Genomic DNA, 55,327 nt, shown 5'->3' with positions numbered 1-55,327 from the left:
GCGACGCAGGCCGCGACGCGGGACGCGGTGGATGCGATCGGCTCGATCCAGGCGACCATCCACACCCTCAACAGCGTGTCCGGGGCGATCGCGACCGCTGTCGAGGAACAGTCGGTGGTCACGCGCGAGATCTCCGGCAGCATGCAGACCGCCTCGCGCGGCGCGACCGCGATCGCGGTCGGCATGACGGAGATCGCGCAGGCCAGCCGGCAGCTCGACGAGACCACGCGGCAGGTCCGCGCCGCCGTCCGCGCCGTCGGCTGAGCCCGGCGGCCCCCGGCCTCACGGCGCCCTCGGTGAGGGGCGCGGGGCCGGGCGGCGCCGTCGCATGCGGCGCTCGGTCCCGGTGGGATGTCGAGCCGTCGATGCCGGGCCCCGCCTTGTCAGGCGGACCCGGAAACCCGATGACGGGCGCGGGTCTCGGGAAAGCGTCGCGATGCGGATCACCACCTGGAACGTCAACTCGATCAAGCAGCGCGTCGGCCACCTCGTCGGCTTCCTGGAGGAGGCGAAGCCCGACGTGGTCTGCCTCCAGGAGCTGAAATGCCAGGACGAGGCCTTTCCCCGTGCCGAGATCGAGGCGGCGGGCTACGCCGTCGAGACGCTCGGACAGAAGGCCTATAACGGCGTCGCGCTGCTGGTCCGCACGCCGCTGACGATCGCGGAGGTCCGGCGCGGCCTCCCGGGCGACGAATCCGATGCGCAGGCGCGCTACATCGAGGGCCTGATCTCGGGCGAGGACGCCGCTCCGGTGCGGGTCGCCTCGATCTACCTGCCGAACGGCAATCCGGTCGCGAGCGAGAAATACCCCTACAAGCTCGCCTTCCTCGAGCGCCTGCGCCGCCACGCCCGCGCTCTGCTGCGGTCGGAAATCCCGCTGGTGCTCGCGGGCGACTACAACGTGATCCCCGAACCCGAGGATGCCGCCGACCCGGAGGCGTGGCGGCAGGACGCGCTGTTCCTGCCGCAATCGCGGGCGGCCTTCCGGGCGTTGCTCGCGGAAGGCTTCACCGACGGGCTGCGCGCCTGCGACCCGCGCGACCAGCTCTACACGTTCTGGGATTACCAGGCGGGATGCTGGTTCCGGAACCAGGGCATCCGCATCGACCATCTGCTGCTCTCGCCCCAGGCGGCGGACCGGTTGGTCTCGGCCTCGGTGCAGAAGCACCTGCGCGGGCTGGAGAAGCCCTCCGACCACGTGCCCGTGACGGTGGAGCTGCGCCCGGCCTGAGGGCGGCGCGCACGCCGATCCGCTGTCAGCGCCGCCGCTTGACCGAGCCCACCGTCTGCATCTGCACCTGGGCCTCGCTGCGGTCGTCCTCGCTCGCCGCCGCCCAGTTCTTCTCGTAGAGCGAGACGATCCACTCGTCCTTGCGCCCCTGCGCGCCCTCGCGGGCGAGCGCCAGCCACATCAGGCCGCGCACCCGCTGGGTCGGCACGCCGCCCATGCCGTTGACCAGAAGGTCGCCGAGCAGCGCCTGGGCCGGATGGTGGCCCTTCTCGGCGGCGAGATTGAACCAGCGCGCCGCCTGCCGGGCATCGGCCTCGACGCCGGTGCCGTCGAGGTAGAGCCGGGCGAGGTTGTACTGCGCGTTCGGGTCGCCGAAATACGACGCCGCGTAGTTGAACATGTCGTAGGCCCGCTCCGGGTTCGGGCGCACGTAGGTGCCCTTGATCCCGTCGAGGAAGTAGGTGCCGAGCGCCGTGAAGGCGCTGGCGGTCACGCCCGAGGTCTGGGCGTCCGGCCCGTCGTCGGTGGCCGCGTCGGCGATGCGCGAGAAGTATTCGAAGGCCTTCAGGTCGTCGTGCGGCACGCCGTCCCCGTCCGCGTACATGCGGCCGAGCTTCCACAGCGCCAGGGCGTGGCCCTGGCCGGCGGCGTATTCGAGGGCGCGGGCGGCGCCCTCCTTGTCGCCCGCATTGTACTCGCGCACGCCCGCGCGCAGCGCGTCCTTGGCGGAGCGGTAGCTCTTCTCGGCCACCGGCACCGGCGTGCGCACGCTCGCGTCGAGGGCGCGCGGCGCGGGCACCGACCCGAAGGTCAGCACCAGGGCCGCACCGGCCATCGCCGCCAGCCGGGCGCCCGCCATCCACCGGGGCCGACACGGATCGGCCCCGGCCGGCCGCGTCGGCCGGCTGAGGTCAGTCCTAGATGTCCGCATAGGTCTGCGTCTCCTTGGCGCCGCCCGGATGGGTGACGGCACCGGTCACGGCCGGGCCGACGCCCTGCGCGTACTTCCAGAGATAGCCGGAGGTGGCGGTGTTCGCCCGCGGCGCCCAGGCCTTGCGGCGCTCGGCCAGCTCCTCGTCGGACAGGGCGACCTCGAGCGTGCCCTGGATCGCGTCGAGGGTGATCATGTCGCCGTCGCGCAGCAACCCGATCGGGCCGCCGACCGCGGCCTCGGGCCCGACATGGCCGACGCAGAAGCCGCGGGTGGCGCCCGAGAAGCGCCCATCGGTGATGAGCGCGACCTTGTCGCCCATGCCCTGGCCGTAGAGGGCGGCGGTGGTCGAGAGCATCTCGCGCATGCCGGGGCCGCCGCGCGGTCCCTCGTAGCGGATGACCAGGACCTCGCCCTCCTTGTAGCTGCGGCTCTGGACCGCGGCGAAGCAGGCCTCCTCGCCGTCGAAGACGCGGGCCGGTCCGGTGAAGACCTGCTTCTCCGCCGCCATGCCCGCGACCTTCACGATCGCGCCCTCGGGGGCGAGGTTGCCCTTGAGGCCGACGACGCCGCCGGTCGGGGTGATCGGGGCGTTGGCCGGGCGCACCACGTCCTGGTCGGGATTCCAGGCGACCTTCTCGAGGTTCTCCGCGATGGTGCGGCCGGTGACCGTGAGGCAGTCGCCGTGCAGGAAGCCGTGGTCGAGGAGCGTCTTCATCAGCAGCGGGATACCGCCGACCTCGAACATGTCCTTGGCGACGTAGCGCCCGCCCGGCTTGAGGTCGGCGATGTAGGGCGTGCGCCGGAAGATCTCGGCCACGTCGAACAGGGTGAACTCGATGCCGCACTCGTGCGCGATCGCCGGCAGGTGCAGCGCCGCGTTGGTCGAGCCGCCCGACGCCGCGACCGTCGCGGCGGCGTTCTCCAGCGCCTTGCGGGTGACGATGTCGCGCGGGCGGATGTTCTTGGCGATGAGCTCCATCACCTTCTCGCCGGCCGTGGCGCAGAATTTGTCCCGGATCTCGTAGGGTGCCGGGGCGCCGGCCGAGTAGGGCAGCGCCAGGCCGATCGCCTCGGAGACGGTGGCCATGGTGTTGGCGGTGAACTGCGCGCCGCAGGCGCCGGCCGACGGGCAGGCGACCTGCTCCAGCTCGTCGAGGTCCTCCAGGCTCATGTCGCCGACCGCGACCTTGCCGACCGCCTCGAACAGGTCCTGCACCGTCACCGGCTTACCCCGGAAGGAGCCGGGCAGGATCGAGCCGCCGTAGATGAAGATCGACGGCACGTTGAGGCGCACCATCGCCATCATCATGCCGGGCAGCGACTTGTCGCAGCCGGCGAGCCCCACGAGGGCGTCGTAGGCATGGCCGCGCATGGTCAGCTCGACGGAATCGGCGATGACCTCGCGGGACGGCAGCGAGGCGCGCATGCCGCCATGGCCCATGGCGATGCCGTCGGTGACCGTGATGGTGCAGAACTCGCGCGGCGTGCCGTGGGCGGCGGCGACGCCCTTCTTCACGGCCTGGGCCTGGCGCATCAGCGAGATGTTGCAGGGGGCGGCCTCGTTCCAGCACGAGGCGACGCCGACGAGCGGCTGGTGGATCTGCTCGCGGGTCAGGCCCATGGCGTAGAGGTAGGAGCGGTGCGGCGCGCGGTCCGGCCCCTCCGTGACGTGGCGGCTCGGCAGCTTCGACTTGTCGTTCAAACGCGCGTCCATCACCCAGATCCCGTCTCGTACTCTGCGATCGATCCCGAGATGTGGGGTGCGCGCCGACGCTCGACATCGCCCGTGAGGCGATGTGCGAAGGGCTGATCCGCGTCTCCGGAATTCCTCGTCACGGGGCGGTAAAACTTTGGAGAATCTGCTGTTTACCGCCGATCCTGAGGTGGTCCCGGTTTATGGCGGGAACGCGGCGGATCGGGGCAGCACTCGGGGCAAACCCGGGATGCTTTCGCGGTGTTGCGACCTCGCCACAGCCACGCTTAGGCCCCCGATACTTGGTCGATGAGCGCGTTAACCTTGCTGAGGTTCGGCTTTCAGCGGCAGCGGTGCGGATGCCCCGCCGGGGCCGGTCAGGCGGTCGCTCTCGTCCTTGAGCCGCACGCCCGTGAGGCCGCGGGCGAGGGCCTGGGTCAGCAGCCACGCGAGCTTGAACGCCGCCGCGTCGTGCGACAGGCCGGCCGCGCGGACGTTCGAGATGCAGTTGCGCTCCGCGTCCGAGCGGCCGGGCCGCGGTGCGAAGGTCAGGTAGAGGCCGAGGCTGTCGGGCGAGGAGAGCCCCGGCCGCTCGCCGATCAGCACCGCCACGGCGCGCGCGCGCAGCGCCGCCCCCACCGCGTCGCCCAGCGCGACGCGGGCCTGGGCGGCGATGGCGACCGGGCCGATCCGCCAGCCGGCCTGCGCCGCCCGGGGCAGGAAGGCCGCGAGCAGCGGCGCCGCGTTCTCGTGCACCGCCCGGGCCGAGAGCCCGTCGGCCACCACGAGCGCGAGGTCCACGGCCTCGGCGGAGGCCGCTTCGAGGCGGTCCCGGCTCTCCGGCGACAGGCTGCGGCCGAGATCGGGCCGGCGCAGGTAGGTCGCGCGGTCGGGCGCCTCGGAGGTCACCGCGATGGTGGACAGCCCGAGCGCCGCGACCGCCTCGGCCACCGCGTCCGCGTCGAGGGGCGTGTGGACCGCGTCGCGGGCCTGGGCATGGGCGAGGCCGAAGCCCAGCACGGAGCGCGTGGTCTGGCCGCTGCCGGCGCGGCCGAGCCCGATCCGGGCGGGCGTGAGGCGGGCGAGCCGGGCCCAGATCTCGGCAGGATCGCTCACGCCGCGAGGTCCGACGCGCCGGCGAGCAGGCGGTCGCCGCCGCCCTCGATCAGCGCGCCGCCCGGATCCGTCAGGCCGATCGCGTGCAGCCACGCCTCGAATTCCGGCGCGCGCTTCAGGCCGAGCACTTCCCGCAGGTAGAGCGAATCGTGGAAGGAGGTCGACTGGTAGTTCAGCATCACGTCGTCGGCGCCCGGCACGCCCATGACGTAGGTGCAGCCGGCGGCGCCGAGCAGGGTCAGGAGCGTATCCATGTCGTCCTGATCCGCCTCGGCATGGTTGGTGTAGCAGACGTCGACGCCGAGCGGCACGCCCATCAGCTTGCCGCAGAAATGGTCCTCCAGCCCGGCCCGGATGATCTCCTTGCCGTCGTAGAGGTATTCGGGCCCGATGAAGCCCACCACCGTGTTGACGAGGAGCGGCCGGAACGGCCGGGCCACCGCGTAGGCGCGGGCCTCGAGCGTCTGCTGGTCGATGCCGTGATGCGCATTGGCCGAGAGCGCGGAGCCCTGCCCGGTCTCGAAGTACATCCCGTTGTCGCCCAGCGTCCCGCGCTTCAGGCCGAGCATCGCCGCGTGCGCCTCCTTCAGGAGGCCGAGGCTGATGCCGAACCCTGCATTGGCGCCCTCGGTCCCGGCGATCGACTGGAACACCAGATCGACGGGCAGGCCCCGCTCCATCGCGGCCATCGTGGTTGTCACGTGCGTGAGGACGCAGCCCTGGGTCGGGATCGCGTAGCGCTGGATCAGGTCGTCGAGGAGGTGGAGCAGGTCGGCCAGCGCCTCGACCGAATCCGAGGCCGGGTTGATGCCGATCACCGCGTCGCCGCAGCCGTAGGAGAGCCCGTCGAGAATCGCCGCGGTGATGCCGGCGGGGTCGTCGGTCGGGTGGTTGGGCTGCAGCCGCACCGCGAGCGTGCCCGCGAGCCCGATCGTGTTGCGGAAGCGGGTGACCACGCGGCACTTGCGCGCCACCAGGATGAGGTCCTGGTTGCGCATGATCTTCGAGACGGCCGCGGCCATCTCGGGCGTCACCGCGGGTGCGATCCGGGCGAGCGTCGCGGAGGAGGCCGTCAGCAGGAACTCGCGGAAATCCCCGACCGTCAGATGGGCGATCTCTCGGAACGACGCGGCGTCGTGGGTGTCGAGGATGAGCCGGGTGACCTCGTCCGCCTCGTAGGCAATCAGGGGGCGGGCCAGGATCTCGGCCAGCGGCACCTCGGCGAGGCACCAGCGCGCGGCCCAGGTCTCCTCGGCCGACTCCGCCGCGAGGCCGGCGAGGCGATCCCCGGAGCGGACCGGCGTCGCCTTGGCCATCAGCGTCGCGAGGTCGGCGAAGGCCCATGTCCGCGGGCCGACGATGTGGCGGTAGGCCATGGAGCGGGATCCTCCGGACGCGACGGGATCACAGGATACCATGATCCCGCGATCCCGGCGCCGCTCCTGCGGCGATCAGGCCGCGCCCGCGTGGGGCGCCGGCACCTCCGTGGAGATCGCGTCGACGGTGCGCTGGGGCGGGCTGCCGAGGCCGTCCGCGCGGGCGATGCGGATCTGCTGGTTGACCGGCTGCATGTTGCCGTAGGGCGTCGAGAAGGCGATCTCGGCGGCGTCGCGGCCGACGCCGATGCGGACGAGGCCGTCGAGATCGGCCTGGCGCGTCGCGTCGAACAGCCACCAGCGCCCGTCGAGATAGGCCTCGAACACCGCGTGGAAGTCGCTCGGCACCAGGCCGTGGGCGTAGCAGCTCACGAAGCGGGCCGGGATGCCGAGCGCCCGGCAGAAGGCGGTGCCGATATGCGCGAAGTCGCGGCAGACGCCCGCGCGCTTCAGCAGGCTCTCGTCGGCGGTGGTCTCGCCGTCGCTGGTGCCCGGCTTGTAGGTCAGGTGATCGTGGATCCAGTTGCAGATCGCGTTCACGCGCTGATGGCCCTTCGGGAGCGCCCCGAACTCGGCCTGGGCGAAGGGCGTCAGCCGGTCCGAGGAGACGAAACGGCTCGGCAGCAGGAAGGGCAGGATGTCGAGCGGCAATTGCGCGATCGGCGTCTCGTTGATCGTCGCCGGATCGGCCCGGTGCACCGTCAGCTCGACCTCGGCGTTGTATTCGAGCGAGAACTGACCCATCGGCACGTTGACGCCGAGGTATCGGTTCTGGAGGTCCGGGGTGATGTAGACGTCCCGCTTCAGGTTCGGCGTCAGGACCAGGGATTCGCTCAGGATCTCGACGCTCTTCAGCTTGGCCACCTCCAGGTTGAAGATGAAGGTTGTGTCCGAGAGTATGTTATAAGACAGACTGCATCCGAGATTATAGCGCATTCAAGCCTCTCCTTCGTGTCTGGGGTCATGCAAGGACCGCGCCCCGGCGAGCGGTGCCGGATCATCCGAAGCCGCCGCGATCACCTGCCTCGATCCGACATCCGCTAGGACCGTATCCCCCGATTGAGGGATGTGGTTGCGCCGGGAAAACCTAAGATTGGCATTCGGGTGATCGCTCGCGTCGGCTGCGCCCGGTCTGGGCGCGTTGCGCGGCCATCCGAGCTGTCGCTTCGCGACCGGCGTGCGATCCTGAACACAGGAGGCTGATCGGCATGACCCCCCAAGATTTTATCGATTACGCGAAGCAATTCGTAGGTCTGCCTTACATCTGGGGTGCCGACGGGCCGAATGCGTACGATTGTTCGGGGCTCGTGCAGAAATTGCTCGCCTATATTGCCCTCGACCCGCCTGGGGATCAGACCGCCAAGGACCTGTTCAACTATTTCAAATCCAATGGCCGCGCCCTCCCGGTCACGCAGGCATCGGCGCAATGCGGAACGCTCGTGTTCTACGGCGTGCCGAAACGCGTCGGGCACGTCGCGATATGCCTCGACAACACATACATGATCGAGGCCGGGAAGGGGGGCCCCGACACGACGACGATCGAGAAGGCGCGCGCCCGGCACGCCGCGGTCATGATCAGCGCGATCAATCGCCGCTCGGATATCGTGGCGTTCCTCACGCCGAGAGACCTGCCGTGGATCGCCGGCGCGCTACCGGCCGGGCCGGTCGGCCCGTTCCAGCCCGAGATGGCTGCGGCCTTCCTGCCGGTCGCGCCGCAAGTCGCCGCTGGCGCGGCCGTGCCGGCCGACGAGGCGGCGGCGCTTCGGGTCTATAGGCCGATCATCCTCAAGGAGAGCGCGTATTACCGTGTCGATCCCTATATCGTCGCGGGCATCGGGTCTCGCGAATCCGCCTGGGGCACCAATCCGCTGATGAAGCCGCCGGGCCCATCCGGAACCGGCGACCGAACCCGCCGCAAGGCCAGGCCCCCGCTCCGGCCGAATGGTCTGCCGCCCGACGGGCTCGGCTTCGGCCGGGGCCTGATGCAGATCGACTGGGACGCGCACGATTTCGCCCGAACCGGTCCCTGGCAGGATCCTGAGGAAAACATCGGGTACGGTTGCCGGGTCCTGCGCGACAGCCTGGGCTATCTGAGCCGTCACCTGGCCGGCTGGCCCGATGCCGACATCCTGACGGCGGCGGTGGCGGGCTACAATGCGGGAGCCGGGCGTGTACTCGAGGCGGTTCTGAGAGGCGGCATCGCGCAGGCGGATTCCGTGACGGCGAACCGGAACTACGCGGCTGACGTCCAGCGGCGGGCGGCGGGTTTCCGCGCCGCCAACGTGTTCCTGTAAATCCTCGGGCCGTGCCGATGCGGGCGCCTCCCTCGGCGCCCGCAGGTGTCATGGCCGGGCGCCGCCCGGATCGCGCGGGCACAGGATGACGGTCAGCGAGCGCACGCCCTGCGCGCCGTGGATCAGCACGCCCTCGATGTCGGCCGTGGCCGAGGGGCCGGTGTGGAGCACCGCGTAGGCCGCGGCGCCGAAATCCGGCCGGCGATAGGCGGCCTGGACGTTCGGCAGGATGTCGTCGGGATCGAGGAGCACCACGAGGTGCTGCGCGAGGTAGGCGACGGCGTTGACCACCAGCTCGCGCTCGGTGAACAGCACCGAGCCGGTCTCGGCGATGCCGAAGACGGCGCGCACCACCGCCACGTCGACGTCGTTCACCGCCCGCGGCTCGGTGATCGCGGCGAGATCCCGGTTGCCGGCAAGCTCCGGCACCGCCGAGGCGACGACGCGCGCGGCGGCGAGACGCTCGCGCACCGACGCGAACAGATCCGCCGGGTCGGGCTCCGCGAGGCGACCGCCCATGCGCTTGAGGCGCTCGCCGAATTCCGCGACGTGGTCGGGGCCGACGAGCGGCGCGAAATCCGGGATCGGCGGCAGCGGATAGTCGCCCGCGGGACGGTTCTGTCGGATCTCGGCGAAGATGGCCTCGCGCACGCTCACCGGGGGCCGTCCTTGCCGGCCTTCGAGGACCCTGTGTCCGACGAGGCCTTGTTCGACGAGAGCGTGTTCGACGAGGCCTTGGCCATACGGTTGGCCTTGTACCAAGCGTGGAAGCTCTGGTGCGGGGCGTCGGGCATCTCGCGCTTCTTCCCCCAGGTGTTGAGCGGGTTGTAGACGGCGAAGCGCGGCAGGACCTTGAGCGCGGAATCCGCCGTGCCGATCGCGGCGCGGTAGGCGGCCGGGCGGCTGAGCACCGCGCCCGCGGCCTTCATCAGCCCCTGCTTGAGCAGGGGGATCTGGTGCTCCTCGGCCAGCACCTTGCGCCAGGCGAAGATCTGCTCGTGGATGTTGATCTTCACCGGGCAGACGTTCGTGCACGAGCCGTTCATCGTGGAGGAGAACGGCAGGGTCGAGTATTTCCGCTTGTTGAAGGTCGGATCGATGATCAGCCCGATCGGCCCCGCATAGGTCGCGCCGTAGGACAGCCCGCCCGAGCGCCGGTAGACCGGGCAGGTGTTCATGCAGGCGCCGCAGCGGATGCATTTCAGGGAGGTCCAGAACTCCTCCATCCCGAGGCGCGCGGCGCGGCCGTTGTCGACCAGCACCATGTGCATCTCGGTGCCGGGCCGGGGCGCCCGGAAATGCGAGGTGTACTGGGTGATCGGCGAGCCCAGAGCCGAGCGGGAGAGCAGGCGGATGAAGACGCCGAGATGCTCGACCTTCGGGATCACCTTCTCGATGCCGATCGAGTGGATCTGGAGCTTGGGCACGTTGCCCGAGAGGTCGGCGTTGCCCTCGTTGGTGCAGGTCACGACGGTGCCGGTCTCGGCGATGGCGAAGTTGCAGCCCGTCATCCCGGCATCGGCCTCGAGGATGTGGGGCCGCGTGGTCTCGCGCTGGCGCTCGGCCAGATAATGGGCGTCGTCGTTGTCGGGGTCGGTGCCGAGCGTGCGGGCGAAGACCTCGGCCACGTCGCGGCGGGTCTTGTGCACGGCGGGCGCCACGACGTGGCTCGGCTCCTCGTTGTCGAGCTGCTGGATGCGCTCGCCGAGATCGGTCTCGATGATCTCGATCCCCTCCCCGGCCATGAAGTGGCGGAAGCCGCATTCCTCGGTGAGCATCGATTTCGATTTCACCAGCGTGCGGGCGCCGTGGTCGCGCAGGATGCCCAGCACGATGCGGTTGTGCTCCGCTCCGTCGCGCGCCCAGTGCACGTGGACGCCGTTGGCCTTGGCCGCCGCCTCGAACTGCTCGAGATAGACGTCGAGGCGCGAGAGCGTGTGCGCCTTGATTTGCGAGGCGAGTTCGCGCAGCTCCTCCCATTCGGGGATGCCGTGGGCGGCGGTGTCGCGCTTCTTGCGCAGGTCCCACAGGCGCTCGTCGTGGGCGGCGGCGTGGAGGGGCGCTGCGAGGAAGCGCTCGGCCGCCTCCCCCTGGTCGATCGGCCGGTCGCCGCGGATCTTGGCGCCGCGCGGCTGCGGCTCGTTGACGGTCGGCGCGCGGATCGGCTTCGAGGTGCCCTCCGCATGGTCGAGGCGGCGCCCGTCCTGATCGCGCTCGCTCGCGTCGTCGCGCGCGCGGACCGCCGGGTTGACCACGCCTTCCTTCGCCAGGCCTTCCTTCGCCAAGCCTTCGTTCGCCGCGCCTCCGTTCACAGAGCCTTGGCGCTCGCGCGGATCGAGATCCCGGATGCCGGTGTCCTCGGCGCTCATGCGGCGGCTCCGTTCAGCACCTGGGCGATGTGGATGTATTTCAGCGGCAGGCCGAGGCGCTCGGCGCAGCCCTTCTGGTGCATCAGGCAGGAGGAATCGGCCGAGATCACGTACTCGGCCCCGGCGCGCTTCTGGTCGGCCACCTTGTCGTAGCCCATCTTGGCCGAGACGGCCGGCTCGAACACCGAGAAGGTGCCGCCGAAGCCGCAGCACTCGTCGGGCCGGGCGAGATCGACCAGCTCCACCCCCGCGACCTTCTTGAGGAGGTCGAGGGGCTTGGAGAAATACGGCAGGTTCAGCTCCGAGGGCCGGGCGTGGTGGATGCCCCGCAGGGCGTTGCAATTGGCGTGATAGGCGACCTTGTGCGGGAAGCGCGCCCAGGGCAGCGCCTCGACCTTCAGGACGTCGTGCAGGAATTCCACGAGCTCGTAGGTGCGCGCCCGGACGTGCCGGACCGCGTCCGTCTGCGGGATCGCCGTGAGGTGCTCGCGGACCTGATGCACGCAGCTTCCCGAGGGCGCGACCACGTAGTCGAAGCCCGAGAAGTTCTTCACGAACAGCGCCTCGGTGGCCGCCGCCTCCTGGTGGCAGCCGGTATTGGTCATCGGCTGGCCGCAGCAGGTCTGGTCGTAGGGGTAGGTCACGTCGAGGCCGAAGCGCTCCAGCAATTCGAGCGTGGCGATCCCCACCTCCGGCTCGAAGGCGTCGACGTAGCAGGGGATGAACAGGCCGATGCGCATGGATCTCTCTTCAGCCCTCGGCGTCGGGGCTCACGCGGACCAGCAGCTTGCCGAAATTGCCGCCGGTATAGAGGGTGTTCAGGTGCTCGATCGCCCGGTCGAGCCCGTCGCGCACGTCCTGGCGCGTCTTGAGGCGCCCCTCCGCCATCCAGCCGACGAGATCGCGGATCGCCTCCGGGTAGCGGTCGAAATAGTCGAGGATGATGAAGCCCCGGATGGTGAGCCGCCGCATCAGGATCAGCGGCCATTGCCCGGGCCACTGGGCGGGCTCGACGTCGTTGTAGCCCGAGATCAGCCCGCAGAGCGGCATGCGGCCGAAGCGGCGCATGCGCGCGACCGCCGCCTGCATGATCGCGCCGCCGACCTGCTCGAAATTGATGTCGACGCCCTCCGGCGCCAGCGCGTCGAGGCGCGCGCCGACATCCTCGTTCTTGTAGTCGATCGCCGCGTCGAAGCCGAGCTCGTCCACGATGTAGCGGCATTTCTCGGGGCCGCCCGCGATGCCGATGACGCGGCAGCCCTTGATCTTGCCGATCTGCCCGACGACCTGCCCAACGCCGCCGGCGGCCGCCGACACCACGAGGGTCTCGCCCGCCTTCGGGCGCCCGATGTCGAGGAGGCCGAAATAGGCGGTCGGGCCGACCATGCCGAGGGCCCCGAAGGCGGTGGCGAGGCTCAGGCCCGGCGGCAGCTCAAGGCGGTTCAGGCCCTCGCCGTCCGTGATCATGTGGTCGGCGAGCACGCCGAGCCCGGAATAGATCTGCCCGAGCGCGACGCCCGGCTTCCGGCTCGCCACCACGCGGCCGGTGACGAGCGCCCGCATCGGCTCGCCGAGGCCGACCGGCGGCATGTAGCCCTCGGCGTCGCTCATCCAGATGCGGTTGGTCGGGTCCAGGGAGATATAGAGGACCTTGAGGAGGAACTGACCGTCGGCGAGGTCGGGCAGCGCCTCCCGCTCGAAGCTCAGGTCGCCCTCGCGGATCTCGCCCACGGGACGGCGCCGAAGGCGCCAGACCTGTCGTTCGGTCGCCATGCCAGTCTCCCTCGTCCGGACCGCGGCGCCCCGGCCCGCCGCGTGTCGGGACCGCCGCGTGTGATGCGCGGCGGACCCTGGAATCTGTCCAGCCTCGGATCTAGCGGATGAGGTTGGTCTTGGCGAGGTCGAGGACGGAATCGCCGCGCCCGCTCATCACGGCGCGCAGCATGTAGAGGCTGAAGCCCTTGACCTGCTGGCCGTCGATCTTGGGCGGGATCGAGAGCTCGTTGCGCGCCACCACCACGTCGAGGAGGGCCGGCCCGTCGAAGGCCAGGATCTCGGCCACCGCGCCGGGCAAATCGGCCGGGTCCTCGACCCGCAGCGCGAAGATGCCGGCCGCGCGCGACATCGCGGCGAAGTCCGGGTTGTCGAGGGCGACGCCGGTCTCGAGATAGCCCGCGGCCTTCATCTCCATCTCGACGAAGCCGAGCGAGCCGTTGTTGAAGACCACGACCTTCAGGGGCAGCCGGTGCTGGCGCAAAGTCAGGAAGTCGCCCATCAGCATGGCGAAGCCGCCGTCGCCGCTGAGCGCGATCACCTGCCGCTTGGGCTGGGCCGCCTGGATCCCGATGCCCTGCGCCATGGCGTTGGCCATCGAGCCGTGCACCCACGATCCGATCAGCCGGCGCAGCCCGTTCATCTTCAGATAGCGCGCGGCCCACACCGTGGGGGTGCCGACATCGGCGGTGAAGACCGCGTCCGCGGTCGCCGCCTCGCTCACCACCCGGGTGAGGTATTGCGGGTGGATCTGCGTGCTGCCGGGTTTCGGCGTCGCCAGCTCGTCGAGCCCCTCGCGCGCCTTGGCATAGTGCTTCAGGCTCGCATCGAGGAAGCTGCGGTCGGTCTTCGGCTTGAGCTTCGGCAGGAGGGCCGACAGCGTCGCCGCCACGTCGCCGACGAGGCCGAGATCGATGCGGCAGCGCCGACCGAGCTCGTGGGGGCGGATGTCGATCTGCGCCACCTTGGCGTCGTGCGGGTAGAACTGCTTGTAGGGGAAGGCCGTGCCCAGCATCAGCAGGGTCTCGCAGCCCATCATCGCGGCGTAGCCCGACGAGAATCCGATCAGCCCGGTCATGCCGACGTCGTAGGGGTTGTCGTACTCGACGTGGTCCTTGCCGCCGAGCGCGTGCACGATCGGGCTCTTCAGGGTCTCGGCGAGCTGCATCAGGGGGCCGTGCGCCCCGGCGCAGCCCCGCCCGCACAGCAGCGTGATCTTGCGCGAGCCGTTGAGGAGATCGGCCAGCGCGTCGAGATCGGGATCGGCCGGGCGCACCACCGGGCGGGGCGGGAGCAGGCTGGCGCGGCTGCTGACCGTGCGGACCGGCGCCTCCTTCATGGCGACGTCGCCCGGGATGACGACGACGGCGACGCCGCGCTGGCCCACAGCGGCCCGGATCGCGTTCTCGAAGACGTAGGGCAGCTGCGCCGGGTCGGAGACCAGCTCGCAGTAATGGCTGCAATCGCGGAACAGCTCGGTCGGATGCGTCTCCTGGAAATAGCCCGAGCCGATCTCCGCGGAGGGAATGTGGGCGGCGATGGCCAGGACCGGCGTGCCGGTGCGGTGGCAATCGTAGAGGCCGTTGATCAGGTGGACGTGGCCCGGGCCGCAGGAGCCGGCGCAGACCGCGAGCGCCCCGCCGTTGATCTGGCTGTCGGCGCCCGCCGCGAAGGCGCCGGTCTCCTCGTGCCGGACATGGACCCACTCGATGACGCCGCGCGCCCGGATCGATTCGGTGATGGCGTTGAGGCTGTCGCCGACCACGCCGAAGATGCGGCGGACGCCCGCCTCCTGCAGGGTCTCGACGACGAGGTCGGCGATGGTGCTGATGCGCATGGCGGGGCTCCGTGATCTCAGAGCCGAACACCCACGATAAGCCTGATGTTCCTGGCGGAATCGCTCAGTCCGGTATGTCCTCGCCGCGCTGCACCACGCGGGCGAAGAGATCGCCCAGCGCGGCGAGGCTCGCCGCCTGGAGGGCGGCGGCGGGCACCACCGTCCCGTCGGGCGCCGGCAGGGCGCGCGTCGCCGTCGCGGCGGCCACGACGGTCGGGCGGAAGCCCAGGTTGAAGGCGGAGCGCGCGGTGGAGTTGACGCACATATGCGTCATGAAGCCGGCGAGGATCAGCTCCGAGACGCCGGCCGCGCGCAGGCGCGCCTCGAGATCGGTGCCTACGAAGCTGCTCGGATAGGCCTTGGTGATCACCGGCTCGGCGCCCTCCGGCGCCACCTCGTCGCTGATCTGCCCGATCGGGGCCGTGAGGTCGTAGGGCGAGCCCGGCCCGGCATCGTGCCGGACGTGGAAGACCGGCACGCCCGCCGCGCGCGCCCGCAGCAGCAGAGCCCGCGCCTGCGCGATCGCCGGCTCCACGCCCTCGAGGCGCATCACGCCGTCGCGGTAGGTGTTCTGCAGGTCGATCATCACCAGCGCGGAGCCTCCGAGCGGCGGCGGCTCATCGCCGAGCCCCGACAGCGTGCGCAGGGTCGTGAGATCGCTCATGGTCGTGATCCTCCCGGTTTTGCCGGAAGGGTGGCCCGGATGGAGGCCGCGGGCAACCGGACTTTCGGCGGGTCGGCGGCGCGATCCAGGCAACCCGCCTCCGCTGCCCCCGCGCGAGATCGCGGACGGACGGCCTTGGGTGGTTCGGTGAGGCAGGGGGGCGTCACGGCCCGGCTCGTCGGCCATCCGCGGATGCGAAGGGATCGCGCGCATCGCGATCGGCTCGTGGCAGGGGCAGCCCGGACGCGGCAGGCGAGGCGGTGCCGCGCAGGTGGGGGCCAGCGTGCCGGCATCGCGAATGTCGGTCCGGAGCCCATCTGGAACCTGCGCGGGCGAGGCGCCGCGCTACATACCTCTCGGTTGCACCCAGGAGGTTTGTGTGAAACTGTTTATGGGACCGCTCGTGCTCGGGCTGTTGGCGCTGACGGGTGGGGCGCGCGCTGCGCAGCCGCCCGAGCGCATCCGAGGCACTGTTGAGGCGGTCGAGGCCGGATCGATGACCGTCCGCACGATCGACGGCGCTGTCGCGACCCTCGGTCTGACCAAGGACACCAAGGTCATCGCCCTGGTGCGATCGAGCCTCGGCGCCATCACGGCCGGGTCCTTCGTCGGGACGGCCACGAAGGGCGACAATCCTCCGCAGGCGCTGGAGGTGCACATCTTCCCCGAAGCCATGCGTGGAACGGGCGAAGGGCACCGCGACTGGGACATGATCCCCGATACCCTGGCCGGAGGCGGGCGGGTGAAGAGTGCCATGACCAACGGCACCGTGAAGGCCGGCGCGACAGAGGCCCCGCGGGTCAAGAGCGCGATGACCAACGGCACGGTCTCGGGGAGCAGCGCCTCCGGCGGCGCGCAGACGCTGACGCTGACCTACAACAACGGCCAGTCGAAGACAGTCGTGGTGTCGCCTCAAACGCCGATCGTGTCTTACGAACCCGCAGACCAGTCGGCCCTCCGCCCCGGAGCGAAGGTTTTCGTCACCGCCGAGCGGGACGGCGACAAGCTCACGGCGATCCGGGCGGCCGTGGGCAAGGACGGGATCACCCCGCCGATGTAGCGGGCGGCCGTCCGAAGCCTGCGCGGCGAGGGTTGGCAAACGGGCTTCGACGCGGACGGGCCGGTCTCGGCAGGGGCGAGAAGCCGGTCGAGACTGGTGGCAGGCCGGCCGACGAGCAGAGGGGGCCGGGCGCCCACCCGCACTTCGGCGGGTCGGGCCATCTCGGCACCCCCCTGAGACGGGCTGGTGGTGGGGACGGCGTTCGACGGTTGCGTTCTCAGCGAAGGCCGTCGGCCGGGCCGCCGGCATGCTGGCCGGAGAAGCGGTAGGCCGGCGCCGCATGGTATTTCGAGGCTGACAGGGGGGCGAAGACTGCGCTCCGAGCACCCGCGTAGCCCGAGTAGGCGCTGGCCGGGTAAGGCGAGTGCTTGGAATCGAAGCCCTGCGCGAGAGCGGGCGTGGCCAGAGCGGCGGCAAGGACAGCGGCAGCGAGAGTAGACAGTTTCATCATCATCTCCTGTGTGCGCGGATCACGTTGAGCGGACATCATCCGGTCAACAGTGTCGAGCGAGGAAGATCGTCGGTGCGGCGGTCTTGATCGCCTCGGCTGTGCTTGGCCGAATGTGAACCTGCAACGGACGAATACTGCCGATGGTTCACGATAATATGTGTGGTGTCGCACGCCCGGGATCGCCGTATCGGTCCGTTGCTGCCGGCCGCGCGCGCGACGATACGCCAGCACGTCCGTCCCGAAGGCGATCTCACGGATGAAGCGGGGCGCGGCGGAAGGAGGCGCGGGCTCAAGGGCCGCCTTCCCGCAGTCGACGGTCATCCGAACTCGGCCTCGTCCGTCAGGCATTCTAGGGGGCCGGGGTGAGAGGTCCGTCCGGTCGGGCTGGTACGGGGGGGTGTTCCAGCGCCTCGATCAAGCTCTCGACGGACAGCATGAAGCGTCGCACAGCCTGCTCGGCATGACGGCGATGCGCGTCATCGGTCGGAAGAAGGTCCGTTGCCGAGTCGAAGGCAGCGGGCAAGGTCCGCAGCGCGGCGCGGATGGATTGGCGCAGCACCACGATCTGATGGAGCCGTGAGCCCGGGTCGGCGCCAGCCGTGAGGCCCGCCGCGAGGCCGTCGGCCAGACGCCGACTGCCTGCACCATCGAGCCGCACGGGGAGCGTGTAGATCTCGACCATGGCGTCTGTTCCCTGCGGCCCCTGTCGTGATGCGTGGATGGTCGGAGACGGTGACGAGGCCGTCGCCGGTCGGGGTCAGCGTGCCAGGACGCGGGCCGCGCCCTTGGTGACCTCGACGGCCTGCGACACGCTTCCCACCGCCTGGGAGATCGCGCCGATGTTCTGCGCGATCGCGCAGACGGCTCCGGCCGCATCCTGCATGTTCATCGACATGTCCTGCGTGACCGCGCTCTGCTCCTCGACCGCGGCCGCCGTCCGCACCACGTAGTCGCGCATGGTCTCGACGGAGGCCTGGATCGTCTGCAGCGATCCGACGACCTGCGTGGAGACGGACTGGATGCTGCCGATCTCGCCCGCGATCTGATCGGTGGCGCGCGAGGCTTGGTTGGCGAGGTTCTTTACCTCTTGCGCCACCACCGCGAAGCCGCGGCCCGCCTCTCCAGCCCGCGCCGACTCGATCGTGGCATTCAACGCCAGCAGGTTGATCTGACTGGCGATGTTCTGGATCAATCCGACGATGCCACTCATGGCCGTCGCCGTCGCCGACAGCTTCTGGGTCAGATCGCCCGCCGCCTGCGTCTGCAGATGCGCCTCATCGCTCGTCGCGCGCGCCTTGCTCATGCCGGCCGCGATCTCGGTGACCGAGCGGGCGAGTTCCTCGGCCGCCGCGGCAACGGACTGGACGCTGTCCGACGTTTTCCCGGCCGCCGTCCGCGCCAATTCGGACTCGCTGTTGGAGCGGTCGATCGCCCGGTCGACCTCGGCGAAGTTCTCGTCGATGAGCGCCTTCAGTTCGGTCAGGCGTTCGACGTCGGCGGTGACGTCGCTCGCGAACTTGACGATCTTCGAGACCGTCCCGTGCCGGTCGAGGATCGGGTTGTAGGACCCTTCGATCCAGACCGGACGCCCGTTGCGGGCAACCCGCTTGAACTGCGCAGCCTGATATTCGCCCCGGCGCAACGTGTCCCAGAACGCACAATAGTCGCGGCTACCGCGGATCTCCGGCTCGACAAAGATGCTGTGGTGCTTCCCGCGGACCTCGTCCAGGCTGTACCCCATGAGATCGAGGAAATTCCTGTTGGCCGAAACGATGGTGCCGTCGGGCTGAAATTCGACGACGGCCTGCGATCGGCTGATGGCGGCGATCTGGTTGGAAGAGTCGAGGTTGAGCAGCCGCTCCTGGGCATCGGCCCATTCGACCAAGAAGCCGATGGACTTGCCGGCCTGCGACAGCGGGGTGACGAGGAGGTCGAAGACGCGCTTGCCCACCCGGATCGTCGCCTCGTGCGGCTTGTCGAGGGCTGCGAGCATGCGGCGCTGGTGGGACGGGTCCTTGTGGAAGATGTCGATGGTGCTGCCGATGAGCGTGGCGGCATCGAACCGCGGCAGATCGGCTTTGAGGTCGGCCTCGGCCTCCTGCATGAACCGGGTGAGGGCCGGATTCATGTAGGTGATGGTCATGCCCGCATCGGCAATCATCACGTTGGTCCGGAGTGCGGCCAAAGCCGCGATCTCGCTGGCGTTCCCGGCCGGCGATCTCCTGCGGAACCACGTCATCGTGAACTCCAGGCCTGAAACAGGTAGCGAAGGGCGCTGGCGTGGCGCCCAAGATTGCATTCGACCGCGCCTGTACTGGAGCTAGTCTATTGTTTAGACCCCTAACGAGACCTGAATTTATCTTCAGAGCCGAGGAAAATCGATGACCGACTTTCGGTCATGGCCTTAAGCGAAGGTTAATGGCCCCTGAATCTATCTGTTGCCTCGGAGGGCGGAGCCAAGAACCTGATCGATCCCGTGCGCGTGCTGGCCGAGCCACGCGATGCCAGGATCCTGGTCACCGACGCCGAGCTCGCTCGGCCCATACCGGCGATCCTGAACGCCAACGCGGCCTTCCTGCGGATGAGCGGTTACGCGGCGGGTGACGTTCTGGGCCAGACGCCCGCATGCTGCAGGGGCCCGGCGCCGGCCCGAAGAGCACCCGCTAGGTGCAGCATGCGCTTCGGGCGGAGGCGCGCTTCCTCGGACGCGTGCAGAACTATCGCAAGAGCGGCGAAGCCTACCTGTGCGAGATCGACGTGCGACCGCTGCGACGCCCGGACGGCACCACGGACGCGTTCATAGCCTTCGAGCGAGAGGGGGGTCCGCCGGCGGGGCAGACCGACTCAGGGGCGCGCCGGCCGCTACAAGCCGGTCCACGCGGCCGGTTTCGGTGATCGTCTGGCCTTGGAAGCGCCGCTCTTCGCCTGATCGCGCGCAGGGTCTGACGCAAGCGCTGCCCGGATGGCGGCGCGTCGCAGGACCGCTTTCGGATCCTGCGCGGCCGGCCGAACCCCGCGAGGACAACCCCCGGAACGGTGCGCGAGCGCCACGTCCGCGGGATCCTGCCCGACACGGGCGTGGGGCTCCGTCGTCAGGGGCGGAGACCGTCACAGACCGCGACGCCGTCGAGGGCCGGCGATGCCCCCGCGCAGGTCGGGCTCGGACCGGGCGAGCCGGCGTCCAGCCTGTGCCTGCCTGATCACCTCCGCGAGGATCCCCGCGTGGTGCGCGGAAACGTGGTCGGACACCGACGCTGCGTCGGTCGTCACCCTCTGCGCTCCCGGTTCGCGACACCGCGCTTGCCTGGGGCCGGCACATCCCCTCATCGCCCTGTGTCCGGACCGGGAGGCCCCGCCCTTGATCCCGGTCGCCCGCAGGGTCAGCGCTTCGCCGCGCAGCCCGGAGGCGGGCCCGTCCGAGGGGCGCGCCGATCGCATTCCGACCCCGGAGCGGCCCGGTCGCGGCCCTCCGGGGATCGGCCCGGGCCTCTACCGCTTCGTCAGCCCGCCCAGCACGTTGCGCAGGATGGCGTCGCCCACCTGCTTGCCGACGCTGCGGGCCATGGAGCGGGCGGCGTTGCCGATGACCTGCTCGGCGAGGCTCGGCGGCGGGCGGCGTCCGCCCTTGGCCGCGGGGGCGCCGCCGAACACGCTGCCGAGGATCCCGCCGAGCATGCCGCCGAGGCCGCCCTCCGTGGCGCCGGCCGTCCCGGCGGGGCCGGCGTCGAGGCCCTTGCGCTTGGCCAGCATCTCGTAGGCGCTCTCGGTGTCGACCGCCTCGTCGTAGCGGCCGCGCAAGGGGCTCTGGGCGATGAGCGCGGCCCGCTCCTCGGGCGTCAGCGGCCCGACGCGGGCCTGCGGCGGCGCGATCAGGGTGCGCTCCACCATGGAGGGCGTGCCCTTGGCCTCCAGGAAGCTCACCAGAGCCTCGCCGACGCCGAGTTCGGTGATGGCTGCCGCGACGTCGAAGCCTGGGTTCTGCCGGAAGGTCTCGGCGGCGGCGCGCACCGCCCGCTGGTCGCGGGGGGTGAAGGCGCGCAGGCCGTGCTGGACCCGGTTGCCGAGCTGGCCCAGCACCGTCTCGGGCACGTCGAGGGGGTTCTGCGTCACGAAATAGACGCCGACGCCCTTGGAGCGGATCAGCCGCACCACCTGCTCCACCGCGTCGAGCAGCGCCTTCGGGGCGTCGTCGAAGAGGAGATGCGCCTCGTCGAAGAAGAAGACCAGCTTCGGCCGGTCGAGATCGCCCACCTCCGGCAGCTCCTCGAACAGCTCGGAGAGCATCCAGAGCAGGAACGAGGCGTAGAGTCTGGGACGCCGCATCAGCGTGTCGGCGGCCAGGATGTTGACGACGCCGCGCCCGTCGCGGTCCTTGCGCAGGAAGTCCTGGAGATTGAGCGCGGGCTCGCCGAAGAACCGGTCCGCCCCCTGGTTCTCCAGCACGAGAAGCTGGCGCTGGATCGCCCCCACGCTCGCGGCCGAGACGTTGCCGTAGGTGCCCGAGAGGGCCTTCAGGTTCTCGGCGCAGAAGGCGAGGAGCGCGCGCAGGTCCTTCAGGTCGATGACCGGCCAGTGGTTCTCGTCCGCCACCCGGAAGGCGATGTTGAGCACGCCCTCCTGGGTGTCGTTGAGTTCGAGCAGGCGGGCGAGCAGCAGCGGGCCCATCTCGCTGACGGTGCAGCGAATCGGGTGGCCCTGCTCGCCGAAGAGGTCCCAGAACACGGTCGGGAAGGTGTCGGGCTCGTAGGCGATCCCGAGCTCGGCGGCCCGCTTGACGAAGGCGGGCTTGGCCTCGCCCGCCGCGGCGATGCCCGAGAGGTCGCCCTTCACGTCGGCGGCGAAGACCGGCACCCCGGCATTCGAGAAGCCCTCGGCCAGGACCTGCAGCGTCACGGTCTTGCCGGTGCCGGTGGCGCCGGCGACGAGCCCGTGCCGGTTGGCGAGCCGCAGGGTCAGCGCTTCGGCCTTCGGGGATGGGCCGACGCTCTTGCCCACGAGGATCGTGCCGTCGTCCGCCATCGCGCGACTCCCATACCGATTCCCTGCCGGCCAAGGTTATGAGGCTGCGCGCCCGGCTTTTCCAGGCGTTCGCGCCGCCCGGCTTGATTTCCTGCGTGGCAAGCCCGAAGGACGCGGGTCATCTCGACACGCATCCCAGCGCAGAGGCCCGATTCATGGACGAACTGATTGCCCGCGTGACCAACCGGACCGGGCTCGACGCCGCGACCGCGCAGACCGCGGTCGGGCACATCCTGGCCTTCCTGCAGAAGGAGGGGCCGGCGACCGAGGTGAGCCGTCTGATGGCGGCGATGCCGGGCTCCGAGGCGCTGGTCGCCGACGCCAATGCCGGCGAGGGCGGCGGCGGCCTGATGGGCATGCTCGGCGGCCTGATGGGCGGCGGCGTGATGGCGCTCGGCCAGAAGCTGATGTCGGCGGGGGTGCCGATGGGGCAGATGCAGCCCCTCGGCCAGGAGCTCTTCGCCTACGGCCGCGAGAAGGCCGGCGAGGACGTGATGGGGCCGATCGTCGGCGCGATCCCGGGCCTGAACCAGTTCGTCTGAGCGGGCCGGCCGGCATCGGCCGGTCTGTCATAAAAGCGTGCGCGCCGCGTGGTCTGAGTGTCGTCCGCGAGGTGCCGGGCCCGCCATCCCGCGGGGATGGGGGCCGCCGCCCTCGGGGGTGAGCTTCGACGATGGTCGCGAACTTCACGCGTGGGGCCGGAGCGGCCTGGGCCAGCGGCTGGGAGCGCGGCGTCGCCGAGCCGATCGCCAAGCTCAAGCGCCGCTCGGCCGAGGCCGGCCTGCCCGGCTTCGGCGGGCGCAGCCTCGTGCCGCCCGGCGCGACGCCGATCCGCTTCGCCGAGCGCTTCAAGGCGCCGCTCGCCACGCCGGGCCTCGGCCCGAGCCTTGGGCGCCTCGGCACGCTCGAGGTGCGGCTCGCCGTCAAGAAATCCGAGATCCGCCGGGCGCAGCGCCTGCGCTACCGGGTGTTCTACGAGGAGATGGCGGCGATCCCGAGCGGGATGGCCGCGCTCTCCCGGCGGGACGCGGATGCCTACGACCCGATCTGCGACCATCTCCTGGTGATCGACCACGCCGCTACCGAGGCGAAGCCGTTCCGCAAGCCGCGCCCGCAGGTGGTCGGCACCTACCGGCTGCTGCGCGGCGGCGTCGCCGAGCGGCATTTCGGCTTCTATTCCGCCGGCGAGTACGATCTCGCGCCGCTGCTGGCCGCGCATCCGGGCAAGCGCTTCCTGGAGCTCGGGCGCTCCTGCGTGCTGAAGCCCTACCGCACCAAACGCACGGTCGAGCTGCTCTGGTCGGGCATCTACGCCTATATCCAGCACCATCGGATCGACGCCCTGATCGGTTGCGCCAGCCTCGAGGGCACCGACCCGGACCGCCTCGCCCTCCCGCTGAGCTTCCTGCACCATTACGCCCGCGCGCCGGAGGCGTGGCGCGCCGCCGCCCTCCCCGGGCGGCACGTCCCGATGGACCGGCTCTCCCGCGAGGCGATCGATCCGAAGGCGGCGCTCCAGGCCCTGCCCCCGCTGATCAAGGGCTACCTGCGCGTCGGGGCGACCTTCGGCGACGGGGCGGTGGTGGACCGGCAGTTCGGCACCACCGACGTGTTCGTGATCCTGCCGGTCGAGGCGATCGCGGCGCGCTACGTCGGGCATTTCGGCCCCGCCGCGAATCGCCGGGCGGCCTGAGCGCCCGGCGCCGGCCGCGGGGCCCGGCGATCGCCCGCGCGCGCCAGGGATCCCGGACCCGAACGGTGGCGAGCGTCGCGATCGCGAGTCGTCCGGCGAAGGATATCGGCAAGATCTTCTTGATAGCGGCCCGCGCACAATACGTAGCGTGCGGATCGAGCTTGGACGGCCGGACTGTGTTTGCTAAGCCCGGGTCGATAAAGCTTTCGTACCGGGGAATCACTGATGATCAAGGGTCTTGCCGCCGTCAGCGCCGCAGTGATCGCGTCCGCGGTCCTCGTCGGAACGTCCGACGAGGCGAGCGCGGGCTGCCGGTCGTGCGGCCCGATCGCGCCCGTCTACAATTACAGGACCGTCAATCGGGTCCTGAACCGGACGCAGTACCGCGACGTCCAGCGCACGAATTACGTCCACCGGACGCGCCACATCTACAACATCACCCGCGTGCGTCCGATCGTGCAGGTCCACACCGTGACCCGGGTCCACCACTACACCGTGCCGGTGGTGCATAACGTCAGCGTGTCGAGCGTGCAGCGCCTCCCGGCCCAGTACGTCCACACCAACAGCGTCCAGAACCTCTATCACGGCTGCGGCTGCCGCTAGACGGTTCGGCCTCCCGGACGGGACGCGGCGGCTCCGGCCGTCACTCCCGGCCGACCGTCACTCCCGACTGGCCGTCACTCCCGGCTGGCCGTCCTGGGCCCGGCGGATAGGCACGCTCGCGGACAGACGGGCGCGCGCCCGAGCACGCGCTCCAGCGCGGCCTGCGGACCGGGCGCGCAGAGCCGCCTGAGAAAACCCTTGTCCTCGCTGCCGATCCCCGGGATGCGGCAGGAGGCGGACATCGTCCGCTCCGCCTGGCCCCAGAGCGTCGAGACGGCAATGCGCGTCTCGCCGCGCATCAGCCCGCGCGCGGTCGCGGCATCGCTCTCCGCGGCCTCCAGGTAGAGGGCGACGAAGCTCATCAGTGCCGCGAGACCGTCGCGGTGGGCCGATTCGACGACCGGGTCGCGCAGGCCGTCCAGCGCCATCGCGGTATCGAGGTCGTGCGTGTAGGCGTTGAGCTCGTCGAGCAGGTAGCGGAAATCCGTCGCCGCCGTCGCGCCGCCCGGGCGCAGGTAGGTGTCCACGAAGACGCTCGGCTGGAAGGCGCGCGCGATCCTGCCGGGCGCCATCGGCGTCGCGCCCTCCGGCGGACGCGCGACCGCGCCGCCCCCGATCAGCGGATAGGCATCGGTCTCGCCGGTCAGCAGGTGCACGGATTCGTGCACCGCGGTCGGCAGGCCGAATTGCGTGTCGCCGCACTCGATCCAGCTGCGGAAGAAGGCCTTGTCGGCGACACGCTGGAAGACCGTGTAGCCGTTGCGCGATGCGCCCTTGAGGACATCGATCGCCCTGGCGTCGCACCCGCCGGCCATCGCCGGCCCGACGCCGAGAAGCGCCGCGCCCTGGAGGACGAGGCCGCAGACCGCTGTTCGCACGCTCTTTCGCATCGGCCCGGATCCCTCGCCGGCCGATCGTCGCTCCGGATGGTTAAGGATCCGCATCGTGCGGGATCGACGGTCCGCGACCCCGCGTCCCGGAACGTCGGCTTCTCACACGGGCTCGTCGGGTACGCGGGGCGGGCGCGGCGATGCCGGATCCGCATCGATCCGGGCGGCGTACCCCGCCGGCCCGGCCCCTACTCGGCGTCCTTGAGCGCCGCCAGGCCCTCCCGGTAGGTCGGGAAGGCCAGGTCGACGCCGAGTTCCTCGCGGATCAGCCGGTTCCGCACCCGCTTGTTCTCGCCGTAGAAGCTGCGCGCCATCGGGCTGAGGTCGGCGGTCTCGAAATCGATCTCGGGCGGCAGCGGCAGGCCCGCGAGCGCGGCGGCGTACTCGGTGACGGTCTGGGGCGGGGCCGGCTCGTCGTCGGTGACGTTGTAGACTGCGCCCGGCCGCGGGCGGGCGATCGAGGCGGCGAGGGTCTGGGCGATGTCGTCGATGTGGATGCGGTTGAAGACCTGGCCGGCCTTGACGATGCGCTGCGAACGGCCCTCGCGCAGCTTCACGATCGGGTTGCGCCCGGGCCCGTAGATGCCCGAGAGCCGGAAGACCTGCACGGCCTTGCCGGTCTCGGCACCGAGCGCCTGCCACGCCCGCTCCACCGCGAGCCGGCCCTTCGAGCGGGCGCTCAGCGGCGTGGCGGGCATCGTCTCGTCGATCCAGGCCCCGCCCTGATCGCCGTAGACGCCGATGGTCGAGAGATAGCCGATCCAGCCGATCCGGCTCGCCGCGATGGCCTCGCGATAGCGCCGCAACACGGGGTCGCCCTCGGCGTCCGGCGGCACCGAGACGAGGAGCGCGTCGGTGTCCGCCAGATCCGCCGCGATGCGCGGGTCGGCGCCGTCCGGTCCGAACACGCGAACGGCGAGGTCGCCCTCCGCCGCGATGGCGCTGGCGCGCTCCGGCTCCGTCACCGTCGCGACGACCCGGGCGAACAGCGCTCGCTCCCGCTCGACGAAGCGCCGGGCCGAGAAACCGAGGCCGAAGACGAACAGGTTCATGGCTCCAGCCTCTCCGGATCGGCGCCCGGTCCCGTCCCGAGCGCCGCCTGCCACTCCGCCCGCACGTGCGGATCGGTCTCGCTCGCGCCGTGGCGGGCATGCAGGGCGGCGAGCGCCGCGCGGTCGAGGTAGCGCGCCAGGGCCCAGACCGCCATGCCCCGCACCAGCGGCGCCGCGTCCGCGAGGCGACGCCGGGCGGCCTCCGCCAGCGCCGGGTCGCCCGCATTGCCGATCGCGATCATCACGTTGCGCAGGAAGCGGTCGCGGCCGGTGCGCTTGACCGGCGTGCCGGCGAAGCGTCGGCGGAAGGCCGCGTCGTCGAGCTCCGCGAGTTCGGCGAGCGGCGGCGCGGAGAGATCGGGCTGCGCCGCGAGGCGCGCCTCCGCCGAGGCCGTGGCGAACTTGTTCCAGGGGCAGACCGCGAGGCAATCGTCGCAGCCGAAGACGCGGTTGCCCATCGGCACCCGGAATTCCTCGTCGATCGGCCCGGCATGCTCGATCGTCAGGTAGGCGATGCAGCGCCGGGCATCGAGCCGGTAGGGAGCCGGGAAGGCCCGGGTCGGGCAGGCGTCGAGGCAGGCGCGGCAGGAGCCGCAATGGTCCCGGCCCGGCGCGTCCGGCGCGAGCGCGGCGCTGGTGTAGATCGCCCCGAGGAGCAGCCAGTTGCCGTGCTCGCGCGCGATCAGCACCGTGTGCTTGCCCTGCCAGCCGAGGCCGGCGGCCTCCGCCAGCGGCTTCTCCATCACGGGCGCGGTATCGACGAACACCTTCACGCGCACGTCGCCCTTGGCCGAGAGGTAGCCGCCGAGCTCCTTCAGCTTGCCCTTCAACACCTCGTGATAATCGCGCCGCTGCGCGTAGGCCGCGATCGCGCCGCGATCGCGCCGGTCGAGAAGGTCGAGCGGATCGGTCTCGGGCCGGTAGCTCATGGCGAGGACGAGGATGCTGCGCACCGCCGGCCACAGCGTCGCCGGGCTCGCGCGCTGATCGGCCCGCTCCACCATCCAATCCATTCCGCCCTGGGCGCCGGAGGCAAGCCAGAGGCTCAGGCGCTCCGGCAGGGCCGGCACCGCGTCCGGCGTGGTGACGGCGAGCGCGCAGAAGCCGAGGCTCCGGGCCCGGTCCTCGACCAGCCGTCGCAGCGCCGCCCCTTCGTAGATCCGTCGCTCGGTCAGTGGCCTGTATCCGTCGCGCCTCGCGTCCGTGGTGGTCCGGGTCGCCCCGGGGCCCGCGCGGACGGCCCCTGCGGGAGAGAGGGCCGTGCCCCGGATCCGGTCCTGTAACGCCGAACCCTCCGGGGCGGACGGGCTCTCAGAAATCGAGGTCCGCGTAGTGCGAGGCCGGCGCCATGCCGGCGACGCGGTCCGCCAGAAGGCCGCGGAAGGAGGGCCGCGACTTCACGCGGGCGTACCAGTCCCGCGCGGTCTCGTCCTCGTCCCAGGGCACGTCGCCCAGGTAGTCGACGCAGGAGAGATGGGCCGCCGCCGCCAGATCCGCATAGGTCAGATGGTCGCCCGCGATCCAGCGCCGGCGCGCGATCAGGTAGCCGATGTATTTGAGGTGGTAGCGCACGTTGGTGCGCGCCGCCCGGATGGCGTTCATGTCCGGCGGGCCGCCGCCGTCCGCGCTCTTCATGAAGCGCTTCGAGATCTTCTCGGTGACGAGGTAGCCCGTCACCTCCTGCTCGAACTTCACCAGGAACCATTCGAGGAGGCGCCGCACCTCGACGCGCTCGGCCGTGGTGTCGGGCATCATCCGGCGCCCGGAGAGGCCGAGGCCCCGCGTCTCGTCGAGATATTCCGCGATGATGCCCGCGCCCGGCACCACGAGCCCGCTCTGCTCCACCAGGACGGGGGTGGCGCCCGCCGGGTTGATCAGCAGGAAGTCGTCCCGGCGCTCCCACGGCCGTTCCTCGTACAGGACGGGCTCCATGCCCATCTCGGCGAGGACGAGGCGGATGAAGCGGGAATTGGCACAGAACGGAAAGTGATAGAGCGTCGCCATCGAGGCCGTGGTGAACGGGCGGAGTGCCGGTGGGACGCACCGCGCTGGTTTTGCGGGACCGGGCCGGATGAGGGATATGGCTCGAACGTTGCCGCCCCCTTAACACGGCGGAACGGCTCCGGTAACTGCCCGTCAACCCTAATCGAGCCACGTTGCGCGCGCCATGGTGCGCCGCATTCGGAGCGTGCACGGCTCGCTCACCACAGTCGAGGCGATCAGATGATGGATGCGATGAGCATCGCGAAGGCCGTTGTGCTCGCGGTCGTCGAGGGCGCCACGGAATTCATCCCGGTCTCGTCTACGGGGCATCAGCTCCTGGTCGGGCATTTCATCGGGTTCCACTCGCCCAACAACACCTTCGAGGTCCTGATCCAGCTCGGCGCGATCCTGGCCATCCTCGCGGTGTATTTCCGCCGGCTGCTCGGCATCGCCCTGGCGCTGCCGAACGACCCCAAGGCCCGCCGCTTCGTGCTCGGCATCCTGGTGGCCTTCCTGCCCGCGGCGATCATCGGTGGCATCTTCTCGAAGATGATCAAGGCCTACCTGTTCAACCCCTGGATCGTCTGCGCCACCCTGGTGGCCGGCGGCCTCGTGCTGCTGGTGATCGACGACACCGACCTCGATACGCGCAAGCACGACGTCTACGACTTCTCCCTGCCGATGGACTTCAAGATCGGCATCTTCCAGTGCCTGGCGATGATCCCGGGCGTCTCGCGCTCGGGCGCCACCATCGTGGGCGCGATGCTGATGGGCGCTGACAAGCGCTCGGCCACCGAATTCTCGTTCTACCTCGCGATGCCGACCATGGCCGGCGCCTTCGCCAAGGACCTGCTCGACAATTACAAGAACCTGCGGGCCGACGACGTCGGGCTGATCGTGATCGGCTTCGTGGTGGCCTTCATCTCCGCGCTGATCGTGGTCCGCACGGTGCTCGACTACGTCTCCCGCCACGGCTTCTGGCTCTTCGCGTGGTGGCGCATCATCGTCGGCTCGCTGGGCTTCATCGGCCTGATCATCCTCGGCTGAGACCCCCGCCCCTCGGCGGATTGCCACGCTCGGCGCGGCGTGCGAGGGCAGGTGACGAAGCGGCGGCCCTGTCAGGGGGCCGCCGCGCCGCCTGCCGTGAGACGCACTGGGCCTTCGCGATGGAAGACAGACCGCTCGCCGACCTCTTCGAGCCCGCGACGCGCGAGCGCTGGCTCGGCCTCGTCGAGGGCGTCCTGAAGGGGGCCGATTTCGAGAAGCGGCTGGTCTCGCGCACGGCCGACGGCCTGCGGATCGAGCCGCTCTACGACCCGGCCGAGCCGGCGCCGCAGCCGATGCGGGCGCCCGGTCCCTGGCGGGTCTCTCAGCGGGTCGACCATCCGGATCCGGCCTGGGCCGGGCGCCAGGCGCTGACGGACCTCGAGGGCGGGGCCGACGCGCTCACCCTCGTCTTCGCCGGGGCGCCCGCCGCGCGGGGCTTCGGCCTTCCGGTCGGCGGCGGCGTCGACGCGCTCGAGACCGCGCTCTCGGGGGTGATGCTGCCGCTGATCGGCCTGCGCCTCGATGCGGGCGGGCTCGCCCTGGAGGCGGCGGAGCTGCTGCGCGACCTCGCGGCCCGGCGCGGCGAGGACCTGGCCGCCTGCGACATCGATCTGGGCATCGATCCGGTCGGCAAGCTGGCGGCGAGCGGCAATCTCGGAGCGGTCTGGGCCGAGATCGCGCCGAAGCTCGGGGCGACCGTGCGCACCTTCGACGCCCTCGGCTTCCGCGGCCGCGCGCTGCTCGCCGACGGGCGCCCCTATCACGAGGGCGGGGCGGGCGAGGTCGACGAGCTCGCCGCCGTGCTCGCCACCGCGGTGACGTATCTGCGCGCGCTGGAGGCCGAGGGCATCGACCTCGACCGCGCGCGCGACGCGATCGGCGTGCTCCTCGCCGCCGACGCGGACGAGTTCCTCGGCGTCGCGAAGTTCCGCGCGATGCGCCGGCTATGGGCGCGCGTGGAGCAGGCCTGTGGTCTCCCACCTAAGCCCTTGCGCCTGCACGCCGAGACCGCGTGGCGGATGATGACTCGCCGCGACCCCTTCGTGAACATCCTCCGCACCGCGATGGCGGCGAGCGCGGCGGGCCTGGGCGGCGCGGACGCTGTGACTGTCCTGCCCTACACCCAGGCTCTGGGGTTGCCCGACGCCTTCGCCCGCCGGGTCGCCCGCAACAGCCAGATCGTTCTGTTGGAGGAATCGGGGCTCGCCCGGGTCGCCGATCCGGCGGCCGGCGCCGGCGGCTTCGAGAGCCTCACGGCGCAACTCACCGAGAAGGCTTGGGAGTCGTTCCAGCAGATTGAGCGGGAGGGCGGCATCGTGGCGAGCCTCAGCATCGGCAAGCTGCAGCGGCGCATCGAGGTGCTGCGGGAGGCACGGGCGATGAACGTAGCCACCCGCCGGCATGCCCTCACCGGGGCGACCGAGTTTCCGTTTCTCGCCGAGAAGCCGGTGGCTGTGCTCGATGTCGCGGCGCGCGTGTCGGAGACCGGCTCGAACTTCGGTACAGGTTTCGCCGTGGCCTGCGATGCGTTGCCGAGTCACCGTCTCGCAGAACCCTTCGAGGCATTGCGCGACGCCTCCGACGCGGTCCTCAAGAAGTCCGGGACGCGGCCAGCGATTTTTCTGGCCAATCTCGGGCCAATCTCAGCCTTCAACACGCGTGCGACCTTCGCGGCCAACGCCTTCGCGGCCGGCGGTATCACGGCGCTCGGGAATGACGGGTTTGGCGACGACGTGGCCCTAGCTCATGCATTTCGGGAGTCGGGTGCCAACCTTGTCTGCCTTTGCTCCTCCGATGCGATCTACGCCGAGCGTGCCGTGGCTGCAGCGCGGGCCCTGAAGGCCGCCGGCGCCGGAACGATCTACCTCGCTGGTCGATCCTCCTCGGACGAGCCCGCGCTTCGCGAGGCGGGGGTCCACGGCTTCCTGTCCGCGGGCGGCGATCTGCTCGCGCTTCTCAACGAGGCCCTGCGGCGCGTTGTGAAAGGTTGACGCGCCGGCTGCGTGCGCCGCAACCGAACTCGCCTTGACGAGTTTCCGGCACGACCGTGGGCGCTGCAAGTCGGCTGGCCGGCAACGCTCACGGTTGCCCTGCTCCTTCCCCGAGCGTCCTCACGCCAGACGGCGTTCCCATCCGTGAGGCGCGCGCCAGCGTGACGGAAATGCCGAACATGAAGGTCTTCGCCCTCGCTGCTGTCTCACTGACGCTGGTCGTGGCCGGGATCGGCAGCGCCGATGCGGCCCGGAGGAAGGCTCCGGTGCCGAACCGATTCGATGGCAACTGGAGCATCGAGGTCATAACCGAGTCCGGATCCTGCGACCGGGCCTACCGTTATGGCGTTCGCATCGACCGGGGGGAGGCAAGCTATCCGGGCGGTGATTTCCAGGTCAGTGGCCGTGTCGCCTCGAACGGTGCGGTGCGCGCGACCATCTCGAACAGCCTCGGCAGTGCCAACGTGGTGGGACGTCTGGCGCGGGAAGGCTATGGCAACGGCACCTGGACGGCGAGCGGCGGCAGCCAGTGCCGTGGGCGATGGAACGCCGAGCGGCGCAGCTGAGGCCTTCGCCGAGAGCGCCTAGAAATCCAGCGAAGCGAGCACCGGTGAACTCCTGACCTGTGCCCGGCAGGAGACACCGCGCAGGCGAAAGACAGGGATCGCCGCCTCGCCGCGGCGAGGCCCTGTTCCGGTCGCAATCGGCAGGGAATACTCAGGTCGTCAGCTGCCTGTTCGAGGCCCCGCATGAAGACCGCGCTTCTCGGATCCTTCGTCCTTCTCGCCCTCATGTCCGCCGCCCAGGCGCGACCGCGTGGCAATTCCGACGCCGAGGCGACGCTGGCTCCGCTGCGCCAGGCAGCGACCGATTGCTTCGCCGAGACCGTGATGGCCAATCCGGGGGCGATGAATCATGCCCGAGCCGGTCGCTGGTTCCAGGCTGCCGGGGTGATCGGCTTCCTTTGCCGTCCCGAAGTTGACGCGATGGTGATCGCCTACGACCGGATTCGCGGCGCGGGCAGCGGAGAGCGCTACTTCAAGGGCGCCTACGCCAAGCACCTCGACCAGCAACTCGCCGCTCGCCTGCAACCGCTGCTGGAGCGGAAGGCCCTGGCCAGCGCCGAGCCGCCGGTCGACAAGGCGGCCCCCGAGGACGCGCCAGGCAACTGAGACGATCGACAGCGCAGCGCGATATCCTTGGGCAGACCCCACGGGTGATCTCTGCAGCTGCGCAAGATCCCGAGTGGTTTCGGGATCGGCAGCGCTCGGACAGAGACTCGGAGACCGCCCTCTTCCTTCAGGATTGTGAGGGCTACGGGACATGGCCTACGAGCTTCATTACTGGCCGACTATTCAGGGGCGCGGCGAGTTTATCCGACTCGCGCTCGAGGAGGCCGGAGCGCCTTATCGCGACATCGCCCGCGGCTCGGAGCAGGATGGCGAAGGGCTGGCCGGGATGATGCGGATCCTTGAGGATCCTAACCGATCGCGTCCACCATTCGCCTGCCCGTTCCTTCGCGACGGCGATCTGCTCATCGGGCAGACCGCCGCGATCCTGCTGCACCTCGGACCGAAGCTCGGCCTCGTCGCCGAGGATCCGGCAGACAGGCTCTGGACCCATCAGATCCAACTGACCCTCGCGGACGTGGTGGCGGAGGTGCACGACACCCACCACCCGATCGCAATCGCCCTCGCCTACGAGGAGCAGATGCCGGAGGCTGCCCGCCGTGCAGCCAATTTTCGCCGCGAGCGCCTACCTGAATTCCTCGCGTGGTTCGAGCACGTGCTCGCGCGAAGCGATGGCTTTCTCGTCGGCGATCGCTTGAGCTATGCCGATCTCTCGCTCTTCCAGCTCGTGGATGGACTGCTCTATGCTTTCCCGAAAGCGATGGCCGCGGCGTTGCAGACAGCTCCCCGGGTGGCTGCGTTACACCACGCTATTCGCGAACGTCCTCGGATCGCCGCTTACCTTGCGAGCGAGCGCTGCGTCCCGTTCAATGAGCAGGGCATATTCCGCCGCTACCCGGAGTTGGATGGTTAGAAGCGCTCCCGATCCTGTGGTCCTGAGCAGAAACTTGGCACGCATGTCAGGATAGACTATCGGGCGCGTGGCCGCCTTCCACTCCGGTACAAGAGACGCGCGCTTCTGTTGTGAGATGGCGTTTTAACGTTCGTGCGCGTAGATGCGCTCAGCATTCCGGAAGATTTACAGCAAGACCGGCAAGACTCGTCTCTTTGTATTTGGCGCTCATTTCCTCGCCGGTCTGTCGCATCGCCGCGATGCAATTGTCGAGCGGCATGAAATGCGAGCCGTCGCCGCGCAGGGCGAGAGAGGCGGCCGCGACCGCCTTGGTGGCCCCAATGCCGTTACGCTCGATGCAGGGCACCTGAACCAATCCTGCCACAGGATCGCAAGTCATCCCGAGATGGTGCTCGAGTGCAATCTCGGCCGCGTTCTCGATCTGAGCAGGCGTTCCGCTCAAAACCGCGCAGAGACCGGCCGCCGCCATCGCGCTGGCCGAGCCGACTTCCCCCTGGCAACCGGCCTCGGCTCCGGAGATCGAGGCGTTGTGCTTGATCAGTCCGCCGATCGCAGCCGCCGTGAGTAGAAAATCCGGGATGCGTGCTGGGTCAGCACCCACGCAGTGGTCGGTGTAGTAGCGGATCACGGCCGGGATGACGCCGGCCGCCCCATTGGTCGGTGCGGTCACCACTTGGCCGCCCGCCGCATTCTCCTCATTGACCGCCATCGCGTAGACGCTGAGCCAGTCGGTCATGACGTGGGGCTGCGCTGCATTCGATCCGCGCTCGCGTTCGAGCTGGTCTCGGATCCGCTTGGCCCGCCGTTTGACGCGCAGGCCGCCGGGCAACTCGCCGTCCCGCGAGAGCCCGCGTTCGATGCAGCCGTTCATGACCTCCCAAATATGCGCGATTCCCGCATCCACTTCCGCTTCGGAACGGCCGACCGCTTCATTGGCGCGCTTCATCGCCGCGATCGAGAGCCCGCTGTCGCGGGCCATCCGGAGCATGGCCGCCGAGGTGTCGAACGGGTATGGCCAGAGCCTTGGATCTGCGGCGGCGGACGGAGGCGGGACGTCGGCGTCGCGTTGCGCCGCGGTAACGACGAAGCCGCCGCCGATCGAGTAATAGGTCTCCGACAAGATCAGCCCGCGCTCCGCGTCGTGTGCCGTGATCACCAGCCCGTTCGCGTGGCCGGACAAAGCGGGCCCGAAATCGAAGACGATCGCCGTGAGCGGATCGAAGGAGAGGTCCGGCAGCCCGGCGGGGGAAAGGCGCTTACTTGCGCGCAGCGCCTCCAGCGCGCGTTCCGCTGCTTCCATATCGATCGTGGCCGGCCGGAAGCCGAGAAGGCCGAGGGCCACCGCCCGGTCGGTCGCGTGCCCGCGTCCGGTGAAGGCGAGCGAGCCGTGCAGGCTCACCCGGATCGCGGCAGCCGCGTCCTTCGCCTTGCTCACCCGCAGAAGGTCGAGGAAGTCGGCCGCAGCCGTCATCGGCCCCATCGTGTGCGATGACGATGGACCGATGCCCGGCTTAAACACGTCGAACACGCTCAGGAACATCAGAACTGCCCGCTGCGATACCGGTGCAGCCGATCATGGAACAGGTCCGGCCGCCACTCCGAGATAAAAGCGTTCGGCTCCCCAATCGCTATGGGTCGCGTCTCCGTCACGTCCTAGACGGCGCGATCACCGAAGCGGGAGCGGGCTTTGCCGATGGTCCTCAGGCCATGGAAGAAATGCGCCACCTCGCTTCGCCGTGCCGCCGATCGTCCGTTTCAACGTTCGGGCGCGGCGCGCCAGAATCCAAGCCAGTCGAATCGCGGCGGCTTGCCGTCCGGCTCGACGGCCACCGTCGCGGTCCGGCCGGACACCAGCCGCACGCCCGCGGGTGCCTGATCGAGGGCGATCCGGACGGGCACCCGCTGGGCGAGGCGGACCCAGGCGAAGGTCGGATTGACGCTGGCGAGCAGGTTCGAGCCCGCAGTGCGCTCGCGATCCTCGATGCCGCCCGCGAAGCTTTCGACGTGACCGGTGAGCATCGCCGCCTCGCCCATCAACCGAACGCGGGCCTTGTCGCCAACCCGGATCCGCGGCAGCTTCGTTTCCTCGAAATAGCCCTCGACGCGCAGCGTATCGCTGTCGATCAGGGCCATCACGCCGCGGCCGGTGGTGACGTACGTGCCCGGTCTGAGTTCCATGTTCGTGATCCGGCCGTTGACAGAAGCTGTCACGGTGGAGCGTTCGAAATTGAGCTTGGCGAGGTCGCGGTCGGCGGTGGCCTGATCGTAGGCCGCCTTGGCCTCCAGATCGGCCGCGCGCGCGGCCTCCAGGCGCTGTTGGGACACGGCGGCGTCGCTGAGCTTCGCGTAGCGCTGGTAGTCGGCTGTGGCTTGCTCGGCACTGGCCCGCTTGCCCTCCACCATCGCCTCGGCCTGGCGGAGCGCGAGGGTGAAGCGGTCGGGGTCGATGTGGAACAGCACGTCACCGCGTTTGACCACTTGGTTGTCCGTGACGAGGACTGCTGTGACGAGGCCCGAGACATCTGGAGCCACCGCGACGACGTCGGCGCGCACGCGTCCGTCCCGTGTCCAGGGTGCCTCCATGTAATAATTCCACAGCGCCAGTCCGACGACGGCCGCGAGGGCGACCATCCCGAGGGTGACGAGGACGCGCAGTGTGAGTGTGAGAATCCGTTTCATCGCGTGGGGCCGGGGATTGCAACGGTGGGAGCGGGTGCGGGATTGGACTTATCCTCTCACCCGGTGAGCGGCACCCCGATCGCGACGACGAGTCCGAGAAGCGCCACGTAGAGGGCGAGGTCGAAGAGGGGTCTGTGCCAGACCAAGCGGTAGAAACCGCTTCGGGCCAGGACCCGGCGGACTAGCAGGCTGAGCAGGAACGCGACCAGCATCCAGGCCGCGAGCGCGGGCACGAAGATGCCGTAGAGATCGAATTCTCCGCTCATGCCGCGAGCCCCGGCTTCGTGGTCGGAGAGGTCGAGCGGTAAGGCGCTGCATCGGAGAACAGGCCGCGCCGGATGCCGACGAGGCCCATGAGCGCGGCGCGGCCAGCCGCTTGGTGGACCTCCTGAGAGACCGCATCGAGCGCCGCATCGATGGCATCGAGCAGACTTGCCGGTGCTGCTGTCTCATCGGCGCGGAAATGGCGCGCCAGATCGCTGAGAAGACGCTCGACTGACAGCCGCGCCTGAGCGGGAAGGCGTCCGCGGTCGCGGCGCAGTTCCACGACATTGATACCGACGCGGACCTCCGCGAGGAGGTCGGCGGTCCATTCCGCATCGTCCGCTGGAATCGCTGACAGACGCGGTGCGATCAGGCCGACTCGGTCGAGCATCAGGGCCGCGAGTTCGAGTCCGTTCTGCGCTCCGCGTCGCTCGGCTGCCGACGCGAGGCCGCGCCGGTTCACCCGACGCAGGCGCCGCGCCGACCAACTGGCCCCGACCGAGCGGACGAGCCGGGTGACGATGGCTGCCACCCACATTCCGAGGATGACCGCGACGGCCGAGTTGGTGAAGGCCGCGAAGTCCCCGGTGTAGCTGCTCTGAAGCGCGATCAGGGTCGAACCGTTCACGGCCGCGCCCATCGCTATGGGAGCCGTCCTCGGCCGGGTCATGAGCACGCCGCAGAGGATCAGGGCCGGTGCGAGTGCGAGCGCCAGCATCTCGAAGCTCGTCGCGAGGGGCAGGATCGCGAACAGATAAGCACCCGCCCCGATCGCACCGACGATGGCTGAATTCGCGAAGTTCAGGATGAAGGGTGCGGGGTCGTCCTGCGTGGCGAAGAAGCAGCAGCCGACCGCGGCCATCATGGGGGCGCCCGCTCCGTCCGGCCATCCGGTCGCGATCCAGATCGCGCTGGTCAGCAGGATCGAGAAGAACACGCCGAGCGCAGACAGGAGAGCCATGCCGTGGTCGCGATGGCGGATCGTGCGCGCCGTTGCCGTGTAGCGGAACGCGAGATCCTCGGTCACCGGCGTACCTTCGGCGATATGCCGCTGTAGCAGCCGCACATCCTGGCGCAGGTCAATGAAGTCACGCAGGCGCGCCAGGAGGCTCGCGAGGATGAGGTCGTCCCAGGTGGGTCGCGTGTCGAGGTCAGGTTCCAGATCCTCGGTGGTCGCCCGCAGATGCGCGGCCGCGACAGGCTCGGTGGTGCCGGAGGCGAGCCAGGCGGCCACTGCATCGAGAAGTCTGCGCAGAGGCTGCGGAAGGGTCCGGACCCGTTCCAGCGTCTCGATCCGGTCGGAGAGCGCCGACACGATCGGCAGGAACATCAGCATGTGCTGGCGCAGCGTCGCCATCGCTTCGGCCGAGCGTTCGGCACCCGTCATGTCGTAGCGCAGCGGCGTCGCCAGAGCGTCGAAGGCCACGGCGTCCGAGGCGAGGCGCAGGCGCTTGGCTTGGGTGTCCCCGGTCGTCCGCGCGCCGCCGAGCACGTCGGTGACCCAGCCGCGAGCATCCAGCAACCACGCGTCGAGCCTGCCGGTCAGCGTCGGGACGACGGATTGCGGCAGGACAATCGACGACATCAGGCTGGCGCAGAGGATGCCCAGCGTGATCTCTTCGGCACGGGCGACGGCCGTGTCGAAGATCGCCCCGGGGTCGCCGACGGACGGGAAGCCGACGAGAGCCGCGGTGTAGCCGCCGAGCATCATCAGGTAGCTGCGCGGCGTCCGGTCGAGCAGGGAAAAATACAGGCAGAGCGCGACCCAGACGGCGATGGCGAGGCTCAAAAGCTCGGGCGAGGTCGCGAGGTTCGGCACCAGGATGACGCTCACCACCGCACCGATCACCGTGCCGCAAACCCGATACACCGCCTTCGAGCGCGTTGCCCCGGCCAGCACTTGGCTGGTGATGTAGACGGTCCCGACGGCCCAGTACGGGCGCGGCAGATCGATCCAGAGCGCCAAGAACAGCGCCAGCATCGCGGCCGCGAACGTCTTCAGCGCGAAAGCCCAGTCGCGCCAGCTCGGAAGCGTCATCGCGCGCGCTCCAGGGACGGTGCCTCGGCCGTATCGACCATCGAGGTTGCCCGCGCGTGGTCCTGCACCGCGCGAAACACCCGCAGGCCTGCCTCGAGATCCGCCGCGTCCACGGTAGCGAATACCATTTCACGCAAACGCGTGAGATCGTCCTCGATGGCCGCCACAACGGCAACGCCTGCCGCGGTGAGGCTAAGCACCTTGGCGCGCCTGTCGGTCGCGTCTTCCCGACGCAAGACCAGTCCCGCCGCGCAGAGTTGGTCCAGAAGCCGAACGAGCGAGGGGCCCTCGATGCCGAGCGCCTCGGCGAGGGCGTTCTGCCGGGGCTCCCCGCCCATCCGACCGATCAGCACCAGGGGAAGTGCCTTCGCCTCGGAGATCCCGTGAGCCCCCGTCGTCTCATCGGCGAGACGCCGCCACTGGCGTCCCGTCAGCAGGAGCATGTGGGTATAGGCCAAGCGCAAACGGCTCAGGTCGTGGGCGGCCATTCGACTGTCCCGTGGGCGGACCCGGCGGTCTCCCGGCCATCCCTAACGATAGCACACTATCTATAAGGCTGCGATCTGACAAGCCATCGGTGGTTTCCCCGACCGAGCGGCGATATATTCCATCGCATCCCGCGATCCAGGCTCCGCTCACGCAGCTGGCGCACGCTCGCTGCGACCCCGGTAGGAGAGGGCCTCGGCGAGATGTGCGCGGCGTACTCGCGCTTCGCCGTCGAGATCGGCGAGGGTACGGGCGACGCGGAGCGTCCGATGGAAGCCACGAGCGGAGAGGCGGAGCGTCTCGGCCGCGCTCCGAATGAGTGCCGCACCGTCCGGGTCGGGACTCGCCACCTCCTCGATCAGCGTCGCCGGACAGGTGGCGTTGGTCGTCGCCTCCCCGAGTCCGCGCGCCGTGTAGCGCGCGCTCTGCAGATGGCGGGCTGCCGCGACCCGGGACGCCGCCTCGCGCGAGCCCTCGGCCGGTGGCGGCAGGATCAGGTCCGCCGCGGTGACGGCTGCGACCTCGATCCGCAGATCGATCCGGTCGAGGAGCGGGCCGGAGATGCGCGCTCCATACTGTGCGGCGCAGCGCTCGTTGGGACCGCGTCGGCACGTGTAGCCGGGCTCGAACGCTTGGCCACAGCGGCATGGGTTCATCGCGGCCACGAGCTGGAACCGGGCCGGGTAGGTGATGCGATGATTGGCCCGCGCGATCATCACCGTTCCGGTTTCCATCGGCTGGCGCAGCGAGTCGAGAACCTGCGGGGTGAACTCGGGGAACTCGTCGAGGAACAAGACTCCCCCATGCGCGAGCGACGCTTCCCCGGGCCGGGCCCCGAAGCCGCCGCCCACCAGGGCCGCCATCGAGGCGGAATGGTGCGGTTGGCGGAAGGGGCGCCGGTTCGAGAGCGCCCCCCCGTGCAGCTCGCCGGCCACCGACTGGATCATCGAGATGTCGAGCAGCTCGCGCGGCGTCAGGGGTGGCAGGATCGAGGGTAGCCGTGCCGCGAGCATCGACTTGCCCGAGCCCGGCGGCCCGTTCATCAGGAGATTGTGGCCGCCGCTCGCCGCGATCTCCAGGGCGCGCTTGGCGCCTTCCTGGCCCTTGATATCCGAGAGGTCCGGCAAGGGGCCGCCGGGTGCCGCGATGGCCGGTTCCGGGCGGGCCATGACTTGGCTGCCCTTGAAGTGGTTGGCGAGCTGGATCAGCGAGCCCGGCGCCAGCACATCGAGATCGCCGCCGGCCCAGGCCGCCTCGGGGCCGCTTCGGGCCGGGCAGATCAGCCCGAGTCCGCGCGAGGCCGCAGCGATCGCCGCCGGCAGCACACCGTTCACCGCTGTGATCGACCCGTCGAGGGCGAGTTCGCCGAGCACGCAGTAGCCGGCGAGCGCATCCGCCGGCAATGCCCCGATTGCCGCCATCACCCCGAGGGCGATCGGCAGGTCGTAATGCGATCCCTCCTTCGGCAGATCGGCAGGCGCTAGGTTGACGGTGATGCGCTTGGCCGGGAGCGCGAGGCCCGAGGCGATCAGCGCGCCCCGCACCCGCTCGCGCGATTCGGCCACCGCCTTGTCGGGAAGCCCCACCACGGCGAAGTGCACGAGCCCTGGGATGATCTGGACCTGCACGTCGACGGCGCGCGCCTCGATGCCCTCGAACGCGACGGTGGCGACGCGGGTGACCATGCGGCAAATCCTCGGCTGAAGAGGATAAACCTAGGCGTAGGACAGGACCGGCACAACCGAGGCCGGAACCCCATCGGCGTCGGCCAGTTCTCTGCGCTCCACAATCCAGAAATGGGAGACGCAGCCATGCGCCCGATCACGACCCTCCTCGCCGCCCTGATGATCGCCGGGGCTGCGGCCGGCGCCCGGGCCGACGAGAAGCTTCCGCCCGAGCAGCAGGCCAAGGTCGAGGCCATGCTGCGCCAGGAAGGATTCACCAAGTGGAAGGAGATCGAACTCGACGACGGCATGATCGAGGTCGACGACGCGATCGACGCCAGCGGTAAGCGGGTCGACCTGAAGCTCGATCCGAAGACGCTCGCCATCGTCAAGCGCAAGGCCGAATGACCGGTGGCGGGGCCATCCTGACCCAACGATCCACAGCCCGAACGGGCAGCTTGCATCCGGGCGGCGGCCCGGCCATATAGGCGGCGGGGGGTTGGCGAGGGACGTTTCACTCGCCAACCGGGTCAGGTCCGGAAGGAAGCAGCCCTAACGAGACCGAGCGGGTCTTCGTCCAGCCTCCCACCCTCATCACCGATGCGGCGCGGATCGCGCCGGGCCGAGGATCGGTCCGGCCCCGGCAGCGCCCCGCCAGATGATTGCATGGACGCGCGCACGGGCACCCCAGACGATGAGCCGGGGCTTCCCGGGTTCCCCGCGGCGCCAGCTGCGGCCAGCCCCTATCGGGTCCTCGCGCGCAAGTACCGGCCCCAGCATTTCGACGACCTGATCGGGCAGGGTGCGATGGTCCGCACCCTCGCCAATGCCTTTTCGGCCAACCGCATCCCGCAGGCCTGGATGCTCACCGGCGTGCGCGGCGTCGGCAAGACCACGACCGCCCGCATCCTGGCTCGCGGCCTGAATTACGCCCGCACCGGCGTGCCCGATACGGGCCCGACCGTGACGATGCCGGAACTCGGCGTCCACTGCCAAGCCATCATGGAATCCCGGCACATGGACGTGCTGGAGATGGATGCCGCCTCGCATACCGGCATCGACGACGTGCGCGGCATCATCGACGGCATTCGCTACGCGCCCGTCTCGGCGCGGTACAAGGTCTATATCGTGGACGAGGTCCACATGCTCTCGGAGAAGGCCTTCAACGCCTTCCTGAAGACGCTGGAGGAGCCGCCGCCCCACGCGAAGTTCGTGTTCGCGACGACAGAGATCCGCAAGGTCCCGGTCACCATCCTATCGCGCTGCCAGCGCTTCGACCTGCGCCGGGTCGAGGCCGACGTGCTCGCCGCGCATCTCCGGCGGATCTGCTCGGCCGAGGGGGTGGAGGCCGAGGATGCCGCGCTCGGTGCCATCGTCCGCGCTGCCGAGGGCTCTGTGCGCGACGCCCTCTCGCTGCTCGATCAGGCCATCGCGCACGGAGCGGGCGCCGTCTCGGCCGCGAGCGTCCGCGACATGCTCGGTCTCGCGGATCGCGGGCGCATCGTCGACCTGTTCGAGGCCGCGATGCGCGGCGATATTCCGGCCTCCTTCGCCGAGTTGCGGGCTCAGTACGATTCCGGCGCCGATCCTGCCGTCGTTCTGTCCGACTTGGCCGGCTTCACCCACCTCGTTACCCGCCTCAAGCTCGTCCCGGAGGCGGCCGGCGCCGATCCGACCCTCAGCGAGGTCGAGCGCGTGCGGGGTAGCGCCTTCGCCGAAAAAATTTCGGTCCGTGCCCTGTCCCGAGCCTGGCAGATCCTCCTGAAGGCGCTGCCCGAGGTGCAGACCGCACCGCGCCCTCTCGCGGCCGCCGAGATGGCTCTCGTCCGCCTCGCCTACGCAGCCGATCTTCCCACACCCGACGAGGCCCTGCGGCAGCTCAATGCCGAGGCGCTGTCGGGACCAGAGCCAAGTCCCGCGACGGGCCGGCCTCCCCTCCCCCCAATCCCCGATCTGCGCTCCGATACGGCGCGGCGGAGCGAAGCACCTGCTGGGATGAGCGCTGCGCCTGCCAGGACGGTCGACGTGCCAGCCCAGCCCGATCCGCCGAGGGCTGTCGCGTTCGGCACGTCCGGACGCCCGCCGCTCGTGCCCGCCCCCGAGGCCGTCGTCGCACCGACGCTCGTCGTGGCTCAGGAGCCGGAACGTCCGCTCCTGCGCCGCTACGAGGACGTTGTGGCGCTCGCCGATCAGCGCCGCGATATTCTCCTGAAGTCCGCACTGGAGCGCGATGTCCACCTCGTCCGCTTCGAGACAGGTCGGATTGAGTTCCGTTTGGCCGAGGGTGGGCGCAAGACGCTCGCGACGGATCTCGCGAAGGCGCTCGATCTCTGGACTGGACAGCGCTGGACCGTGACGCTCTCGCGGGACGCGGGCGAGCCGACTCTCGAGCAGCGTGCGCGCGCCGAGAACGAAGTTCGGCGCGAGAGCGCGGCAGCTCACCCTCTCGTGCGCGCCGTGATGGCGCGGTTCCCCGGCGCGCAGATCGTCGACGTCCGCGATCCGCTTCCGGATGCCGGTGCGACCGCCGAGCAGGAAATCCTGGGCGAGGCCGACGCCGCGGACGGGGACGAGGGTGAGGCGTAGCGCTCCGCCGCGTGCCGGCCTACATGGGCGTGACGGACAACACGGGACCGGGATCGATCCGCATGCGCGACCTCATGAGCATCATGAAGCAGGCTCAGGCCATGCAGGAGAAGATGGCGGCCCTGCAATCCGAGCTCGATGGCGTTGAGGTCAGGGGCGCGGCCGGCGGTGACGCGGTCCGCGTCACGATGACCGCGAAGGGGCTCGTCAAGGCCGTTCAGATCGATCCGAGCTTGATGGTCGCCGACGAGCGCGAAATCTTGGAAGATCTCGTGGTCGCTGCGATGAATGATGCCCGCGTCAAGGCGGAGCAGACGGCTCAGGAGCGGATGGCCGAGCTGACCAAGGGGCTGCCTCTGCCGCCTGGCATGAAGCTCCCCTTCTAGGCCGTCCGATGATCAATATCCTGAAGCCGAATCGGCCGGCTCATCTCCATCGGGAATTTGCCGGAACCCTGTACATCGACTTCCTGGCCGAGCTGGCACGCAAGCGCGGGACGCGGAACTATCTGGAAATCGGTGTCCATTTCGGGCATGCGCTCTGCCGGATCGCCTGCGACACGGCAGTCGGGATCGACCCTGACTACGTGCTGGAAGAGGACGTGACCAAGCTCAAGCGGCGCACGCTTCTGCACCGCTGCACCAGCGATCGCTTCTTTGCCGAGACGGATGTCCGCGCCCTCGTCGGTGGCGGGATCGACCTCGCCTTCCTCGACGGGTTGCATCAGTTCGAGTTTCTGCTGCGGGATTTCTACAATACCGAGGCCGTCTCTGACCCGAACGGGCTGATCGTCCTGCACGATTGCATGCCGCTGAACGTCGAGATGACCACCCGCGATCCGGCAGCCGATCGCAGCGATCTTCTCAAAGGCATGTGGACCGGCGATGTCTGGAAGCTGATTCCGATCCTCCGGACCTACCGGCCTGATCTCGACGTCGTGCTGGTCGATTGCCCGCCGACCGGTCTTGTCTGCGTCACTGGACTCGACCCCGAGTCCCGGATTTTGTCGAAACGCTACCGGGAGATCGTGCGCGCCTTCCGCGATATTCCGGATGCCGCCGAGCGCATCGCTACGATTTACGCGGAGACGCCTGTCCTGCGCTCAGCCGACATCCTGAACGGTCACGATCACTCGTTGTATTTCCGAGTGTAAGCGGCGGCTGAATACTGCTCTTCTATCGAACGCCGCGGCCTTAAGGCCGCGGCGCGCTCATTTTAAGCTGCGATAGACTGGGAGGTGGGGCGGGCTTCCTGCACGTCGGCATCCACGTGCGCTTCGAAGCGTTTGAAGTTTTCGTTGAACATAGCGACCAAGCGTGCGGCCGTCTCCGCGAAGAGCGCCTTGTTCGCCCACGTCTTCACCGGGGTGAGGATGTGGGGCTCGACGCCCGGCACCGAGACCGGCACCGCGAGGCCGAAATACGGGTCGCGGCGGAACTCCGCCTTCGAGAGCGAGCCGTCGAGCGCCGCGGTGAGGAGTCGGCGCGTCACCCGGATCGGCATGCGGCGGCCGGTGCCGACGCCGCCCCCGGTCCAGCCGGTGTTGACGAGCCAGCAATCGACGCTGTGCTTGGCGATGAGGTCGCGCAGCAGGTTGCCGTAGGTGCTCGGGTGGCGCGGCATGAAGGGCGCCCCGAAGCAGGTCGAGAATGTCGCCTCCGGCCCGGTCAGGCCGCGCTCGGTGCCCGCGACCTTGGCGGTGTAGCCCGAGAGGAAATGGTACATCGCCTCGGCGCCCGTCAGCTTGGCGATCGGGGGCATCACCCCGAAGGCGTCGCAGGTCAGCATGACGATGTTCTTCGGGTGCCCGGCCCGGCCCGTGGCGCTCGCGTTGGCGATGAAGTCGAGCGGGTAGGCGCAGCGGGTGTTCTCGGTGAGCGAGGCGTCGTCGAAATCCGGCACGCGGGTGAGCGGGTCGATGATCACGTTCTCCATCACCGTGCCGAAGCGCTCGGTGGTGGCGTAGATCTCGGGCTCGGCGTTGCGCGAGAGCCGGATCGTCTTGGCGTAGCAGCCGCCCTCGAAGTTGAAGATGCCCTCGTTCGACCAGCCGTGCTCGTCGTCGCCGAGAAGCTGGCGCGAGGAATCGTTCGACAGCGTGGTCTTGCCCGTGCCCGAGAGCCCGAAAAAGATCGCCGAGCCGCCCTCGGCGTCGAGCGCGGCGTTGGCCGAGCAGTGCATCGGCATCACGCCGCGCCCCGGCAGGATGTAGTTGAGGTAGGTGAAGACCGACTTCTTCATCTCGCCCGCGTAGGCCGAGCCGCCGATCAGCACGAGCTTGCGCGCGAAGTCGATGGCGATCACGGTCTTCGAGCGGCAGCCGTGCCGGGCGGGCTCGGCCTGGAAGCTCGGCAGGTCGATGATCGTGAGGTCGGGCACGTAGCCGGCGATCTCGGAGCGTTCGGGCCGGATCAGCAGGTTGCGGATGAAGAGCGAGTGCCACGCGAACTCGGTGAAGACCCGCGCCTTCACCCGGTGGGACGGGTCGGCACCGCCGTAGAGATCCTGGGCGAACAGCTCGCGGCCCTCGGCATGGGCCAGGAAGTCCTGATAGAGCGTCTCGAACTGCTCGGGCGTGATCGCGCCGTTGTTGTCCCACCAGATCTCGTTCTCGGTCGAGGCGTCGCGCACCACGAACTTGTCCTTGGGCGAGCGGCCGGTATGGCTGCCGGTCGTGGCGACCAGCGCGCCGCCGCGGGCGAGCTGACCCTCGTGGCGGCCGAGAGACTCCTCGTAGAGGCGGGGCGCCTCGAGGTTCCAGTGGACCGCCTTCAGGTTGCGCAGACCGATCGCCTCGGCGCCGTGGCCCGCGTTGAATTCACCGTTGTTGTTCACGATTGTCCTCCCGAGCCCCTGTTCGCGCCGCAGATCGCCGTGCCGTGGCCGGCCATCCCGTTGATCGTCGTCGAGAGCGTCCGCGCGGTCGTACAGGGCCGCCGCGCGCCGGTTCACCGCTCCCGCTGGTTCCTTCGTTGGACGGCGTCGCCGTCCGGTCAACATGCACTTTCGGCCTATTCGTCGAAGACGACGGCGCCTCAAATTCAGGACGCGCCGCGCGAGAACATGCCTCGTCGCGCCCTGACCAGCCCCTGCTGGTCCGATGCGCCTGTCTGTAGCCTGAACGATGCCGCAGGGGCGGGCGAACGCGCGACGGAGGCCCTATATTGTAACCCGGCGAAGCGCCTTCCCCGATTGCCCCGAACACCGCTAAGGACCGCCTGCGGAGGCCGCGCGACGGGTTCCGCGGCCCGCAAACGTCTTGCGGGATCGGGGCGCCCGCGAGACGAGAGACATCGATGCCACAAGCCGTCGCCGGTCCCGAGATCGAGCGCCTGATCCAGCTGCTCGCGCGGATGCCGGGCCTCGGGCCCCGTTCGGCCCGCCGCGCGGCGCTGCAGCTCATCAAAAAGCGTGACACGCTGCTCGGCCCCCTCGCCGACGCCATGCGCGTCGCGGTCGAGCGCATCGTCGTCTGCCGGGATTGCGGCAACGTCGACACCAGCGATCCCTGCACGATCTGCCGCGATGCCACCCGCGATCCGACGACGCTCGTGGTGGTCGAGGACGTCTCGGACCTCTGGGCGCTGGAGCGCTCCGGCGCCGTCTCGGCGCGCTACCACGTCCTCGGCGGCGTGCTCTCGGCGCTCGACGGCGTGCGGCCGGAGCACCTCAACATCGCCCGCCTCGTGGAGCGGGCGAGCGACCCGGCCGTCAAGGAGCTGATCCTGGCCCTCAACGCCACCGTGGACGGCCAGACCACGGCCCACTACGTCACGGAATCGATCCGGCATCTCGGCCTGACGGTGACGCGCCTCGCCCACGGGGTGCCGGTGGGCGGGGAGCTCGACTACCTCGACGAGGGCACCCTGTCGGCCGCGATCCGGAGCCGGACGGCGTTCTGAGCCGGGCCGCAGCCGCGCGCATCGGTCTGAAAGGCGTTATTTGACCGGCCCTTCGCGCGACCCTATTGCGTCCCTGATCCCGCCTCACGCCGATCGACTCATGGCCATCCTTCCCCTCGTCATCCTGCCGGATTCGCGCCTGCGCCTCGCCTCCGAACCCGTCGGGTCGGTCACGAAGGAGATCCGCGCCCTCGCGGACGACATGCTCGAGACGATGTACGACGCGCCCGGCGTCGGGCTCGCGGCGATCCAGATCGGCGTGCCCAAGCGCCTGATCACCATCGATACCTCGAAGGAGGAGGGCGTGCGCCGGCCGCAGGTCTTCCTCGACCCGGTGGTCACCTGGACCTCCGAGGAGACGCGCAGCTACGACGAGGGCTGCCTGTCGATCCCCGATTACTATGCCGAGGTGATCCGACCCGACCGGGTGCGCGTGCGCTTCCGCGACCTCGACGGCACCGAGCAGGAGATCGAGGCGGACGGGCTGCTCGCCACCTGCCTCCAGCACGAGATCGATCACCTCAACGGCGTGCTGTTCATCGACCACATCTCGAAGCTGAAGCGCGACCGCGTGATGAAGAAATTCGCCAAGGCGGCCAAACGCGACGCGGCCTGAGGCCGGGATGCGCGTCGTCTTCATGGGCACCCCGGATTTCGCGGTGCCGACGCTGGCGCGGATCGCGGCGGACGGGCACGACATCGCGGCCGTCTACACGCGCGCGCCGGCCCGCTCAGGTCGCGGCATGGCGCTGCGCCCCTCTCCCGTCCACGCGCAGGCCGAGACGCTCGGCGCCCCGGTGCTCACCCCCGCCACCCTGCGGACGCCGGAGGCCGCCGAGACCTTCGCCGCGCATCGCGCCGACGTTGCCGTGGTGGTCGCCTACGGGATGCTGCTGCCGCAGGCGATCCTCGACCTGCCGCGCCACGGCTGCCTCAACCTGCACGGCTCGTTGCTGCCGCGCTGGCGCGGGGCGGCTCCGATCCAGCGCGCCGTGATGGCGGGGGACGCTGAGAGCGGCGTCGGCGTGATGCGGATGGAGGCCGGTCTGGATACCGGGCCGGTGGCCCTGGAGGCCCGCGTCCCGATCGGCCCCGGCACCACCGCGGGCGAGCTGCACGACGCGCTGATGCCGGTGGGCGCCGAGCTGATGGCCCGGGCGCTCGCCGCCCTCGGGCAGGGCACCCTCGCCTTCGTGGCGCAGGCCGAGGAGGGCGTGGTCTACGCCCACAAGATCAGCAACGACGAGGCGCGGATCGACTGGTCGCGCGACGCCGCCGTGGTGGCGCGCCACGTCAACGGCCTGTCGCCCTTCCCCGGCGCCTTCTTTGAGGCCGATCTCGGCAAGGGATCGGAGCGGGTGAAGGTCCTGCGCGCGTGCGCCGCCGCGGTAGAGGGCGCGCCGGGCACGCTGCTGGATATGGACGGCACCATCGCCTGCGGCGCGGGCGCCGTCCGCCTCTTGGAGCTGCGCCGCGCCGGCAAGGGCGGCGTCGCGTCCGGACCCGAGTTCCTCCGCGGTGCCCGGCTGGAGCCGGGGGCCCGTTTGGCGTGACGCGCCGATCCGCTCTCCCGAGGCGGTCATCGGGGCGGGTTCGCTGAGATGCCCCGCTACAAACTCGTCATCGAGTATGACGGCGGACCGTTCTGCGGCTGGCAGCGTCAGGCCGAGGATCCGACGGTGCAGGGCGCCCTGGAAGCGGCGGTGCTGCGCTTCTCCGGCGAGAGCGTCCGGCTCACCTGCGCCGGTCGGACCGATGCGGGCGTGCACGCCATCCATCAGGTCGCCCATCTCGATCTGGCCAAAGCTTGGCGCACCGACACGGTGCGGGACGCCCTGAACGCGCATCTGCGCCCGCTCCCGGTCGCCGTGGTCTCGGCCGAGATCGTGCCGGAGAGCTTCGACGCGCGCCACTCCGCGATCCGCCGGCACTACCGCTACCGTATCCTCAACCGGCGCAGCCCCGCGGCGCTCATCCGCGCCCAGGTCTGGCACGTGCCGTGGCCGCTCGCCGTCGAGCCGATGCAGGCGGCGGCCCGGCGCCTCCTGGGGCGCCACGACTTCACCGCCTTCCGGGCGGCGGAGTGCCAGGCCGCGAGCCCGGTGCGCACCCTGGAGCAGCTCGACGTGGTGCGGCAGCGCTTCGGCCTGTTCGACGAGATCGTGGTGGCGACCTCCGCCCGCTCCTTCCTGCACCATCAGGTCCGGGCGATGGTCGGCACGCTGATGCTGGCGGGCTGCGGGCGTCTCAGCGCCGACGACGTGGCCGAAATCCTCGCGACCGGCGCCAAGAACCGCTGCGGCCCGCTGGCGCCGGCTTGCGGGTTGACGTTCGTGGGGGTGGATTACGCCGAAGCGGGTGCCGAGCCCGCCCTGTCGCCCGGGAAATAGGCGTCGAGCACGCGGCCGTAGATTGCCGTCAGGCGCTCCAGGTCGGCCACCGCCACGCACTCGTCCACCTGATGCATGGTCTCGCCCACGAGGCCGAACTCGATCACCGGGCAGGCATCCTTGATGAAGCGCGCGTCCGAGGTGCCGCCGGTCGTCGAGAGCGCCGGGCGTCGCCCGGTCTCGGCCTCGATGGCGGCGCTGACGAGGTCGGTGAAGGCGTCGGGCCGGGTCAGGAAGGCGGGCGCGTTCGAGGGCTGGAGATCGAGGCTGTAGCGAATCGCGTTGCCGGCCGCGCGGCCGAGCCGGGCGCGGATCTCGGCGCCGAGGCTCTCGGCGCTCCAGCCCTCGTTGAAGCGGATGTTGAACACGGCCTTCGCCTGCGCCGGGATCACGTTGGTGGCCGGGTTGCCGACGTCGATCGTGGTGAACTCGAGGTTCGAGGCGTCGAAATGCGTCGTGCCCCCGTCGAGCGGGTCGGCGGTGAGGGCGGAGGCAAGGCGCAGCATGCCGGGGATCGGGTTCTCGGCCCGGTGCGGGTAGGCGACGTGGCCCTGGCGGCCGTGCACCGTGATCGTGCCCGTGAGCGAGCCGCGCCGCCCGATCTTGATCATCTCGCCGAGCGCGTTCGGGTTCGTCGGCTCGCCCAGCACGCAATGGTCGAAGCGCTCGCCGCGGGCGCGAGCCCAATCCAGCAGCTTCACGGTGCCGTTGACGGCCGGTCCCTCCTCGTCGCCGGTGATCAGGAAGGCGATCGCGCCGTCGAAGGTCGCGCGCCCCTTCAGGAAGGCCAGCGTGGCAGCGAGCATGCAGGCGATGCCGCCCTTCATGTCGACGGCGCCGCGCCCGTAGAGCATCCCGTCCGCGATGGCGCCGCCGAACGGATCGTGGCGCCACGCCGCCGGATCGCCCGGCGGCACGACGTCGGTATGTCCCGCGAAGACGAGACAGCGCCCGCCGCTGCCGCGGCGGGCGTAGAGGTTCTCGATATCGGGCGTGCCCGGTTCCGAGAAGACCGGCCGCTCGACCGTGAACCCGGCCTCGCCGAGGAGGTCCGCCAGGAGCCCGAGGGCGCCCCCCTCGGCCGGCGTCACCGAGGGGCAGCGGATCAGGGCCTGGGCCAGGGCGACGGCGGACGCATCCGGGTACATGGGATCACCGATACTCGTGCAGGCTCGGGCAGGACCGCCGCGGCCGGCTTATTTCACCATCGCCACCTGCGCGTCGCCCCGGCGACGCAGCACGGTGACGGTCACGTCGTCCTCGTGGCGATGCAGCTTCAGGTCGACCCGCGTGGCCCCGAGCCGCAGGTTGAAGATCGAGATGCCGTCGAGGAAGGGCGGCAGGATCGGGTTGCGGAAGCGGATCCGGTTGCGGCCGTGGTCGATCTCGAGCCCGAGGCAGGCGGCCAGGAAGGCGAAGGGGGCCGCCGCCGCCCAGGCCTGCGGCGAGCAGGCGACCGGGTAGGAGACGGGTCCGCGCTGGCGCCGCCGCATGAAGCCGCAGAACAGCTCCGGCAGGCGCTTCTGGTCCTGGTAGAGCGCCGTCTCGAACATGCCCTGGAAGATCTGCGCCGCCTCCGGCTTGAGGTCGTAGCGGGCGAGCCCCATCGCGATCATGGCGTTGTCGTGCGGCCAGATCGAGCCGTTGTGGTAGGACATCGGGTTGTAGCGGGCCTCGCCGCGGGCGATCGTGCGCACGCCCCACCCGTTGAAGCCGTCCTTCGAGAGCAGGTTCTCGGCGACCCGCGCCGCCCGCTCCGGCAGGGCGATGCCGGTGAAGAGGGCGTGCCCCGCATTTGAGGAGCGGACGGCGCATTGCTTCTTGGCGCCGTCGAGGGCCAGCGCGTAGGTGCCGATCTCCTCGTTCCAGAACGCCGTGTCGAAGGCCTCCCGCAGCTCCCGGGCCTGGTTCGTCAGGGTCTCCGCCATGGCGTCGTGGCCGAGCATGGCCGCGAGCTTGGCCATGCCGTTCTTGGCGGCGTAGACGTAGCCCTGGACCTCGCACAGCGCGATCGGACCCTTGGCGAGCTGGCCGTCGGCGTGGAAGATCGAATCGTGGCTGTCCTTCCAGCCCTGGTTCTCCAGGCCCTTGTCGGTGTCGCGGGCGTATTCGACGAATCCGTCCCCGTCGCGGTCGCCGTACTGGTTCATCCAGGTGAGCGCGAGTTCGAGCGCCGGCCAGATCCGGGCGATGGTCTCGCGGTCGCCCGTCACCGCGTAATATTCCCAGGCCAGCATCACGAAGAGCGGCGTGCCGTCGATGGTGCCGTAATAGTGCCGGAACGGCACCTCCCCGAGCATCGCCATCTCGCCGCGGCGCGTCTCGTGCAGGACCTTGCCGGGCTGCGCGTCGGCCGCGGGGTCGACCGCCTTCGCCTGGGTCGAGGCGAGGTAGCGCAGCACGCCCTTGGCGAAGTTCGGGTCGATCCAGAGCGTCATCATCGCCGTGATGATGCCGTCGCGCCCGAACACCGTGGAGTACCAGGGGATGCCCGCGAAGGGGTAGATGCCCTCGGGCGTGCGGCTCGCCAGCATGTAGAGATCGGCGGTCGCGCGGCAGGCCGCCTCGTTGAACTGGTCGTTCGAGGAGATCACCGTCGTGATGCCGGCGGTGAGCTGGCGCAGGTCGCGCCGGGCGTCGCGATAGGCGCGCGCGAAGATCGTGCCCTCGCCGAGCCCCTTGGGCGGGCGCGTCACGGTGCTGCCGGCCGCGAGCGAGAGCTTGGCGGCGGCGTCCTCGCCGACCTGCGCCGCGGCGGGGGCGCTGGTGAAGGCCTTGTGCGTCTCGAACATCACCCGGATGAACAGCGAGACCCGGCCCTCGGGCGGCAGCGAGACCTCGAACACCGCCCGGCCCGGCTCCAGCAGGTTGGGCGTCGGGCCGAAATGCAGGGAGGTGGTGCGCACGATCTCGTCGAGGCCGACGTAGCGGAACTGCACCTCGGTCTCGCTCGCCACCTGTACGGCGCGGCGCCCGCGCTTCGGACGGTCGGTGCCGCGCACCTCGAACAGGTCGCGGAAATCCGCATCGAAGGTCACGGCGATCTTGAGGGTGCGGTGGCGCGAATCGTAGGAGCGCAGGCCGATCCGGTCGTAGCAGGCGCCTCGGAACAGGAACTTGGTGCGCTCGATCGCGATCACCTCGCGGGGGATCGAGGTCTCGTCCTGGGCGTCGAGGCGGATGTCGGGCGTCGTCATGTCGACGCTGAGGGCGCCGTTATCGTCCTGCATCACCGAGGAGAGCATCAGCGGGCGCTGATCCTCCACCGTCAGGCCGAGCCGGGACAGGTAGCGGGTGTCCTGGAAGTACAGCCCCTCCGGCCCCGGCTGCACGCCGATGTCGCCGTAGGAATCGAGCACCGCGAAGGCCTCGCCGAACTTCAGGGAGCGCAGCGGGCGCTCCACGAGCGAGGTCTGCGCCTCGATGTGATAGGGCGGCAGCACCTCGTCGGCGTCCTGGAAGCCGCGCAAGGTCGCCTGCTTCGCGCTCTGCACCGTCGCCGTCACGCTCTCCGCCATGCCTGGGCTTCTCCGGTTCGGGGGTTGTCGAGGATGCGATCGCTGCGAATCGACAGGGCCGCCGCATCGGGCGATGCGGCGGCCCTTGTGACCGTGCGAGTGAGGCGCTTCTACGACGCCGGCAAGGGCTTTGCGAGCCCTGCAAGCCCGGTGCCGCGTCCGGTCAGGCCGGCATCGCCGCGACCGAGATCGCCGGCCGCGCGGTCCCGTTGATGTCGCCGTATTGCGGCGCGAAGGCCGCCGCCTTCGGCAGCTTGATCACCTCGCCCTGCCGGGCGATCAGCGCCTCGTAGGCGGCGACGTACTTCTTGACCATGCACTCGGCCGTAAAGCCGGTCTCGAAGTGCCGGCGCACGCCGGCGCGGCTCATGGTCTTGACCGTGTCGACCGCGGCGACCGCATCGTCCATCGTCTCGCAGAGCACGCCGCCGACGCCGTCCTTGATCACCTCGGGGACCGAGCCGTTGCGGAAGGCGATCACCGGGGTGCCGGCCGACATCGCCTCGATCATGACCAGGCCGAAGGGCTCCGGCCAGTCGATCGGGAAGGCGAGCGCGAGCGCGTTGCCGAGGAAATCCTTCTTCTGCTCCTCGTTGATCTCGCCGATATACTCGATCAGCGGGTGGTGGATCATCGGCTCGATGACCTCGTCCCAGTAATCCTGGTCCGCCTTGTCGACCTTGGCAGCGATCTTCAGCGGCACGCCCGAGCGGATCGCCATCTCGATCGCCCGGTCGGGGCGCTTCTCGGGGGAGATCCGGCCGAGGAAGGCGAGATAGCCGCCCTTCGACTCGGGGTAGAACGGGCAGTTCTGCTGCGGCAGGCCGTGGTGGATCGTCGAGAGCCAGTTGACCGTCGGGGGCATCGGCTCGCGCTGGTTGTCGGAGATCGACACCAGGGGCATGCCCGTGAAGGTCTTGTAGACCGGCATGAAATCCGGAACGTCGAGGCGACCGTGCATCGTGGTGATGCACTTGTGGTTCAGGTCCTCGAACATCGGGTACTGGAGCAGGTCGATATGGAAGTGCAGGATGTCGAATTCGTGCGCGCGCCGATGCACCTGATGCAGCATGGCGAGGTGGCTCGCCGTGTGGTCGCGGTAGCCGAGGAGCCGCAGGCCCTCCGGCGTGCAGGCCGCGAGCTTCGCGCTGGTCTGCGAGTCGCCGCTGGCGAACAGGGTGACATCGTGGCCCTGACGGACGAGTTCTTCTGTGATCCAGCTGACGACGCGCTCGGTGCCGCCGTAGAACTTCGGAGGGACGGCCTCCGAAAGCGGGGCAATCTGGGCAATGCGCACGAAAGTGTCTCCTGTGAAGGCCGGAATTGCGGGGATCTAACCCGATCGGGCCTGAGTGGGACATGAACAGAACGGACGGCCAAGGTTTATGGTTCCTTGGCCCGGGCGCCGTCACGGGACTTTTGTGCGGCGCGCAATCCCGTCCCCGCTTTCCTCAAGGGCGGGGCCGAATCGGGCCCGGGAGAGCCGCGTGCGCGGCCTCCTCCGGGGCGACTGCGCCGAGGCCGGCCGTTCCACGAGGGTCCTGCCGCAGGTAACGAGCCTGCCGCGGGCGAAGGTTCCGCCGCGGGCGGGCATTGAAGCGGCGTCTCGTTTCTGTCATAAGCCGCCCCGCGTCGAACCGCCCGGCCGATAGGGCTGCCGTGGCGGCTCGTGCTGCTCCATCAGAAGCAACTTCGCGCAAACCTCCCCGGACATCCGGTCGGAGGGCTTTGCGCATCGGAGAGCCAAATGCCCAAGCTGAAGACCAAATCGGGCGCCAAGAAGCGCTTCAAGATCACCGGCACCGGCAAGGTGATGTACGCCCAGGCCGGCAAGCGCCACGGGATGATCAAGCGGACGACGAAGCAGATCCGCAACCTGCGCGGCACCACGACCCTGTTCGAGGGCGACGCCGCCAACGTGAAGAAGTACTTCCTGCCCAACGCACGGTAAGTCTTCGTCCCAGCGAATCCAGCTTCAGTAATCCAGGAGAATCCCGATGGCCCGCGTCAAGCGCGGCGTGACCAGTCACGCGAAGCACAAAAAAGTCCTCAAGGCCGCCAAGGGCTATTACGGCCGGCGCAAGAATACGATCCGCGTCGCCAAGCAGGCGGTGGAGAAGGGCATGCAGTATGCCTACCGCGACCGTAAGAACAAGAAGCGCACCTTCCGCGCCCTCTGGATCCAGCGCCTCAACGCCGCGGTCCGCGAGCACGGCCTGACCTACTCGCGCTTCATCGACGGCCTGGCGAAGTCCGGCATCGTCGTCGACCGCAAGGCCCTGTCCGAACTCGCGATCCATGAGCCCGCGAGCTTCGCGGTCGTGGTCGAGAAGGCCAAGGCAGCCCTGCCGGCCGCCAAGGCCGCGTAAGTCTCGAACGGCGCCGACGGCGTCGTTCTGGTGGGCGCGGTGCAGGAATGCGCCGCGCCCTCGTCATTTCCGGGGTGGCCTACCGGGCTCGGCGCTTGCCTCGGCGCGCGCGACCCGCGATGTACGCGCCCCGAAGCCGCCGTGCACGGCGCGAGGCAAGGCGTAGGACGCGAATGACCGACCTCGACACGCTCGAACGCGATCTGCTCGCCCAGGTCGAGACGGCCTCGGACGAGGCCGCCCTCGAATCCGTCCGGGTCTCGGCGCTGGGCAAGAAGGGCAGCGTCTCGGAGCTGCTGAAGACCCTGGGCG

52 protein-coding genes and 1 other RNA gene (2 of these 53 cut by a window edge) are annotated in these 55,327 nt (G+C 69.8%); 24 read left to right on the top strand and 29 right to left on the bottom strand.

What is annotated here, in order from left to right; genetic code table 11:
- A protein-coding gene (locus ACS5RC_RS11970; RefSeq protein WP_478344084.1) for a methyl-accepting chemotaxis protein crosses the window boundary here: on the top strand, positions 1–264 show its 3' portion. It extends 1,218 nt beyond the left edge of the window; the window shows 264 of its 1,482 coding nt (coding positions 1,219–1,482); the start codon falls outside the window, past its left edge; the stop codon is at positions 262–264.
- Between the two features lie 172 nt (positions 265–436).
- On the top strand, positions 437–1,231 hold the full coding sequence (xth, locus tag ACS5RC_RS11965) for an exodeoxyribonuclease III (RefSeq protein ID WP_478344083.1): 795 nt from the start codon (positions 437–439) through the stop codon (positions 1,229–1,231).
- 25 nt (positions 1,232–1,256) lie between these two features.
- On the opposite strand, the gene ACS5RC_RS11960 is transcribed toward xth, so the two are convergent.
- The 5 genes from ACS5RC_RS11960 to ACS5RC_RS11940 form a co-directional block, all read right to left on the bottom strand.
- Positions 1,257–2,162: a tetratricopeptide repeat protein gene (locus tag ACS5RC_RS11960; protein WP_478344082.1), complete on the bottom strand. Its 906-nt coding sequence runs from the start codon at positions 2,160–2,162 to the stop codon at positions 1,257–1,259.
- On the bottom strand, positions 2,149–3,879 hold the full coding sequence (gene ilvD, locus ACS5RC_RS11955; protein ID WP_478344081.1) for a dihydroxy-acid dehydratase: 1,731 nt from the start codon (positions 3,877–3,879) through the stop codon (positions 2,149–2,151). Before ilvD ends, ACS5RC_RS11960 begins: the two co-directional genes overlap by 14 nt.
- Before the next feature lie 297 nt (positions 3,880–4,176).
- On the bottom strand, positions 4,177–4,974 hold the full coding sequence (eutC, locus tag ACS5RC_RS11950; RefSeq protein ID WP_478344080.1) for an ethanolamine ammonia-lyase subunit EutC: 798 nt from the start codon (positions 4,972–4,974) through the stop codon (positions 4,177–4,179).
- Positions 4,971–6,350, bottom strand: a complete 1,380-nt coding sequence (locus tag ACS5RC_RS11945) for an ethanolamine ammonia-lyase subunit EutB (protein ID WP_478344079.1) — start codon at positions 6,348–6,350, stop codon at positions 4,971–4,973. Before ACS5RC_RS11945 ends, eutC begins: the two co-directional genes overlap by 4 nt.
- A 75-nt stretch (positions 6,351–6,425) precedes the next feature.
- A complete protein-coding gene (locus tag ACS5RC_RS11940; protein WP_478344078.1) occupies positions 6,426–7,286 on the bottom strand; it encodes a transglutaminase-like domain-containing protein in 861 nt (286 codons plus the stop codon).
- 272 nt (positions 7,287–7,558) lie between these two features.
- On the opposite strand from ACS5RC_RS11940, the gene ACS5RC_RS11935 reads away from it, so the two are divergent.
- Positions 7,559–8,644 carry an NlpC/P60 family protein gene (locus ACS5RC_RS11935; RefSeq protein ID WP_478344077.1) on the top strand — a complete coding sequence of 362 codons (1,086 nt, stop codon included), beginning with the start codon at positions 7,559–7,561 and terminating at the stop codon, positions 8,642–8,644.
- A gap of 48 nt (positions 8,645–8,692) precedes the next feature.
- Here ACS5RC_RS11935 and ACS5RC_RS11930 read toward each other — a convergent pair whose 3' ends face one another.
- The 6 genes from ACS5RC_RS11930 to ACS5RC_RS11905 all read right to left on the bottom strand — a co-directional run bounded on the left by ACS5RC_RS11930 (position 8,693) and on the right by ACS5RC_RS11905 (position 15,287).
- Positions 8,693–9,301 carry a LutC/YkgG family protein gene (locus ACS5RC_RS11930; RefSeq protein WP_478344076.1) on the bottom strand — a complete coding sequence of 203 codons (609 nt, stop codon included), beginning with the start codon at positions 9,299–9,301 and terminating at the stop codon, positions 8,693–8,695.
- Positions 9,298–11,013 carry a lactate utilization protein B gene (locus ACS5RC_RS11925; RefSeq protein ID WP_478344075.1) on the bottom strand — a complete coding sequence of 572 codons (1,716 nt, stop codon included), beginning with the start codon at positions 11,011–11,013 and terminating at the stop codon, positions 9,298–9,300. The genes ACS5RC_RS11930 and ACS5RC_RS11925 overlap by 4 nt, the downstream gene beginning before the upstream one ends.
- Complete coding sequence (locus tag ACS5RC_RS11920; RefSeq protein ID WP_478344074.1) at positions 11,010–11,753, bottom strand: (Fe-S)-binding protein; 744 nt, start codon at positions 11,751–11,753, stop codon at positions 11,010–11,012. The genes ACS5RC_RS11925 and ACS5RC_RS11920 overlap by 4 nt, the downstream gene beginning before the upstream one ends.
- Before the next feature lie 10 nt (positions 11,754–11,763).
- Entirely contained in the window at positions 11,764–12,786 is a 1,023-nt protein-coding gene (locus tag ACS5RC_RS11915; RefSeq protein WP_478344073.1) for an NADP-dependent oxidoreductase, read from the bottom strand.
- Between the two features lie 100 nt (positions 12,787–12,886).
- Positions 12,887–14,623, bottom strand: a complete 1,737-nt coding sequence (gene poxB / locus ACS5RC_RS11910) for a ubiquinone-dependent pyruvate dehydrogenase (protein ID WP_478344072.1) — start codon at positions 14,621–14,623, stop codon at positions 12,887–12,889.
- 64 nt (positions 14,624–14,687) lie between these two features.
- A complete protein-coding gene (locus tag ACS5RC_RS11905) occupies positions 14,688–15,287 on the bottom strand; it encodes a cysteine hydrolase family protein (RefSeq protein WP_478344071.1) in 600 nt (199 codons plus the stop codon).
- 391 nt (positions 15,288–15,678) lie between these two features.
- Between ACS5RC_RS11905 and ACS5RC_RS11900 the strand changes: the two genes are divergently transcribed.
- Positions 15,679–16,347 carry a metal ABC transporter permease gene (locus tag ACS5RC_RS11900; RefSeq protein ID WP_478344350.1) on the top strand — a complete coding sequence of 223 codons (669 nt, stop codon included), beginning with the start codon at positions 15,679–15,681 and terminating at the stop codon, positions 16,345–16,347.
- A 217-nt stretch (positions 16,348–16,564) separates the two neighbouring features.
- Here ACS5RC_RS11900 and ACS5RC_RS11895 read toward each other — a convergent pair whose 3' ends face one another.
- The 4 genes from ACS5RC_RS11895 to ACS5RC_RS11880 all read right to left on the bottom strand — a co-directional run bounded on the left by ACS5RC_RS11895 (position 16,565) and on the right by ACS5RC_RS11880 (position 21,817).
- A complete protein-coding gene (locus tag ACS5RC_RS11895) occupies positions 16,565–16,795 on the bottom strand; it encodes a hypothetical protein (protein ID WP_478344070.1) in 231 nt (76 codons plus the stop codon).
- Positions 16,796–17,147: 352 nt separating this feature from the next.
- Positions 17,148–17,480 (bottom strand): hypothetical protein, encoded by a 333-nt coding sequence (locus ACS5RC_RS11890; RefSeq protein ID WP_478344069.1) that lies wholly within the window; start codon positions 17,478–17,480, stop codon positions 17,148–17,150.
- Between the two features lie 75 nt (positions 17,481–17,555).
- Positions 17,556–19,037: a methyl-accepting chemotaxis protein gene (locus ACS5RC_RS11885; RefSeq protein WP_478344068.1), complete on the bottom strand. Its 1,482-nt coding sequence runs from the start codon at positions 19,035–19,037 to the stop codon at positions 17,556–17,558.
- Positions 19,038–20,287: 1,250 nt separating this feature from the next.
- The gene (locus ACS5RC_RS11880; RefSeq protein ID WP_478344067.1) at positions 20,288–21,817 is read right to left on the bottom strand and encodes a helicase HerA-like domain-containing protein; all 1,530 of its coding nucleotides are present in this window, start codon (positions 21,815–21,817) and stop codon (positions 20,288–20,290) included.
- Positions 21,818–21,972: 155 nt separating this feature from the next.
- On the opposite strand from ACS5RC_RS11880, the gene ACS5RC_RS11875 reads away from it, so the two are divergent.
- The 3 genes from ACS5RC_RS11875 to ACS5RC_RS11865 all read left to right on the top strand — a co-directional run bounded on the left by ACS5RC_RS11875 (position 21,973) and on the right by ACS5RC_RS11865 (position 24,113).
- Entirely contained in the window at positions 21,973–22,359 is a 387-nt protein-coding gene (locus ACS5RC_RS11875) for a DUF2267 domain-containing protein (protein ID WP_478344066.1), read from the top strand.
- A 131-nt stretch (positions 22,360–22,490) separates the two neighbouring features.
- Positions 22,491–23,510, top strand: a complete 1,020-nt coding sequence (olsB, locus tag ACS5RC_RS11870; protein ID WP_478344065.1) for a l-ornithine N(alpha)-acyltransferase — start codon at positions 22,491–22,493, stop codon at positions 23,508–23,510.
- A 225-nt stretch (positions 23,511–23,735) separates the two neighbouring features.
- The gene (locus ACS5RC_RS11865; protein WP_478344064.1) at positions 23,736–24,113 is read left to right on the top strand and encodes a hypothetical protein; all 378 of its coding nucleotides are present in this window, start codon (positions 23,736–23,738) and stop codon (positions 24,111–24,113) included.
- A 74-nt stretch (positions 24,114–24,187) separates the two neighbouring features.
- Here ACS5RC_RS11865 and ACS5RC_RS11860 read toward each other — a convergent pair whose 3' ends face one another.
- From ACS5RC_RS11860 to ACS5RC_RS11845, 4 genes are all read right to left on the bottom strand, one after another.
- The gene (locus ACS5RC_RS11860; RefSeq protein WP_478344063.1) at positions 24,188–25,003 is read right to left on the bottom strand and encodes a hypothetical protein; all 816 of its coding nucleotides are present in this window, start codon (positions 25,001–25,003) and stop codon (positions 24,188–24,190) included.
- A gap of 188 nt (positions 25,004–25,191) precedes the next feature.
- On the bottom strand, positions 25,192–26,055 hold the full coding sequence (locus tag ACS5RC_RS11855) for an SDR family oxidoreductase (RefSeq protein ID WP_478344062.1): 864 nt from the start codon (positions 26,053–26,055) through the stop codon (positions 25,192–25,194).
- Positions 26,052–27,197 (bottom strand): tRNA epoxyqueuosine(34) reductase QueG, encoded by a 1,146-nt coding sequence (queG, locus tag ACS5RC_RS11850; RefSeq protein WP_478344349.1) that lies wholly within the window; start codon positions 27,195–27,197, stop codon positions 26,052–26,054. The genes ACS5RC_RS11855 and queG overlap by 4 nt, the downstream gene beginning before the upstream one ends.
- Positions 27,198–27,366: 169 nt before the next feature.
- Positions 27,367–28,059 (bottom strand): glutathione S-transferase family protein, encoded by a 693-nt coding sequence (locus tag ACS5RC_RS11845; RefSeq protein ID WP_478344061.1) that lies wholly within the window; start codon positions 28,057–28,059, stop codon positions 27,367–27,369.
- A gap of 222 nt (positions 28,060–28,281) precedes the next feature.
- On the opposite strand from ACS5RC_RS11845, the gene ACS5RC_RS11840 reads away from it, so the two are divergent.
- The 5 genes from ACS5RC_RS11840 (at position 28,282) to ACS5RC_RS11820 (ending at position 33,119) form a co-directional block, all read left to right on the top strand.
- Positions 28,282–29,085, top strand: coding sequence for an undecaprenyl-diphosphate phosphatase (locus ACS5RC_RS11840; RefSeq protein WP_478344348.1), 804 nt, complete (start codon positions 28,282–28,284; stop codon positions 29,083–29,085).
- Positions 29,086–29,204: 119 nt separating this feature from the next.
- Positions 29,205–31,076, top strand: coding sequence for a methylmalonyl-CoA mutase family protein (locus ACS5RC_RS11835; RefSeq protein WP_478344060.1), 1,872 nt, complete (start codon positions 29,205–29,207; stop codon positions 31,074–31,076).
- Between the two features lie 179 nt (positions 31,077–31,255).
- On the top strand, positions 31,256–31,642 hold the full coding sequence (locus tag ACS5RC_RS11830; protein ID WP_478344059.1) for a hypothetical protein: 387 nt from the start codon (positions 31,256–31,258) through the stop codon (positions 31,640–31,642).
- 183 nt (positions 31,643–31,825) lie between these two features.
- Positions 31,826–32,248: a hypothetical protein gene (locus ACS5RC_RS11825; RefSeq protein ID WP_478344058.1), complete on the top strand. Its 423-nt coding sequence runs from the start codon at positions 31,826–31,828 to the stop codon at positions 32,246–32,248.
- A gap of 151 nt (positions 32,249–32,399) precedes the next feature.
- Positions 32,400–33,119, top strand: a complete 720-nt coding sequence (locus ACS5RC_RS11820; RefSeq protein ID WP_478344057.1) for a glutathione S-transferase — start codon at positions 32,400–32,402, stop codon at positions 33,117–33,119.
- Positions 33,120–33,267: 148 nt separating this feature from the next.
- On the opposite strand, the gene ACS5RC_RS11815 is transcribed toward ACS5RC_RS11820, so the two are convergent.
- The 6 genes from ACS5RC_RS11815 to ACS5RC_RS11790 all read right to left on the bottom strand — a co-directional run bounded on the left by ACS5RC_RS11815 (position 33,268) and on the right by ACS5RC_RS11790 (position 40,271).
- Positions 33,268–34,659, bottom strand: a complete 1,392-nt coding sequence (locus tag ACS5RC_RS11815; RefSeq protein ID WP_478344056.1) for an L-serine ammonia-lyase — start codon at positions 34,657–34,659, stop codon at positions 33,268–33,270.
- A 215-nt stretch (positions 34,660–34,874) separates the two neighbouring features.
- Positions 34,875–35,798 carry an efflux RND transporter periplasmic adaptor subunit gene (locus ACS5RC_RS11810; protein ID WP_478344055.1) on the bottom strand — a complete coding sequence of 308 codons (924 nt, stop codon included), beginning with the start codon at positions 35,796–35,798 and terminating at the stop codon, positions 34,875–34,877.
- Between the two features lie 56 nt (positions 35,799–35,854).
- On the bottom strand, positions 35,855–36,064 hold the full coding sequence (locus tag ACS5RC_RS11805; RefSeq protein ID WP_478344054.1) for a DUF1656 domain-containing protein: 210 nt from the start codon (positions 36,062–36,064) through the stop codon (positions 35,855–35,857).
- Positions 36,061–38,100, bottom strand: a complete 2,040-nt coding sequence (locus tag ACS5RC_RS11800; RefSeq protein WP_478344053.1) for an FUSC family protein — start codon at positions 38,098–38,100, stop codon at positions 36,061–36,063. Before ACS5RC_RS11800 ends, ACS5RC_RS11805 begins: the two co-directional genes overlap by 4 nt.
- Entirely contained in the window at positions 38,097–38,588 is a 492-nt protein-coding gene (locus ACS5RC_RS11795; protein WP_478344052.1) for a MarR family winged helix-turn-helix transcriptional regulator, read from the bottom strand. The genes ACS5RC_RS11800 and ACS5RC_RS11795 overlap by 4 nt, the downstream gene beginning before the upstream one ends.
- A 147-nt stretch (positions 38,589–38,735) precedes the next feature.
- Positions 38,736–40,271, bottom strand: a complete 1,536-nt coding sequence (locus ACS5RC_RS11790) for a YifB family Mg chelatase-like AAA ATPase (RefSeq protein WP_478344051.1) — start codon at positions 40,269–40,271, stop codon at positions 38,736–38,738.
- Between the two features lie 126 nt (positions 40,272–40,397).
- Here ACS5RC_RS11790 and ACS5RC_RS11785 point away from each other — a divergent pair, with 126 nt between their 5' ends.
- From ACS5RC_RS11785 to ACS5RC_RS11765, 5 genes are all read left to right on the top strand, one after another.
- Entirely contained in the window at positions 40,398–40,658 is a 261-nt protein-coding gene (locus ACS5RC_RS11785; RefSeq protein WP_478344050.1) for a PepSY domain-containing protein, read from the top strand.
- Positions 40,659–40,742: 84 nt separating this feature from the next.
- An RNA gene (ffs, locus tag ACS5RC_RS11780) (signal recognition particle sRNA small type) lies at positions 40,743–40,841 on the top strand.
- A gap of 75 nt (positions 40,842–40,916) precedes the next feature.
- Entirely contained in the window at positions 40,917–42,836 is a 1,920-nt protein-coding gene (locus tag ACS5RC_RS11775; RefSeq protein ID WP_478344049.1) for a DNA polymerase III subunit gamma/tau, read from the top strand.
- Between the two features lie 62 nt (positions 42,837–42,898).
- On the top strand, positions 42,899–43,222 hold the full coding sequence (locus ACS5RC_RS11770; RefSeq protein WP_478344048.1) for a YbaB/EbfC family nucleoid-associated protein: 324 nt from the start codon (positions 42,899–42,901) through the stop codon (positions 43,220–43,222).
- Positions 43,223–43,230: 8 nt separating this feature from the next.
- The gene (locus ACS5RC_RS11765) at positions 43,231–43,989 is read left to right on the top strand and encodes a class I SAM-dependent methyltransferase (RefSeq protein ID WP_478344047.1); all 759 of its coding nucleotides are present in this window, start codon (positions 43,231–43,233) and stop codon (positions 43,987–43,989) included.
- Between the two features lie 62 nt (positions 43,990–44,051).
- Here the strand turns inward: ACS5RC_RS11765 and ACS5RC_RS11760 are convergent, their stop codons facing one another.
- On the bottom strand, positions 44,052–45,671 hold the full coding sequence (locus ACS5RC_RS11760) for a phosphoenolpyruvate carboxykinase (protein WP_478344046.1): 1,620 nt from the start codon (positions 45,669–45,671) through the stop codon (positions 44,052–44,054).
- A gap of 461 nt (positions 45,672–46,132) precedes the next feature.
- On the opposite strand from ACS5RC_RS11760, the gene recR reads away from it, so the two are divergent.
- From recR to truA, 4 genes are all read left to right on the top strand, one after another.
- A complete protein-coding gene (gene recR / locus ACS5RC_RS11755) occupies positions 46,133–46,738 on the top strand; it encodes a recombination mediator RecR (RefSeq protein ID WP_478344045.1) in 606 nt (201 codons plus the stop codon).
- A 100-nt stretch (positions 46,739–46,838) separates the two neighbouring features.
- A complete protein-coding gene (gene def, locus ACS5RC_RS11750; RefSeq protein ID WP_478344044.1) occupies positions 46,839–47,354 on the top strand; it encodes a peptide deformylase in 516 nt (171 codons plus the stop codon).
- A gap of 7 nt (positions 47,355–47,361) precedes the next feature.
- Positions 47,362–48,291, top strand: coding sequence for a methionyl-tRNA formyltransferase (gene fmt / locus ACS5RC_RS11745; protein WP_478344043.1), 930 nt, complete (start codon positions 47,362–47,364; stop codon positions 48,289–48,291).
- Between the two features lie 48 nt (positions 48,292–48,339).
- On the top strand, positions 48,340–49,128 hold the full coding sequence (gene truA, locus ACS5RC_RS11740; protein ID WP_478344042.1) for a tRNA pseudouridine(38-40) synthase TruA: 789 nt from the start codon (positions 48,340–48,342) through the stop codon (positions 49,126–49,128).
- Here truA and dapE read toward each other — a convergent pair.
- The 3 genes from dapE to ACS5RC_RS11725 form a co-directional block, all read right to left on the bottom strand.
- On the bottom strand, positions 49,083–50,276 hold the full coding sequence (gene dapE / locus ACS5RC_RS11735) for a succinyl-diaminopimelate desuccinylase (protein WP_478344041.1): 1,194 nt from the start codon (positions 50,274–50,276) through the stop codon (positions 49,083–49,085). The two genes, truA and dapE, sit on opposite strands and share 46 nt — an antisense overlap.
- Before the next feature lie 48 nt (positions 50,277–50,324).
- Entirely contained in the window at positions 50,325–52,646 is a 2,322-nt protein-coding gene (locus ACS5RC_RS11730; RefSeq protein ID WP_478344040.1) for an amylo-alpha-1,6-glucosidase, read from the bottom strand.
- A gap of 163 nt (positions 52,647–52,809) precedes the next feature.
- Complete coding sequence (locus ACS5RC_RS11725) at positions 52,810–53,943, bottom strand: glycosyltransferase family 4 protein (RefSeq protein ID WP_478344039.1); 1,134 nt, start codon at positions 53,941–53,943, stop codon at positions 52,810–52,812.
- 450 nt (positions 53,944–54,393) lie between these two features.
- Between ACS5RC_RS11725 and rpmI the strand changes: the two genes are divergently transcribed.
- The 3 genes from rpmI to pheS form a co-directional block, all read left to right on the top strand.
- Entirely contained in the window at positions 54,394–54,597 is a 204-nt protein-coding gene (gene rpmI, locus ACS5RC_RS11720; RefSeq protein ID WP_007561407.1) for a 50S ribosomal protein L35, read from the top strand.
- Between the two features lie 46 nt (positions 54,598–54,643).
- Positions 54,644–55,015, top strand: a complete 372-nt coding sequence (gene rplT / locus ACS5RC_RS11715; protein WP_478344038.1) for a 50S ribosomal protein L20 — start codon at positions 54,644–54,646, stop codon at positions 55,013–55,015.
- A gap of 173 nt (positions 55,016–55,188) precedes the next feature.
- Positions 55,189–55,327, top strand: the start of a protein-coding gene (pheS, locus tag ACS5RC_RS11710) for a phenylalanine--tRNA ligase subunit alpha (protein WP_478344037.1). It continues 944 nt past the right edge of the window; only the first 139 of its 1,083 coding nucleotides appear in the window; it begins with the start codon at positions 55,189–55,191; its stop codon lies beyond the right edge, outside the window.

Source organism: Methylobacterium sp. HJ2, from assembly GCF_056431005.1.
Note: the sequence above shows the minus strand (reverse complement) of the source record. Positions and strands in the feature narration are given on the sequence as shown.

Coding starts and splice junctions, on each gene's coding strand:
- ACS5RC_RS11935 (WP_478344077.1), top strand. CDS start 7,559: ATGACCCCCCAAGATTTTATCGATTACGCGAAGCAATTCGTAGGTCTG.
- ACS5RC_RS11835 (WP_478344060.1), top strand. CDS start 29,205: ATGGAAGACAGACCGCTCGCCGACCTCTTCGAGCCCGCGACGCGCGAG.
- ACS5RC_RS11915 (WP_478344073.1), bottom strand. CDS start 12,786: ATGGCGACCGAACGACAGGTCTGGCGCCTTCGGCGCCGTCCCGTGGGC.
- ACS5RC_RS11945 (WP_478344079.1), bottom strand. CDS start 6,350: ATGGCCTACCGCCACATCGTCGGCCCGCGGACATGGGCCTTCGCCGAC.
- ACS5RC_RS11815 (WP_478344056.1), bottom strand. CDS start 34,659: ATGTTCCTGAGCGTGTTCGACGTGTTTAAGCCGGGCATCGGTCCATCG.
- ACS5RC_RS11810 (WP_478344055.1), bottom strand. CDS start 35,798: ATGAAACGGATTCTCACACTCACACTGCGCGTCCTCGTCACCCTCGGG.
- ACS5RC_RS11770 (WP_478344048.1), top strand. CDS start 42,899: ATGCGCGACCTCATGAGCATCATGAAGCAGGCTCAGGCCATGCAGGAG.
- ACS5RC_RS11765 (WP_478344047.1), top strand. CDS start 43,231: ATGATCAATATCCTGAAGCCGAATCGGCCGGCTCATCTCCATCGGGAA.
- ACS5RC_RS11840 (WP_478344348.1), top strand. CDS start 28,282: ATGGATGCGATGAGCATCGCGAAGGCCGTTGTGCTCGCGGTCGTCGAG.
- ACS5RC_RS11875 (WP_478344066.1), top strand. CDS start 21,973: ATGGACGAACTGATTGCCCGCGTGACCAACCGGACCGGGCTCGACGCC.
- def (WP_478344044.1), top strand. CDS start 46,839: ATGGCCATCCTTCCCCTCGTCATCCTGCCGGATTCGCGCCTGCGCCTC.
- rplT (WP_478344038.1), top strand. CDS start 54,644: ATGGCCCGCGTCAAGCGCGGCGTGACCAGTCACGCGAAGCACAAAAAA.
- ACS5RC_RS11860 (WP_478344063.1), bottom strand. CDS start 25,003: ATGCGAAAGAGCGTGCGAACAGCGGTCTGCGGCCTCGTCCTCCAGGGC.
- ACS5RC_RS11890 (WP_478344069.1), bottom strand. CDS start 17,480: ATGGTCGAGATCTACACGCTCCCCGTGCGGCTCGATGGTGCAGGCAGT.
- dapE (WP_478344041.1), bottom strand. CDS start 50,276: ATGTACCCGGATGCGTCCGCCGTCGCCCTGGCCCAGGCCCTGATCCGC.
- ACS5RC_RS11920 (WP_478344074.1), bottom strand. CDS start 11,753: ATGCGCATCGGCCTGTTCATCCCCTGCTACGTCGACGCCTTCGAGCCG.
- olsB (WP_478344065.1), top strand. CDS start 22,491: ATGGTCGCGAACTTCACGCGTGGGGCCGGAGCGGCCTGGGCCAGCGGC.
- ACS5RC_RS11795 (WP_478344052.1), bottom strand. CDS start 38,588: ATGGCCGCCCACGACCTGAGCCGTTTGCGCTTGGCCTATACCCACATG.
- ilvD (WP_478344081.1), bottom strand. CDS start 3,879: ATGGACGCGCGTTTGAACGACAAGTCGAAGCTGCCGAGCCGCCACGTC.
- ACS5RC_RS11775 (WP_478344049.1), top strand. CDS start 40,917: ATGGACGCGCGCACGGGCACCCCAGACGATGAGCCGGGGCTTCCCGGG.
- poxB (WP_478344072.1), bottom strand. CDS start 14,623: ATGCGCATCAGCACCATCGCCGACCTCGTCGTCGAGACCCTGCAGGAG.
- ACS5RC_RS11895 (WP_478344070.1), bottom strand. CDS start 16,795: ATGAAACTGTCTACTCTCGCTGCCGCTGTCCTTGCCGCCGCTCTGGCC.
- xth (WP_478344083.1), top strand. CDS start 437: ATGCGGATCACCACCTGGAACGTCAACTCGATCAAGCAGCGCGTCGGC.
- ACS5RC_RS11905 (WP_478344071.1), bottom strand. CDS start 15,287: ATGAGCGATCTCACGACCCTGCGCACGCTGTCGGGGCTCGGCGATGAG.
- ACS5RC_RS11830 (WP_478344059.1), top strand. CDS start 31,256: ATGAAGGTCTTCGCCCTCGCTGCTGTCTCACTGACGCTGGTCGTGGCC.
- truA (WP_478344042.1), top strand. CDS start 48,340: ATGCCCCGCTACAAACTCGTCATCGAGTATGACGGCGGACCGTTCTGC.
- recR (WP_478344045.1), top strand. CDS start 46,133: ATGCCACAAGCCGTCGCCGGTCCCGAGATCGAGCGCCTGATCCAGCTG.
- rpmI (WP_007561407.1), top strand. CDS start 54,394: ATGCCCAAGCTGAAGACCAAATCGGGCGCCAAGAAGCGCTTCAAGATC.
- ACS5RC_RS11820 (WP_478344057.1), top strand. CDS start 32,400: ATGGCCTACGAGCTTCATTACTGGCCGACTATTCAGGGGCGCGGCGAG.
- ACS5RC_RS11805 (WP_478344054.1), bottom strand. CDS start 36,064: ATGAGCGGAGAATTCGATCTCTACGGCATCTTCGTGCCCGCGCTCGCG.
- ACS5RC_RS11790 (WP_478344051.1), bottom strand. CDS start 40,271: ATGGTCACCCGCGTCGCCACCGTCGCGTTCGAGGGCATCGAGGCGCGC.
- ACS5RC_RS11865 (WP_478344064.1), top strand. CDS start 23,736: ATGATCAAGGGTCTTGCCGCCGTCAGCGCCGCAGTGATCGCGTCCGCG.
- ACS5RC_RS11900 (WP_478344350.1), top strand. CDS start 15,679: ATGGGACCGCTCGTGCTCGGGCTGTTGGCGCTGACGGGTGGGGCGCGC.
- ACS5RC_RS11825 (WP_478344058.1), top strand. CDS start 31,826: ATGAAGACCGCGCTTCTCGGATCCTTCGTCCTTCTCGCCCTCATGTCC.
- ACS5RC_RS11880 (WP_478344067.1), bottom strand. CDS start 21,817: ATGGCGGACGACGGCACGATCCTCGTGGGCAAGAGCGTCGGCCCATCC.
- ACS5RC_RS11855 (WP_478344062.1), bottom strand. CDS start 26,055: ATGAACCTGTTCGTCTTCGGCCTCGGTTTCTCGGCCCGGCGCTTCGTC.
- fmt (WP_478344043.1), top strand. CDS start 47,362: ATGCGCGTCGTCTTCATGGGCACCCCGGATTTCGCGGTGCCGACGCTG.
- ACS5RC_RS11960 (WP_478344082.1), bottom strand. CDS start 2,162: ATGCGGACATCTAGGACTGACCTCAGCCGGCCGACGCGGCCGGCCGGG.
- ACS5RC_RS11730 (WP_478344040.1), bottom strand. CDS start 52,646: ATGGCGGAGAGCGTGACGGCGACGGTGCAGAGCGCGAAGCAGGCGACC.
- ACS5RC_RS11785 (WP_478344050.1), top strand. CDS start 40,398: ATGCGCCCGATCACGACCCTCCTCGCCGCCCTGATGATCGCCGGGGCT.
- ACS5RC_RS11885 (WP_478344068.1), bottom strand. CDS start 19,037: ATGACGTGGTTCCGCAGGAGATCGCCGGCCGGGAACGCCAGCGAGATC.
- ACS5RC_RS11845 (WP_478344061.1), bottom strand. CDS start 28,059: ATGGCGACGCTCTATCACTTTCCGTTCTGTGCCAATTCCCGCTTCATC.
- ACS5RC_RS11925 (WP_478344075.1), bottom strand. CDS start 11,013: ATGAGCGCCGAGGACACCGGCATCCGGGATCTCGATCCGCGCGAGCGC.
- ACS5RC_RS11800 (WP_478344053.1), bottom strand. CDS start 38,100: ATGACGCTTCCGAGCTGGCGCGACTGGGCTTTCGCGCTGAAGACGTTC.
- ACS5RC_RS11940 (WP_478344078.1), bottom strand. CDS start 7,286: ATGCGCTATAATCTCGGATGCAGTCTGTCTTATAACATACTCTCGGAC.